Genomic DNA, 57671 nt, shown 5'->3' with positions numbered 1-57671 from the left:
AAGTATCTTCAATAGTACGAGATTGGGCATTCGTCCGATAAAGTACCGCAAAATCATTGTAGCTTCGATCACTGTTTTGAGCTTCCATTTTAATTTTACTCACAACAAATTGTGCTTCATCCCGTTCACTATCTGCCCGATAATATGTTATTTTTTCACCATCTTTGTTGTCTGTCCAAAGATCTTTTTTCCGTCGATTACTATTATTTTGAATCACTTGATTTGCTGCATCCAAGATTTTTTTTGTTGAACGATAATTTTGCTCCAATAGGATGACTGAAGCATCTGGATAGTCTTTTTCAAAGTCCAAAATATTTTGCATATCTGCGCCACGCCAACCATAAATACTTTGATCTGCATCTCCTACCACACACAAATTCCGGAAACGAGCCGCCAGCATATTTACCAATGTGTACTGAGCATGATTGGTATCTTGATATTCATCTACATGCAAATAACGGAATTTATGCTGGTAATACATTAGAACATCGGTTTCATCTTCGAATAAACGAATGGCATTCATAATTAAATCATCGAAATCCATGCTTTGATTGTTTCGTAACGCTTTCTGATATGCTTCATAACAGCGGGCAACAATTTCTTCAAAAAATGATCCTTGCATTCCCGCATATTTTTCAGGAGTCAGCAGTTCATTTTTAGCATTGCTGATAGTACCTAGAATGGAACGAGGATCATATTTCTTAGGATCAATATTCAATTCTTTCAGGATACGTTTCATCAGGGTCAGTTGATCGGAACTATCCAAGATCGTAAAATTACGGTCATATCCAATCTTGTCTACATCTCTACGAAGAATACGTACACACATAGAGTGAAAGGTAGATACCCATACATCTTCCCCACCTTGACCTAAGATCCCATTCACTCGTTCTTTCATTTCTCGAGCAGCTTTATTAGTAAACGTGATCGCCAAAATATTCCAAGGGTTAATTTCTTTTTCTTCTATTAAATAAGCAATGCGTTGTGTCAGCACTCTTGTTTTGCCACTACCAGCACCAGCCATAATCAAAAGAGGACCTTCTGTATGTAAAACTGCTTCTTTTTGCTTAGGATTAAGCCCTGCCAACAACTCTTGTTTCTGCATGCAAAACTTCCTTTCTGTTTTCAATCCTATCAATTATAGCATTTCTCATACATTCGTGAAACTAGCAGCCATTAAAAAAAAGCTAATTTTCTTTGTTATTTTCCTTGCCTTCTTTTTAAAACAGCGCTACATTATTTAAGTATTATTATTGGAGGGTTTCTATGGATAACACACATGAAATTAAACGACTAGACAACACAAAATTAGTGTTTATCGGTAAAGGAGTTTTGATTGGTTTACTAGCAGGTCTCTGTGTTAGTCTTTTTCGATTGCTGATTGAAAAATCTGTATATTTTGTCGAAAAATTTTACATATATGCGCAAACAAGTCCTATTTCCCTTATCCCGTGGGTGATAGTAATGCTTTTTTTAGCCTGGATCATTTCTAAACTGATTCGTTCAGAACAGCATATTAAAGGTAGTGGTATTCCGCAAATTGAGGGAGAGTTGCAAGGCGAATTACAACAGGATTGGTTTTCAGTGCTATGGAAAAAGTTTATTGGCGGAATTCTTTCAGTTGGTGCGGGACTTTTTTTAGGCCGAGAAGGACCCTCAATTCAATTGGGAGCAATGGTTGGCAAAGGGTTCGGAGTAAAGACGGGTGCTAGCACTTCTGAGAAAAAAATTTTTATTTCTAGTGGTGCCGCTGCTGGTTTGGCTGCTGCTTTCAATGCACCAATTGCTGGCTTGCTTTTTGTTATTGAAGAAATCCACCATACCTTTTCGCCATTAATTTGGCTGACTTCCTTAACTTCTGCTTTAACTGCTAATTTTGTTTCTCTTAATTTTTTTGGCCTAAAACCAGTTCTATATCTTGGTAATATTCCACAACTTCCGCTGCGCTATTACGGACATCTGATTCTCCTAGGAATTCTTTTGGGAATTTTTGGCTATATTTACCAATCGACACTGCTTGCCTTGTCCAAGCTTTATCTGCTAACTAATTTACCCGAACATTTCTATGGAATAATTCCATTTCTACTAGTTATTCCGATTGGCTTTTTCTTTCCTCATTATTTAGGGGGTGGGAATCAGTTGATTTTAGATTTTAACCATGAACAGTTTCCTCTTATTTTCTTGATTGGCCTCTTTTTACTGCGCTATTGTTTTTCAATGATTTCCTATGGAGGAAATCTTCCTGGAGGAATCTTTTTACCAATTTTGACGTTAGGAGCAATTCTTGGCGGGCTTTACGGAACTGTCTTAAATAATTATTTAGGTATGGATAGTATGTACATCAGAAGTTTCGTTATTTTTGCAATGGCGGCTTATTTCACCGCAATCGGTAAAGCACCACTTACTGCAATTATCTTAGTAACCGAAATGGTAGGAAATATTACTCATCTAATGCCCCTTGCAGTGTGTTCCTTAACTGCATACCTTATGAACGATCTATTAGGTGGTAATCCTATTTATGAGTCTTTGTTAGAGAAATTGCTTAAACATCACTTTGTCTCAATTAGCGGAATTAAGACCGTTATTGAATATCCAGTCACAGTAGAAAGCAAACTAGATGGAGTTATGATTCGTGATTTCCAATGGCCTGAAGATATGCTTTTAATTTCCATTCGGCGAGGATCTTCAGAAATTTTGACTCATGGAAATACGGTTATGAAGGCGGGGGATCAGTTAATTATTTTAACTGCTGAAGATCATGTACCACTTGTCAAACGAATGATTCACAAAACCTCTCAACTTTTCTAGTAGTAGAAAAAGAAGTTAAAAATAGAGTGTCTCTTCTTATAGGAACTTTTTGAAGACACTCTACTTTTTTATTCGTGTAATTGTTGAACTAATTTTTCATTAACGTAAACTGAAACCTGCCCGTCATTTACTGGGAAAACGCCCTGACCATTATCACCTAAAAGTACTTTGGCTTCATTATTTCCGAGTATATCTACAAAGGTTTCTCCTTGATGAATGGCACTGATAGTCATCTCTTTTTCTCCACCGCCAGCATTGGTCAGAATCACAGCCATACCAGAATGCTCACTCTCAAAGTTACCTGTACAGGTCCATCCGATTATACTAGGATCGTCAAAGTAATCCGCTTGGCTGCCAAAAGTTAATTGTTCTCGTAACTTCATCATAGTTGTAAGGTTGGAACCAACAGCTTCCACATTCTTCGATCCATAAAGATCACCCCAAAAGACTACTGGCGTACCTTCATTCCGTAAAAGTGTTAGCGCATATGCATGACTCTTGAACCAACCCTCTACCCAGGATTCCAAACTTTGCCCTTTTTGGGTATCGTGGTTATCTACAAAAGTTACCGACCAATCCGGACGAGTTTCAATTAACGTTCCTGCAAAAATTCCCCGCATATCAAAATTCCCCATAGAATTAGCAGCCTGATAAAGATTAAAGTGTAATGGAACATCAAATAGTAGAATTAAGTTACCTGATAAGTCTAGATATTCATGTAACTTATCTAACTCATCTGTCCAGTATTCGCCTACCACAAACAATTCCTCATGCTTCTCTTCCCGACGATGCAATAACCAATTAACAAACAAATCAAAACGGATATGCTTTACTGCGTCTAACCGATAACCATCTACATCTGTTAACGCTTGATACCAATTACCCCACTTGTCTAATTGCTCTACAGTTTCAGGATTTTTCATATCCAAATTACAGCCCATCAAATAATCAAAATTCCCATTTTCGTCGTCAACTTGCGACTCCCATCCTTTTTCAGCGAAATTGAATATGGCATGATCCTTATTACGGGCATCATAATCTACACCTGAAAAGTTTTGCCAGTGCCATTGATACTGATTGTATTTCCCCTTTCTCCCTGGGAAAGTAAACTTTGTCCAAGCCTTAATTTCTTTTTCATCTGAAATAGGTTTTGTTCTATCATCAAAACTATAAGCCACAGCTCGAACAGTCTCCTCTTCGTCAGCTCCCATAAAGTGATCAAAAACTATATCAGCATAAACCTTCATATCGTATTTCTTCAGTGCTTGGATGCATTGTAAATACTCATCTTTCGTTCCGTATTTGGTCGGAACCGTATTTTTTTGATCAAATTCTCCTAAATCGTATAGATCATATGTTCCGTAGCCAACATCATCAATCCCCGCAGAACCTTTATACGCAGGAGGAAGCCATACAGCAGATATTCCTAGTTCTTTTAATTCTTCTGACTTTTTAGATAAACGATGCCAATGTTTGCTATCTGCTGGCAAATACCATTCAAAAGCTTGTAAAATCGTCTCATTTTTCATACTTACACCTCATTTTCTATTTTATTTTACTAGATAACGAGTAAAATTCGTATTAAAATGCCCGTATTAACAACTAGTAAAGATATTTGGATGTTTTTGACCGTTTTTGATTGAAATGCATAAATTTTTGTGGTAATATACTTGTTGAAGGAGGGTTGAAAATGCTTACAGACGAACGGCGTAAGAAAATAGTTGGACTATTGGATCAATATTCTATTCTCAAATCTCAGGATCTTATAACTTTGCTAGATGCTTCAGAATCAACTATACGAAGGGATTTACAAGATTTAGAAAATGCTGGTTTGTTAGAAAGAGTTCATGGTGGAGCAAGACGTCCCCAATACTTGGAACAAGAATTAGGTATGATCGAAAAATCATTCAAAAACGTTCAACAAAAACAGGCAATTGCCCAATTAGCAGCTGATTATGTCACAAGTGGAGATGTTATCTATTTAGATGCTGGAACTACAACTCTAGAAATGATTCCTTTACTTAAAAGAAAAGAAGTTACCGCAGTTACTAACTCAGTTGGATTGGCTTCCCGTTTAGTTGAGCAGGAAATTAATACCATCGTTTTAGGTGGACGAATTAAATTGACAACGGATGCAGTAATTGGTACTCAAGCCATGGAACAGCTAGCTAATTATCGTTTCAATAAGGCTTTTATGGGCATGAATGGTGTTCATATTGAACACGGTTTTACTACTCCTGATACAGAGGAAGCCTCTTTGAAACGCTTAGCAATGGACCATGCCCAAGAGGTGTTTGTTTTAGTCGATTACAGTAAGTTCAACCAAGTTAGTTTTTCACGCGTTGCCGATTTGGAAGCTGCAACAATCCTCACTGACAAATGTCCGCTGATTGTTTATGACAAGATTAAAGAGCTGACAACTATTAAGGAGGTCGCTGTATGATTTATACAGTTACACTGAATCCTTCAATTGACTATATTGTTCATGTTGATCAATTAGCAATTGGAGATATTAATCGAATGAAAAGTGATCTAAAACTGCCTGGTGGCAAAGGAATTAATGTTTCGCGTATTCTAAAAAGAATTGATACCTCTTCTACAGCTTTAGGCTTCGTGGGTGGTTTTACTGGACAATTCATTAAAGAATGGCTGAAAAAAGAAGAAATCAGAACCGATTTCACAGCAGTTAAGGATGACACCCGAATCAACATTAAACTAAAAGCTGCTGAAGAAACTGAAATTAATGGCTTAGGTCCCAATATTTCGCAAGAGGAAATGAGTGGCTTAAAACAAAAATTAGCTGATGTTTCAGCTAATGATGTCGTGATATTATCCGGCAGCAAACCTGCTAGTGTTCCTACCGGATTTTATCAAACACTAATAGAAATCATTCGAGATAAGGAAGCAACATTTGTGATTGACACTACTGGTGAAGACTTAATGGATGCGTTATCAAAGAAACCTCTATTGGTCAAACCTAATAATCATGAATTGGCTGAATTGTACAATACAACTTTTAATTCGATTGAAGATATCTTCCCTTACGGACGTAGATTGTTAAAAGAAGGGGCACAGCATGCCTTAGTTTCAATGGCTGGTGATGGTGCACTATTATTCACAGAAAATGGAATTTATCAATCAAACGTTTTGAAACGTCCTGTAAAAAATTCTGTTGGAGCAGGCGATTCAATGATTGCCGGATTTGTTGGCAGTTTTACTAAAACACAAGATCCAATCGAAGCATTTAGATGGGGCGTCGCCTGCGGAAGTGCTACTACTTTCTCTGATGATTTAGCAACAAAAGATTTTATTAATGAACTGTTACCTGAAGTTAAAGTTACAAAGATTGATTAGGAGGAATTATAAATGGATATCAAAGATCTATTGATCAAAGATGCAATGATTATGGACCTGCAAGCAACTGATAAAAAAGGTGCAATTGATGAAATGGTTCAAAAAATGTACGACGCAGGACGTATTACTGATATTGCTACTTACAAAGAAGGCATCTTGGCTCGTGAAGCTCAAACATCAACTGGATTAGGTGATGGAATTGCTATGCCTCATGCTAAAAATAGTGCAGTGAAGGAAGCAACTGTTCTATTCGCTAAAAGTAATAAAGGTGTTGATTATGAATCATTGGATGGACAACCAACTTATTTGTTCTTTATGATTGCAGCTCCAGAGGGCGCAAATGACACGCACTTGCAAGCTTTAGCTGCCTTATCACGTTTGTTAGTAAATCCTGATTTTGTTGCTGAATTAAAGCAAGCAACAACTCCCGATCAGGTACAACAATTATTTGATTCAGCTGAAAAAGCTAAGGAAGAAGAAGAAAAGCAAGAAGCAGCAGAAGAAGAATTAAAAGACTTCAACCGTGAATATATTGTAGCTGTAACTGCTTGTCCTACTGGTATTGCCCACACTTATATGGCGGAAGATGCTTTGAAGAAAAAAGCAAAAGAATTAGGCGTAGACATTAAAGTTGAGACTAATGGATCTGAAGGAATTAAGCACCGACTAACTGCTGAAGATATTGATCGAGCATCCGGCGTTATTGTGGCAGCAGATAAAAAAGTTGAAATGAACCGTTTTGATGGTAAAAAGTTGATTAATCGTCCCGTTAGTGACGGTATTAGAAAGCCCGAAGAATTAATTGAAATGGCTTTAAGTGGAAAAGCACCAATTTATCATGGTGATGGTTCTGGTAGTTCTGAGGACGAAGCTAGTGATAATGGTACAGTTGGCCAACGTATTTATAAAGACTTAATGAATGGTGTTTCTCATATGCTGCCATTTGTAATCGGTGGCGGAATCATGATTGCGCTATCCTTTATGATTGACCAATTTATAGGTGTGCCAAATTCTGAATTAGCTAACTTAGGGAATTACAATCAAGCAGCAAGTATGTTCAATCAAATCGGTGGTGCAGCTTTTGGTTTTATGCTACCCGTACTAGCTGGTTTCATTGCTTCAAGCATCTCAGATCGTCCAGGTTTAATCGCAGGTTTTGCTGCCGGTGCATTGGCTAACACTGGAGGTGCTGGCTTTTTAGGAGCATTAATTGGCGGTTTCTTAGCTGGCTATGTTATTGTCTTGTTGCGTAAAGTATTTAGCGGTTTACCAAAATCATTGGACGGTATCAAATCTATTCTGTTCTATCCATTCTTTGGCTTGTTAATTACAGGTTTTTTGATGTTATTGATTAATATCCCAATGAAAGCAATTAATGATGGATTAAATGGTTTCTTGACTGGTTTGGGCGGATCAAATGCAATTCTTCTAGGTGCACTTCTTGGTGGTATGATGGCAATTGATTTAGGTGGTCCAATAAATAAAGCAGCTTATGTTTTTGGTACTGCAACCCTAGCTACTACTGTGGCAACTGGTGGTTCAATCGTTATGGCTGCAGTTATGGCTGGCGGTATGGTTCCTCCATTAGCAATTTTCGTGGCAACTCGTCTCTTCAAAAATAAATTTGAAAAGAGTCAAGTTGATGCTGGTTTAACCAATATTGTCATGGGACTGTCCTTCGTTACAGAGGGAGCAATTCCATTTGCAGCTGCAGACCCTATCCGCGTAATTCCAAGCTTCGTTGTTGGATCTGCAGTAGCGGGTGGTTTAGTAGGAGCATTCAGCATCAAATTATTAGCTCCTCACGGCGGTATTTTTGTAGCTTTATTAGTTAGTAATCCAGTTATGTATCTAGTGTTTATTCTTATTGGCGCTATTATCTCTGGTGTTATCTACGGGTTAATAAAAAAACCGGTTGAACAACAATAATACAAAAAAGGAATCAGAAATTCTGATTCCTTTTTTTCTGTTTAAATTAGTTTCTACGTTCGTTTCTTCTAACTTTGATAGGCTGCAGCTTTGGCTGAACAAAGTAGGCTGTTATTACTACAACAAATAGCAACGTAATATAGACTGTTTTAGCCATAAAAGAAGGTAACGCAACTATTGATAATACTACTACAAACATTAATCCAACCCTTTTTATCATTTGACTCATCGTCTTCCCCTCCTATCAGGTCTGAAGCATATTGATTTGTCCATTTCTAGAGATTGATCTTTGATCCGCAAACACAACCATCAATCGATTTTTCCCTTTTTCTAAGGATAGCTGAATAGTGTCATTTTCTTGGCTAAGTTGTTGCACAGTTATATCTTTCAATTTTTGCTTTAATCCGTCCACTGGAAAATCCTTAAAAGCGCTATCTGGAATAAAAAATTGTAAAATTGTAGTGTAATCTTGATAGCGTGTATCGGAAAGTTCTAACTCAATCGCATCTCTTATATAATACTCATAAGCCGCTAAACCTTGATCTAAAGTTCTTTCTGGATAAAGGATATGATAATTCATCATCTTCTCTTCCTCATCATCAATCCAAGGAAAATAGGCTAAGGCATTCAAGGCACCTTTCATGCGATGTACTCGGTACTGATCATTAATAAAATCATAGGTCCGAGTAACAAAATAGGAAGCCTTATTTTTTTCAGCAGGTTGAAATTGTTCATTCTGATATTGTACAGTCTGAACAACAGTGTCCTCAAAAGCGAATTCAATGTAAGGTTGTTTCAACAAGCCAACGCCATTTGTAAAGGACAACTGTGGAACCCCTAATTGATTCCTAAATAGTCGTTGAAATCTTAAATTTGCTGGTTCTTCCCACTGAAAAGGATTTTTGTATAACTCGATTTCTACACCAGTGCCTACTTCAACAACTCGTTCAACTTGTTGAATCTCTAACAACAACTGTTTGGGAAATAACTGCTTGTAAGCCTCTCCGAAGAACATTTGCCAACAAGAGGTTAAACAATACCCTGTATGAAAAACGTCGTAGCCAGGAAAACTGTTACAGTCTACAATGATTTCTCCATTAATCCCACGCATTTTAGGAAGCGTTTGCGTTTTTTCTGCACTTTCAAAGCGTCTCCGCTTTTCAATTTCGCTAGTATTGTGGTACAAATATTCATCGTAAGAACGAATACAAGCAAAGAAACCATATGTTTCTAAGCGTTGTTTCAAATAATCGCGATAGACAGGCTGCCAATGATAATAAGTAGATTCATTTAACAAGCTTTTCTCAAATACGGTATTCCCAAGCACATGAATGGTTGATTCTTCATCCCCCTTTTTCACCTGTAACCACTTGTCATCGTTTGAAGAAAGTTTATCAATAATTTGTTCCATTATTGGTAAATCAAATACTTCTTCTGCACCGTTAATTGACATTTCATCAGGTTCAAACAACAGGCGCGCCATTATTAACCAATCTTTAACGGCTTTATTTGCTGCAGCTCCATCTAACTTCTGTAACTGACTCACACTATATAACTGACGTTCCCCCATCGCTCTCACTCCTATCTATATTTCAATTATACCGTACTGATGTAAAAATACATAAATAATTGTTTGCTCCGTTTGTAATCTTCTACAAACGTGCTAAACTATGAAGATGGAGGTGAATTAACATGGGCTTAAAATTTGAACGCTCTGATGATCTAGATAAATTATTTGAAGAATTTGCTGTAGATCCTGACAAAAAAAAGGATATTCAAGAAAATAAAGATATTGAAAAATTCCTTAAACCAAAAGACGACAAAAAGAAAGACGAGCAATCCTAAATCAGCTCGTCTTTCATTTTGTTCTCAATAGCCCGCCAGGCATCTTCTTTTCCCATCTTTGTTTCTGAAGAAAACATAATAAAATCATCGTTTGGATCGAAATCCAAAGCCTTCTTAATCACACTCACATGCTTATTCCATTTTCCACGAGGGATTTTGTCCGCTTTAGTAGCAACAAGAATAACCGGAATCTTGTAATATTTCAAAAACTCATACATTTGAATATCTTCTTTACTAGGCTCATGTCGCATGTCCACTAATGAAACAACTGCTCTTAGTTGCTTACGCGAAGTAATATACGTCTCAATCATTTCGCCCCATTTTGCACGCTCCGTTTTGGATACTTTTGCATATCCATAACCAGGGACATCAACAAAGTGCAAACAATTCTCAATTAAATAGAAATTCAATGTTTGGGTTTTCCCTGGTTTTCCTGAAATTCGAGCCAGATTTTTTCGGTCAATTAAAGTATTAATAAATGAAGATTTCCCAACATTTGATCGTCCTGCCAAAGCAATTTCTGGAAGATTTGTCTCAGGATACTGTTTTGGTGAAACAGCACTAATGACAATTTCCGCCTGATGAACTTTCATTTTTTTCTCCCCTCTAAAAAAGAGCCACAATAAATTGCGGCTCACTTCTTTATTATCCAGCTTTTTTCTCATCTAGATATACAATCACTGGTTTCCCTGTACCTTCAACTGAATCCTCGGTTATAATGACTTTTTGAATAGTATCATCCGAAGGAATATCAAACATTACGTCCATCATAATATCTTCAATAATCGAACGCAATCCACGTGCTCCCGTATTACGGGAAATAGCCTTATTGGCAATTGCTTTCAGTGCACCATCTTCAAATTCTAATTCTGCTTCATCGTAAGAGAGAAGTTTTTGGTATTGTTTAACCAAAGCATTCTTTGGTTCGGTTAAAATACGGACCAAATCATCAGTAGTCAATTTTTCTAGTGCAGTTGTTACTGGCAAACGACCAATAAATTCAGGGATTAGCCCAAATTTTAATAAATCTTCTGGGATAATTTGCTGCATCACACTAGCGTTATCATCAATTTTCTTATTGTTGGTACCAAAACCAATTGTCTTTTCACCTAACCGATTTTTAACGATAGTCTCAATGCCATCGAAAGCTCCACCAACAATAAAAAGAATGTTAGTTGTATCGATTTGAATAAATTCTTGATGTGGATGCTTGCGTCCACCTTGTGGCGGCACACTAGCAACAGTACCCTCCAAAATTTTAAGCAAGGCTTGTTGTACACCTTCACCAGAAACATCTCTAGTGATCGAAACATTTTCGCTTTTACGAGTAATCTTGTCGATTTCATCGATATAGATAATCCCTTTTTCAGCACGCTCAACATTATAATCCGCAGACTGCAGCAATTTCAGCAGAATATTTTCAACGTCTTCCCCAACGTATCCTGCTTCTGTTAAGCTCGTTGCATCAGCAATCGCAAATGGTACATTTAATGTCCGTGCTAAAGTTTGGGCTAGGAATGTTTTACCAGATCCAGTTGGTCCGATTAAACAGATGTTACTCTTTTGCAATTCAATTTCGTCCACCTCTTCGGCTTCCGTATTGACACGCTTGTAATGATTATATACAGCCACAGACAATGCACGTTTAGCACGGTCTTGACCAATTACATATTCATTCAATACATCCAAGATTTCTTTGGGTTTTGGAACGTCGATGAATTCACGTATTGCTTCTTCGTGAAATTCTTCATCAATGATCTCTTTACAAAGATCAATACATTCGTTACAAATGTATACGCCAGGCCCCGCAACTATCTTTTTAACTTCTTCTTGGGTTTTTCCGCAAAAAGAACAGCGAACTGTATCCCCTGCGCCAGTGCTCTCATACATGGCTTTCACCTCTTGATTCATTTCCTACAAGTGTTTCCACGATTGCAGTCTTTATCTATAATACCATATTCATTGAAAAACACAAAGATAGCAAGTGAATTTAGTTGTTTTTTAAAGAAAAAAGAAGCTCTCAAAAGAGAACTTCTCATCAAAGTTATTTACCGTACCATGCAAGTCCTTCATAACGCCAACCCAATCGCACTAAATTATTTTTTTCGTTCACATTCATTGTATAATGATGAGATCCCGCTTTAGCATTTGGATTATACAGCCTTAACAAAGTAATGTTCCCACCCGAATACCATGAAATACCTTCATAACGCCAGCCTAATCTTACCAAATTCTCTTTTTCATGAAAATTCAACGTGTAGTGATGATCTCCGGCATTGGGATTATATAGTCGATAGACTGGTGCTCCCGATGTTGGGGCATTCCAGCCAATACCTTCATAACGCCAGCCTTTTGACACTAATATATCTTTCTCAATACCATTTTGTGTATAGAAGTGCTCAGAACTGTTTGGATTGTACAAACGATGCATCGCGACAGTATCGGAAGCTTGAGGGTTGATGAACGCTCCAGTGTAATCAGCGGAAATATCAAAGTTGCCACCTACATTAGGGAAGCGCAGTTGTGAATTCCATTGCCAAGCTCCGTACTGCGTATACAAATTATTTTGAGACAGATTATATGGATAAGCGGCTACCCAAATATTTTTATTTCCTAAAACACCTGTATTAATTCGACCACCTGTAATCCAATGTAGCCCCACATAGTGACGAACATTTGCAAATCCATGTTGATTTAATCGAGAACCGAATGCTCTGGAATTTGACGTATGATCGCCTTTTCCTGCAATACTGGGATCCTCAATATCATTAACCATAACAGTTTCCTTCGCTAATCCCAGAGAATTAGCTGATGTTGCAAAATAGTTGGCTTCGGCAATCGCCTGAGCATCTGTAGTAAATTCGCTATAATGATAAGCTGAAACCTTAAGACCAGCAGCTCTTGCATTATTAATCTGAGAAGCAGCCAGCGGGTTTTTATACCAAGTGCCTTGAGTCAATTTAACTACCACGCCAGTAACACCATATTTCTTCATGCCTTGATAAGCCTCGACGGAAATAGTCCCATTATGCGAAGAAACATCAATAAAACTTTTAGTCGGTGTATTATTATTTGTTGCTTGAACTACTGGAATGGAAGTAGCAGCTCTCGCGGCTCTAAAAAGCGATGGTGCATCAGAACGCCCACTGGGTAAATAAAATGTTCCCTCTTCAGTAGTGATTTCCGATGGATTTATGTCCTCTTCATCCTGATTAGGTTCTTCTTGAGACTCACTCTCTTCTGAAGGCTTCACTTCTTCCAAACTATTAGCAATCTCAGAAGACGAATCAGAAGATTGTATTACCTCCGTAGTTTCTGATGTCTGAACCTCAACCGAGTTTTCTGCAGTACTAGTAATCGTATTTCCACTAGAATTAGTTTTTGATACATCCTCAGCAAAAGCATTTGATGTTATATTCAGACAAAAAACAGCTAACAGACTCATACCTAAAATTTTTTTCTTCATTCTTTCTCTCCTTTTTTATTAAGATTTTCTCTTCTTCATTTTAACAAATATGACTGAAAATTTGAAGTTATATTATTGGTTTTTTGTTTTTTTATTTTGGAGTACATTTTAATCATCGTTATATAAAAAGAACTTCACCGCTTAAGAGCGGCGAAGTTCTAAGGAAAAATTATTTTTCAATAGCTGTTCCAGTAACTAATTCAACAGCTTGTTTCATTTTAATGTCGTGTTCCAACATATCTTCTGTAAGAACTTTACGGATTTGGTCTTCTGGCATTTGGTACATTTCTGCTAATTGTTTTACTTCATTTTCAACATCTTCGTCTGAAACTTCAATGTTTTCTGCCTCAACAATTGCTTCCATGACAAGATTCGTTTTTACTCGGCCTTCAGCTTCACCTTCGAATTGAGTGTGCAAATCAGCCTCAGTAGATCCTGTTAATTGATAGTACATTTCTGGAGAAATTCCTTGGCGTTGCATATTGTTTAAAAATTCATCCATTGAACGGTGTACTTCATCGTGAATCATTACGTGAGGAAGATCTGTAATTTCAGCATTGTCTACTGCTTGTTTAATTGCAGCCTCATCTTTGGCTTCTTTCGCTGCTTGTTCACGTTGGTCAAGCAATTCTTTGCGGTATTTCTCTTTCAGTTCATCTAACGATTCAACTTCATCGTCAATATCTTTAGCAAACTCATCATCTAGTTCCGGTAATTCCTTCGCTTTTACTTCATGAATTTTTACTTTAAAGACTGCTTCTTTTCCAGCTAAGTCATCTGCTTGATATTCTTCTGGAAAAGTAACTATTACGTCAAACTCGTCCCCAGCTTTATGACCTGCTACTTGATCTTCAAATCCCGGAATAAATGAACCCGAACCTAATTCAAGAGAATAGTTTTCACCTTTCCCGCCTTCGAACGCTTCATCGTTAACGAAACCTTCAAAATCAATTATAGCTGTATCACCAGTTTCAGCAGCTTCATCTTCTTTGATTACTAATTCTGCTTGAGTTTCTTGGTCACGTTTTAAACGATTTTCAACATCTTCATCTGAAACTTCTACTGTTTGCTTTGGAACTTCTAGGTCTTTATATTTACCTAGTTTAACTTCAGGTTTTACAGTAACTTCTGCTTTGATTACCCAGTCTTTACCTTTTTCCATCGTATCAACATCGATTTTTGGTTGAGATACAGGCTCGATGTCTGCTTCCTTAACAGCAGCTTCATAGGCTTCTGGCAAGACAACATTTAAAGCATCTTCATATAAAGCTTCTTCGCCGTACATACGGTTAAATACCTGACGAGAAATTTTACCTTTACGGAAACCAGGTACTGATAAATCCTTTTTCACTTTGTTAAATGCACTCGTCAATCCTTTTTGAATAACTTCTTGATCGATTGAGAATGTTAATACACCTTCATTGGTGCTTGTTTTTTCAAAAGTTGCTGTCAAGTTTGTTCCCTCCGAATACTAAAATACTTGCTATTTGCATACTACTAAATAGTACACTAATGGTTATCAATTGTAAATATAAAGCTATGATTCTGCACACTTTATCCTTCATAAAACCCATTTAATTCTTTCTTGATTTTCTGCCTGATCGATTCGACTTTCTGATCTAACGACAATTCTTTTTGAAGGTATTCTGAAAGATAGCTATTTACCCAAAAATCACTTTTATCATAAAGTTGATGCAATGGGTATAGAAGTGCCATCTCCAACTCTACTTCCTCTTGTAAATTAGCTAATAATACAGGATCTTGGTTTTCTAAAAAATCGGTCAGTTTCTCCAAAATAGTTCGTTTCAGTGTGCTGTCATTTGAAGTTCCTATTTCATATGGATAAAGACTATGTTTGTAACCGTCAACGGCTAAAATAGAAACAATATCCTTGGTGCCCAACTTCACCAACTCTTCAAATAAAAAGTTTCGAACTAAAGGAGAAACCTGAGTATTTACCAATATTTTTTTTGACGTATCCAACAAATCTTTTTGTGGAAGTTCTTTGAATTTTTGAGCAGTTTGCAGTTGGTATACCTTTGGAAGCTTTGGCAGTTCCTCTAGTTCTTTCTTTATTTCTCTTATCAAACTTCGTTGCGTGTGCTGATAGAAGGCTTCTTGCATCTCTAACAAATCCGTAAAACTTTGAACCTTTTCTTTCTTTAATTTACCTTGCTTCTGTATTTCCCAAATTAATTTCCGAGCATCTAAAAAATTTTTTTGCATTAAAAGATTCTGCAGGTATAATTCCGCACGACTTTCTTCCTCTAAATAAAATTTGGGAAGCTCCTCTATATATGAAAGGCTTTTTGAATATTCACCTAACTCAAATGCCGTGCTTGATATCATCCAATTGACAATTGGATCGTGTTCTATTTGGTAAGCTGCTTCTAGTTGAATTAAACCTTCAGCCAAATGGTGCTCCACTAGTGCTTCTTGTCCTTTTCGTAAATAGTTCTCATAGTTTCCAGGAAAATCAATACTGCTCATGATAGTTTAGTGCTCCTTCGTGTTCTGCAGCTTTCAGCATATTTAGAGTAACCACACTAGTTTCAGTAAATAAATCTCCTAAATGCTGTTTATTCGGAGTAAAAATAGCAACCAGGTAGCCTAATGAGAATAGCGTGTTCTTTAGAATAAACCGACAGGCGCCTTCACGAACCAGTACAGTTGACCAACTCAGTTTTTCCTCACTAAAACAAATTACTTGAATACCAAAAATCATCTTGCCAAGTGTTTGTCCATTATTTAATTTAGTTAGTAAAACAAAGTATGCCAGATATACAACTAAAGAAAGTATGCCATAAACCGAAAACAGCTGACTAGTTCTTTCTAATCCTAGTAGGTTAAAAGGCCCACCTATTATAATGGTAGTAAGAGCGGTAATGCACAGGTTATCAACTAAATAAGCAAAGAAGCGAATCCAAAAACCTGCATAAAAGTAATTAGGGTAACGATGCTCATTTGTTTTAGGTGAATTACTTTTCAGCGTGGCATTTTCCTCTTGGTTACCAACCAGTGGTGATACTGCTGGACGTCCTAATTCTTCATTTGCCATTTTTTACTCCCCTCCATAAAGATACATGGCCTTGGGTGATTGCGGTGTACCCACCTGTTCAATAATGTTAGCAATTTGTTGTTCTTGAGTAGGTTTTAAATTCTGGATTTCAGCCATTTGATTGCCTAACCAACTATTAATAAAGTCGGTATTGCCCTCACTATACTCAATTACTTGTGCATCAGATAAGCCTTTATCAGCTTTTAAAGCCTCCATAGCATCTTCAGGATAACCAATTGCGTCAATTAAACCATTATCTAAAGCTTGAGCACCATCATAGATTCGGCCATCGGCTAACTCCTTCACTCGTTCTTCTTTCATATCTCTGCCTTCAGAAACAACTTTCACGAAACGACCGTAGCTGCTGTCGATATAAGATTGTAGCACTTCACGATCTTGTTCAGTTTGTGGCCTTGAACTAGAACCGATATCTTTTAACGCACCACTCTTAACCGTAGCATCAGTAATTCCCAATTTCTCCATCAAACCAGAATAATTGGTGTTAGACATAATAACACCAATTGAACCAGTAACAGTATCCTCGCTTGCAAAGATTTTTTCAGCATTTGCCGATACATAATAACCACCGCTAGCTGCTTGATTTTCCATTGAAACGTATACTGGTATCTCTTCTTCGATTTTCTTAAGTTCTTTAGTAATTTCAGCTGTTTCATAAACGGCACCACCTGGTGTGTTTACAACTAAAAGAACGCCTTGAACAGTCGGGTCGTTTTTGACCAGTTCAAGCTGCTGCATAAAAGCTTCATGATTGTAGCCGGTACTTGAAAATATACTACTAGGTCCAGTGTTCAATATAGTACCTTCAATCGTCAATTTAGCAATTTTCTGGGTACTGTTACCCGGTTCTACCACAATTTCCTGAGGCTCACCATTTCCGTAAAGCAGTTCATTTATTTGCCCCATACTTTCTTTTGTTTCTCTAATTCTAGTTACACTGGATGTAATTGCTGAGAAAATCAGTAAAAAAAAGGCGATTCCCACAGCTGCCCAACGACGTTTATTCATTTCTCTCCCACTTCCTATTTTGCTTGTTAGTACAAATTGCGAATAATTAACACTTTCTCAATTGGACCAGTTGCTTTCATTTTTTCAGCTTTTTCAAGCAATGAATATCCCTGGAAAATCTCATGATTTAACGGATCCTCAATTTGAAAAATTTTCGCTTCTTCAATACTTAACGCATTAGGAGCGATTTCCTGAATACTGTCCCACCCTGTATCTAAAAAGATTTTCGTATCTTCAGTCACTGCTTTTTGTTTTTCTAGTTCAGCTAAAAACCTGCGTAATTGTCCAACAGTTAAATTTTCTACTTGCTGCATACTCTGCCTCCTTTTTTTCTATATTCTACCTTATTAGCCGAAAATATGAAAATTATGCACGATCTAACCACCCATCTGACCTGTACCATTTAACACTAAAGATTAGACCAATTTATTTAATTTAGTCTACAGGTTGACTTAGTCTCTAATTTATATTATATTAATCAGTGTTTCCGTTAGCAATACCAAAAATCATTATTGAGTAGACCAATAATGATAGCGCCAGGTCTCTAAGAGATGACGAGGAAGAAGCTCATCGAAATATTCGGCGGATGGCTTCAGGGTGACCACGCTCTACAGATAGTTTTAAAACATTTCTGAGAAGGAAAAACAGAGAAACTGTCACGTGGTACGGGAGCAGATAATGAAAAGAAAGTAGGAAAAGTCATTATGTGTGGAATTGTAGGAATTGTAGGAAATGAGCAAGCAGCAAATATTTTATTAAATGGATTGGAAAAATTAGAATATCGGGGATATGACTCAGCAGGCATTTTTGTTGCTGATGATCACAATGATTTCTTAGTCAAATCACAAGGACGTATTAAGAAATTGGCGGACAAAATGACTAATGATGTTCATGGTACTATTGGGATTGGCCACACAAGATGGGCCACTCATGGAGAGCCTAGTGAGCAAAACGCTCATCCGCATACTTCTGAAACAGGACGTTTTGTTTTAGTTCATAACGGAGTAATAGAAAACTACGATGAATTAAAAGAAAGTTTTTTATTAGATGATGCCTTCTATGGCGAAACAGACACCGAGATTGCTGTTCATTTAGTCGAATACTTTGTAAATCAAGGCTTAGAAACAAAGGAAGCTTTCAGAAAAGCTTTGCAAGAAATTCATGGTTCTTATGCTTTCGGATTGATTGACAAGGAAAACCGCGATCTTATTTACGTTGCTAAAAATAAGAGTCCATTATTAGTTGGATTAGGTGACGGATTTAACGTAATTTGCAGTGATGCAATGGCTATGTTGGAACAAACCAATCGATTTGTCGAAATTAACGATGGCGAAATGGTAATTGTTGCAAAGGATCTTGTACAAATTGAAAATCAAGATGGCGAACAAATTGAACGCGCTCCGTACGAAGCAAAAATTGATCTATCAGACATGGAAAAAGGAACCTATCCATATTACATGTTAAAAGAAATTGACGAACAACCTGCTACAATGCGCCGAATCATTAGTGAATATACTGATAATGCTGGAAATGTTGTTATTGAAGACGAACTGTTAGAAAAATTACTAGATAGTGACCGAATTTATATTATTGCTTGTGGTACTAGCTATCATGCTGGCCTAGCTAGTAAGCAAGTCCTAGAAAATCTTGCACACATTCCAGTTGAAGCTCATTTATCAAGTGAGTTTGGCTATAATATGCCCTTGCTTTCAGAAAAACCATTTTTTATTTTCTTAACCCAAAGTGGTGAAACTGCGGACAGTCGCCAGGTATTGGTTAAAACAAATGAACTGAATTATCCTTCATTAACCATTACTAATGTTGCTGGATCAACTCTTTCACGTGAAGCAAGCTACACAATGTTGTTGCATGCCGGTCCGGAAATAGCAGTTGCTTCGACTAAAGCCTATACCGCCCAAATCGCAGCATTGACTGTATTAGCTAAAGCTGTTGGGGAAGCAAAGCAAGTAACATCTGCTAAAGAATTTGATTTTGTTAAAGAACTAGGAATTGCTGCGAATGCAATGGATGCAATGATAAGCGAAAAGGATTTAATCAGTCAGCTAGCCATTGATTACCTGAGTGACACTCGTAACGCCTTCTATATTGGTCGAAGTGAGGACTACTATGTAGCAATGGAAGTGGCTTTAAAACTCAAAGAGATTTCTTACATTCAAGCGGAAGGCTTTGCTGCTGGTGAATTGAAACATGGTACAATCGCTCTAGTTGAAGAAGGTACACCAGTAATTGGTATAATTACTGACGAGATTACTGCAGCTCATACTCGTGGAAACTTGCGTGAGGTAGAAAGTCGCGGCGCTCATACTTTTATCATTGTTTCGGAAGAACTAAGCAAGGATGGCGACCAAATTATTTTACCAATTGTACACCACTTCTTACGTCCTTTGGTTTCAGTAATTCCAGGACAATTGATTGCTTACTTTGCTACTTTGGAACGTGGGTATGATGTTGATAAACCACGTAACTTGGCAAAATCAGTTACAGTTGAATAAAAATTCTAGAAAGATCAGCTTGCTGGTCTTTCTTTTTTACAATAAAAAGCTGCATTCATAAAATACAGAATGCAGCATACATTTTTTTAATCTAGTCCAATTTCCTGGCGAACAACAGTAGCAATTTTCTCAACGTAATACTCTACTTTCTCATGTGTGGGTGCCTCAGCCATGATCCGTAATAAAGGTTCTGTGCCAGAAGGTCGAACCAAAATACGACCTTCACCACCCATTTCAGCTTCGGCTTCATCAATTACTGCTTTAATAGCAGGTACATCCATAGCCCCGTACTTATTACTTACTCGAATATTTACCAGTTTTTGCGGGTAAATAGTTACTTCTCCAGCTAATTCAGATAGCTTTTTACCAGTTTGTTTCATAATATTTAATAATTGGATACCTGTCAACATACCGTCTCCAGTAGTATTGTAATCTAGGAATAGAACATGCCCAGACTGTTCACCCCCAAGATTGTAGTCATTTTTACGCATTTCTTCAACTACATAACGATCACCAACTTGAGTGATTACGTCCTTAAGCCCCATATCCTCCACTGCTTTATGAAACCCAAGATTACTCATAACTGTAGTTACAACAGTATCTTTTTTCAAACGTTTGCGCTCTGCTAAGTATTTAGCACAGATAAACATAATTTGGTCGCCATCAATAATATTACCTTGTTCGTCTACAGCGATAACCCGGTCACCGTCACCATCAAATGCTAAGCCAGCATCTGCTTTTTTCTCGACCACAAGCTCAGCTAACTTTTCAGGATGTGTAGAACCTACTCCATCGTTAATATTCAAACCGTTTGGAGATGTTCCCATAGTGTAGAAGTCTGTTTCCAAATCTGCAAATAATCGATTCACGCTAGTTGAAGTAGCACCATTAGCAGCATCAATACATACGGTTATACCTGATAGGTCACCAGGTATAGTTTGAACTAAAAATTGTGAGTATTTTAAAAGTCCTTCATGGAACTCATCTAGCGATCCCAAACCTTCTGCAGAAGGACGTGGTAGTTTATCTTCATCAGATTCTAACAACGCTTCAATTTCTGCTTCTTGATCATCGACTAATTTAAAGCCGTCACACCCAAAGAATTTGATTCCATTGTCTTCAGCGGGATTATGGGAAGCAGAAATCATTACTCCAGCAGAAGCTTTTTGTAATTTTGTAAGGTAAGCTACACCAGGTGTTGAAATTACACCTAGTTGGAATACCTCGATTCCTACAGAAAGTAATCCCGCAATTAGAGCTGCCTCTAACATCTCTCCTGAAATACGCGTGTCACGGCCTACCAAAACTCTTGGCCGTGTTTCCCGTTCTTCGTGCTGACTTAAAACGTACCCACCATATCTCCCTAACTTAAATGCTAACTCTGGCGTTAACTCCTTATTGGCAATCCCGCGGACGCCGTCTGTTCCAAAATATTTACCCATGATTCAAAATTTCCCTTCTTCATCTTCTAATTTGTTGAAGCGGTTGTCGATTCACTGTTCGTAGTTGTTTCTTCAGTCGTAATTGAAGTGGTTGTACCCTTAGTAGTACTCGAAGTGGTTTGACTAGTAGTTGTACTAGACCCTTTTGAACTACTTGAATCAGAGCTACGAAAAACTGGTGTGATTCTAGCAGTCGTAGCCACAGGATTAATTTTTATTCCATTATCGATTGGAATATCTAGTTGTCGGCTAACTGGTTCTGTAATGTTTGAAATATTCACTGGTACTTCAATTGTATCAATCCCATCAATTGTTGCGCTAGTGCCACGAATAGTAGCTAGCGTTTGATCAAGCTCAATATTATATCGCTGAACGTTTGCTGGCACAGTCCCTTCTTGCTTAGGTTCTAGTGCAACTTGTTTGCTTGATCGTTCTACCTTAAAAGAAACCGTTACTGTTTGCGGATTTGCTTGAATAGGCAAAGCCTCTCCATTAGCATTCAGTGCTTGGACCTGAGTTCTTACAGTGTCTTCTTCTCCGACTAATTGAGTTGCATCAACACTTGCGATCACTTGGCTAATCTGCTGCATCGTCTCTTCACCAGTAGTTATTTCTATCATACTAGGATCAGTAGCCAAGCTATCCACTTGTATCCCATTTTCCTCAACTCCATTACTTACAACTGGTGTAACCTCAAAAGATTTTGTTTCCTTTTTCTCGATCGTAACCGAAATTGTCTGCGGCTCCATAGAAGCATAAATAGAACTCTGTAAATTACGCGTTTGCAATTTCACTTCATGTGTACCTGTACTTAACCCATTAAGATCTGCTACAACACTAAATGTCCGAGTATCTTCATCAGCCTCTCGATCTAATTGTATTCGATTCGCACTGCTTAATCTTACGGAGACAGTTGTATCAAAGCCATGAACAAAATATTCATCTGAATCGTACTCTAAGGTTACTGGTACATTTTGTAAAGCTTCTTGATAGGTGGAATTTGATGAAAAAAATTGACTAACATTCTGGCTGTTGACATTAAAAAACAGCATCAAGCTAAACAGCAAAGAAATCAATAGATAGGGCAAATTAGATTTTTTAAATTTTATCATCATCTATTATTTGCCTCCTTTGCTGACACCGTCAATAAAGGCTTGTAATAGATTTTTTTTACCACGGTCTTTTTCGTCAGAAATCAATTCTCTACGCAGGATAGCTAAGTATTCTTCCTGGTTCAAATCATGTAAAAAGTCCGTATTGAAGGTTAAACTAACTCCGCCCGTCTCTTCAGAAACTATGATAGTCAGCGCATCGCTAACTTCACTAATACCAACAGCCGCACGATGGCGTGTACCAAATTCTTTTGGTATCAACATACTGTCTGACAATGGCAAATAAGCTGAAGCTACTGCCAATTTACCTTTTTTTACAATTACTGCACCGTCATGCAGCGGCGTATTTGGGATAAAAATATTGATCAGCAATTCTCCAGTAATGTCAGCATCTAACGGAATCCCGGTTTCAATATATTCATCTAAACCAGTGTTGCGCTGAATAGTGATTAGCGCACCTATTTTCCGTCGAGACATATATTGGATCGCCTTATCAAACGCCAAAATCATCTTCTCATCTTCGTGCTCTTCTTTTTTAGTAGGCTTAAAAATTGAGCTTCTTCCTAAGTGTTCCAATCCTCTGCGAACCTCTGGTTGAAAAATAACTACTCCAGCAATAACCCCATAGGTAATTATTTGATTCATCAACCAAGATAAAGTATGCAGACCTGTATATTCTGCTAAAATACGAATCCCAATAAATACTGCGACACCCTTAATAAGTTGTACCGCTTTGGTTCCTCGAACTAGCTGAAACAGTTTATAAATTAGAAACCAGACAACAACAATATCTAAAAGATTCGCGATAATGTCCCAAGTTGAAAGATTCTCAGAAAAGAAGCTCAGCCAATAATCCGAATTAAATAACTCGCTTAAACGACTAGGCATAGGCAACCTCTCTTTCTATACAGTTTCCCTACAATTATACCATAAGAGTAGAAAAAAATAGATAAGGCTTAACCGTTTCATTAAGAAGAAAAAAGAGTCTCAGAACAACTTGTTCTGAGAGCTCCCCAAAATTACTATTTATCTTGACGCTTTTCCGCACGTGCAGCTCTTCTCGCTGCACGACGAGCTTCTGCCTCCGGATCAGTTTTTCTTTCCCGTCGTTCCCGCTTTAGTTCTTCTGAAGTTTTTTCATTGGTTCCTTCAATTTTTGCTCGTAGCTTTTCTTCTTGACCAGCAATTCTAGCGTAATTAAAGAAACGAGTCTTAGCATCCTCTACCGTCTTCTCATACAAATGTTCAGCGAATTTTGGTTGAACAGATTGAAGTGCAGAGAAGCGAACTTGATTTTTCATAAAATCAATCATTTGCTCGAAGTTTGGTCGTTTGAAATCCAAGGACATTGGATTCCTATTTGCTTCTTTTGCAAGTGGATTGTAACGATACAGTGACCAGTAGCCAGAATTTACAGCATCCTTTGCTTCTTGAAGACTCTTGCTCATACCACCACGCAAGCCATGATTGATACATGGTGTGTAAGCAATAATCAATGAAGGCCCTGGGAATTTTTCTGCTTCTTCAAAAGCTTTAATTGTTTGTTTTTGATTAGCACCAGAAGCTATCTGAGCAACGTAAACATTGCCATAAGTCATCGCAATCATTCCCAGATCTTTTTTCGATGCATATTTCCCGTTGGCTGAAAACTTAGCAATGGCTGAAGCCGGAGTTGCCTTGGAGGTTTGTCCACCCGTGTTAGAATATACCTCATTATCCATAACTAAAATGTTTACATCTGCTCCGCTCGCTAGAACGTGATCGATCCCGCCAAAGCCGATATCATAAGCCCAGCCATCTCCGCCAAAAATCCATTGACTGGTTTTGACAAACAGATCATGATCCGCGTAAATACTTTCTAGACGGTCATTACCTGCTTTTTCTATTTCCAAAGCAGCCTTCAATTTTGCTGCTCGTTGCTGAGTTCCCTCAGAGTCATGTAAATGATTCATCCAGTCTTCCATTAAATCCTTCAGCTCTTCTGAAACTTCATTAAGAACTTGGGACATTCTGAAAGCTAGTTCTTGACGGCGCGTTTGATTGGCCAGCAGCATTCCATAACCAAATTCCGCATTGTCTTCAAATAGAGAGTTGGACCAAGCTGGTCCCTGTCCTTTTAGATTCGTAGTATACGGACTAACTGGTGCCGCTGCTCCCCAAATAGAAGAACACCCCGTAGCATTAGCAATCATCATCCGATCTCCATACATTTGAGTCAGCAGTTTTACGTAAGGCGTTTCTCCGCAACCAGCACAAGCACTTGAGAATTCCATCAGGGGTTGATTGAACTGGCTGCCTAACACAGAATTAGGTTTCACTGGATTTTCCTTTTGTTTCAATGTCATCGCAAATGCCCAGTTAAGAGCTTGTTCCTTTTGTTCTTGATAAGGCTTCATAACCAAGGCTTTTCCTTTAGCTGGGCAAGCTTCTACACATAAACCACAACCTGTACAATCTTCAATTGATACTTGAATTCGATATTTCAACCCATCAGCGCTGCGCATTTCCCGAACAATATATCCTTCCGGTGCTTCTTGCATTTCCTCATCATCGGCTAAGAATGGGCGAATTGCTGCATGAGGACACACAAATGAACACTCATTACACATAGTACAACGGTCGCTAATCCATTCCGGAACTTCTAAAGCCACACCACGTTTTTCATAGGTTGTTGTACCCACTGGAATTGTACCAGTAGTCATTCCATTTCTTACCAAAGTTCCTACTGTAAGACTGTCGCCCTCCAAAGCATTAACTGGCTCTAAAACTTCTTCAACGTAACGTGGAACAGCTGTCGGACGAACCTTTGCAGGAATTTCAGCATAATACCAGTCATCTGGAACTTTATATCGATGAAGCAACTCGATCGTGCGATCCATTGCCGCAATATTCTGTTCAACGATTTCAACAGATTTTCGACGATAATTTCGGTCTGCATCTTCCTTTAAAATATCTAAGACTTCCTCAAAAGGAATGATACCAGTCAATTTAAAGAAGGCTGTTTGCATGATTGTGTTAATTCGCTGGCCTAAACCAACTTCCATTGCCAATCTTGCAGCATTAATAGTGTAAAACTTGATATCATTTTCAGCAATAAAGCGTTTTAAGCGTGCCGGCAACAATTGATTGATTTGTTGATCATTCCAAGTAGTATTTAGCAGAAAAGTTCCTCCTGGCTTTAACCCTTTTAACAAATCATAATTATGAATATACGCAGGTGTATGACATGCAACAAAGTCAGCACTTTCCACTAAGTAGGTTGAACGAATCGGCGTATCTCCAAAGCGCAAATGAGAAACCGTCAGCCCACCAGATTTTTTCGAATCATAGTAAAAATAGCCTTGTACGTATTTATCCGTATTATCGCCAATAATTTTAATTGCGGATTTATTCGCTCCTACTGTTCCATCAGAGCCAAAACCCCAAAATTTTGCTTGGAACGTAGAAGAATTTGTTAAGTCTACCACTTCTTCAGTGTCTAATGATAAGTGAGTAACATCATCCACAATTCCAATAGTAAAACGGTTTTTTGCACTATTTTTTGGTTTCAACAATTCATTGTACACAGCAATAATTTGATCAGGAGTTACATCTTTTGAACCTAGTCCGTAACGGCCACCAATAATCATTGGACGAATATCAGCATCGTACATAACACTTTGTACATCTAATAGTAACGGTTCTCCATCAGCACCAGGCTCCTTAGAACGATCCAACACTGCGATACTTTTAACTGTTTTTGGCAATTTTTCTAACAAGTTTTTAACTGGGAAAGGACGATATAAATGAATATTTAGAAAACCAACTTTTCGACCTTTCGCATTTAGATAATCAACAGTTTGTTCAATGGTCTGTGCCACTGATCCCATGGTAATAATAACTTCTTCCGCATCCAGAGCCCCATAATAATTTACTAGGTCGTAATCCGTTCCACGTAATTCATTAATGGCTTTCATATATTTTTGTACAATTGCTGGCAGCTTTTGATAAAACTGATTCACTGTTTCTCTTTGTTGAAAGTGGATGTCCGAGTTCTGATTGGTACCACTGATTGTTGGGTGATTTGGATTCATGCTACGCTTACGAAATTCAGTAAGCTTTTCTTGATTAATCAACGGTGCAAGCTCTTCATAGTCCAATACTTCAATTTTTTGAATTTCATGACTGGTCCTAAACCCATCGAAAAAGTTCATGAATGGCACACTAGCTTCAATTGTTGCCAAATGAGCAATCGCTGAAAGATCCATAACCTCTTGTACACTGCTTTCCTGCAACATAGCAAAACCGGTTTGACGTGCTGCCATAACATCTCCATGATCACCAAAAATGTTAAGAGCATTCGTTGTAATCGCACGACTAGCTACATGGAAAACTGTTGGCAACAATTCACCAGCAATTTTGTACATATTGGGAATCATTAATAATAAGCCTTGAGAAGCAGTATAAGTTGTTGTCAAAGCCCCCGTTTTTAAAGCCCCATGAACAACACCAGCTGCTCCGGCTTCTGACTGCATTTCAGTTATATTAACAGGCTGACCAAAAATATTTTTCTTCCCCTGAGCCGCCCATTGATCAACAAGTTCAGCCATCGTTGAACTTGGCGTAATTGGATAAATTGCTGCCAATTCAGTAAATGCATAAGATATATATGCGGCAGCGGTGTTTCCATCCATTGTTTTTGTTTTTCGCATGCGTTTCCTCCTCGTAATAAGTATTCGCAACGGTTTTATTATAAACCAAGCACAGCTTTTTTTAAATGCTCGTTTTCCCTAATTTCAGTAAAAAAGAATTTATTTGTTTTGTATTCTTAGATTTTTCTTGTACACTAGTAGAAAAGGAGGAATTAATCCATGGATATCTCTGTAATTAAACCCGAGTTTGTAAATGATTGGAATGGTATCAAAATCGGTTCTGATCACGCTCCTAAAAGAATTATTGAATTTATGAACCTTCGCTGTCCGTTTTGTAAGCAATGGTTTGAAGAATCTCAAGAAATGTTGGCACAGGCGGTCACAGATGAAAAAGTGCAGCGTATTATAAAACTATTAGACAAGGACAAAGAAAGCCTTCAACGTGGAAATATCATGCATGAATATATCAGTAATGATCCGGCAGTAACTCTTCAACAAATTCAGCAGGTTTACTTGTCTCAAGATGATTGGAAAGAACTTAGCTTAGAACAAGTTGCTGACTACGCTGAAAAAATATTGCATCTTAAGCAACAACCTAATCAAAGCTTGCAACAAGAAATCCGCAATGAAGCAGAACAAGCAAATATTAAATTTGTACCAACCGTTTTAGTCGATGAGCATATTTTTGATGAGTCTGTTACAAGGGAGCAATTAAGAGAGTACCTATCGTTATAGTTGGATAGGTGTGCCACATGCTTCCTTTCATTGTCAAAAAAACGTTAGTGGAAAAGAGATAGCCTCTGAACCACTAGCGTTTTTACATACTTCTCTTTTTCAATTCTTCTGCAAAGTCATTGATCTTACGAATCCGGTGATTAATCCCAGATTTTGAAATTCCACCAGATGGAATCATCTCACCTAACTCTTTTAAACTAACCTCTGGATGTTGAATTCGCAGCTCTGCTATCTCTTGTAATTTCTCCGGCAACGATTGAAGTCCAACTGTCGTTTCAATGAAATGAATGTTTTCAATTTGCTTTGAAGCGGCATCAATCGTCTTATTCATATTTGCGGTCTCACAATTCACCAATCGATTCACGGAATTTCGCATATCCCTGACAATACGAACATCTTCAAATTTTAACATCGAATTAGTTGCACCGATCAAAACTAAGAAATCTGCAATTTTTTCGGCACCTTTCAAATAGGTAATATAGCCATTACGGCGAGCCAAAGTTCGGGCATTTAAATCAAACTGATTTAGAAGATCACAAATATCCTGATTATGTTCTTCATATATCGAGGATATTTCCAAATGATAACGACTTGTTTCAGGGTTGTTAACCGACCCTGATGCCAAGAACGCCCCTCTTAAGTAAGCTCGAACTTTTTCGTCCTCAGATTTTAGTTCTTCTGAAATATGTGATTGAAACATCATGCCATCCATAATATTCAGATCTGTTAAAATGCTTTGCGTTTCTTGTTTCAAACGAACAATGTAAACATTGTTCTTCTTTAACTTCATTTTCCGGCGAACTAGTAACTCGCTACGTACACCGTAATTTTCCTTTAATAATGTAAAAAGTCGGCGTGCAATGGCAGCATTTTCCGTTTGCACATTTAACACAAACTGGTGGTTACTTAAACTAAGCGAGCCATTCATACGAATTAAGGCGGCTAACTCAGCTTTAGCTAATTCTTTTTGTACGGCCAATCCAGTGAGCTCTTTTTTTACTTCTGCCGCAAATGACATTATCTAAGCCCCCTATTAAATTTTAGCACCGAAAACAATTCGAAATAACTCATCCACTACTTTATCTCCATCATGAAAAACACCGCCGTCTCGTAGTTTCAAAAAATCTGTAGAAACAACTCGACATCCTTCTTCTCTTAGTCCGTTGAAATCATGGGTTACTTGAACTAAGTATTCATCATAGATTTCAGGATTCATGTAATCTTCTGGTACTTTTTCAGTATTGACTAAAACCGTATCAACAAAATTATCTGCTAAATGCTGATGAAGCACTTTTACGTGATCTGCATCGCTAAAGTGTTCGGTTTCACCTTTTTGAGTCATGATATTACAAATATAAACCACTTCCGCATTTGTTGTTCGGACGGCTTCGCCGATCTCACTAATCACTAAATTAGGTAAAATGCTTGTAAACAAGGACCCAGGTCCTAAAACCACCATATCAGCATCCTTGATTGTTTGAACAACTTTTCGGGCAGCATGTATATCATGGTCATTGTCATGTCCGGTAACATAAACCCTTTTAATAATTTTACGGTCTAACGCAATTTTCGATTCGCCTGCAACGGTAGTACCATCTTCAAATTCTGCGTGTAAAATTAGAGGCTTCTCAGAGGATGGAAAAACATGACCATCCACATGCATCATATGAGATAAGAGTTGGATTGCTTCATAAGTACTCCCTCGCATCTCAGAAAGGGCAGCAATTATCAGATTGCCTATCGTATGGTTTGCGAGAAACTTATCTTCTTCCCTAAATCGATATTGAAACAGATCTTCATACAATCTAGGCATATCTGATAATGCTGCTAGCACATTTCTTAAATCTCCTGGCGGTGCCATGTCGATTGAATTCCTTAATTCACCGCTGCTTCCACCATCATCTGCTACCGTAACAACTGCTGTAATATCCGCACTCTGGTTACGTAAACTTTTTAGTATGACCGGTAAACCAGTTCCGCCTCCAATCACAACAATTTTAGGTTTACGGATTCGATAGGTTTTCATTCTCATGAACGATTCACCGTCTCTTTCCGTTTGTCTTTATCGCGATGAGTGATATTGACTCGATAATCTAATTCTTTTAAAGCTTTACCAACCCGCTCGCTCAAAGCCACAGAGCGATGTTGACCACCGGTGCAACCAATAGCAATTGTTAACGAACTTTTACCTTCCTTAACATATCCAGGTAAGATATTTTTGAGTAAATGTACAAAGTCATTATAAAACTCTCCTGTCTCTGGAAAAGACATTACATAGTCATAAACTTCTTTGTCTAAACCAGTTTTAGGACGCAGTTCAGCAATATAATGAGGATTTGGTAAAAACCGTACATCCATCACAATATCTGCATCAATTGGCAACCCATATTTAAATCCAAATGAAAGCATTTCAATATGGAAACCAAGATCATCGGTTTGTTTGAACTCATGATTTATTTTTTCTCTCAATTGACGCGGTGCCAAATTTGTTGTGTCAATAACCAATGTTGCTCGTGTTTTTAAATCTTCTAAAATCGCACGTTCTTTTCGAATCCCCTCAGTCACTAATCCATCCATTGCCATTGGATGTGTCCTTCTAGTTTCTTTGTACCTGGAGACTAATTCTTCATCAGAAGCATCTAAAAACAGTAAACTAGTATCGATGAAACCTGTATTATCAATCTCGACTAGCATATTTTGAATCTCTTCAAAAAAAGCTCGTGAGCGTAAATCAACTACTAGTGCAATTTTTGTTACTTTTCCTGATTCGCGGATCAGTTCCCAAAACTTTGGAATTAATCCGGGAGGCATATTGTCTACGCAAAAATACCCCATATCTTCAAAACTTTGAATAGCTACAGTTTTACCTGCTCCACTCATTCCAGTAATGACCACTAAATGTAAACTATCTGTCATTTGGTGTCACTCCTCTCCATCCTGTACATTGTATCATTCCGGGCGTGTCTTTACTACATATTTAATTATTAAATTCCTTTAAAAAAAGGAAATCATAAAAAAAGACCCTCTTTATTTAGAAGATCTGTTTTCCAAAGCTAATTCAATTGTCCGATCAGCTAAGACTGATTGGGCATCAATCACAGGATAAGGATTCTCTCCTATATTCTCTTGCACTAATGATAACTCTGTACAACCTAGAATCACATTCTGACATCCTAATCCATCAAAAACATCAGATAAGATTTCCAGATAAAGATTCGTGTTAATATAATCGTTCTCTTTTACATCTCGGTAAATTAAGTTGTTTACTTTCGTTTGTAATTCCTTGTCAGGAATGAGTACATCAAATCCTTGATTTTCCATTTCACTCTGATAGATACCCGCTTTGACACTTCCTTCAGTTCCTAAAAATGCGACTTTTCCTCCACCTGGATTTGTCTGTTTCAATTTCTTAGCAGCTTCTCTTGGCATGTGCAAAACTGTTATATCGGTAGCACCTTGAATAGCATCAAAAAAATAATGCGCAGTATTGCAAGTCAACACAATAAAATTAGGCTTTAGCAAATTTTGCTTTTCGATATCATCCAGCAGAAATGGTAGTGGGCTATCCACAGTATGATCCAAAATATAGTCCGTTCTATCCGGAACCGTCGCATGATTAAATAGAACATAATTCAAGTAATCCTGATCTTTGTGTGCTATGATCCGATGATTAATTAAGCGAACAAAGCTTTCAGTTGCCATGGTGCCCATTCCACCTAAAATGCTAAAGAAGTTCTCCAATCCTTACCCTTCTTTCTCTTTAAAGAACATTTCAAATCGTCCTTTGTATTTACTAAACATATACTTCATCAACATCCAACGCATTGGAGACATGTCTTTCTTATAAAAAACTGTTGTTCCCCACTTGTCCTTTTGGATAAGGTCAAGCGCTCGCCTTTTATCCTCATTATCTCGTGCGAACTTTGCAAAAACTTCTTTCGGTACCCCCATCCAGAGCATCTCAGTATCCTCTTGGGCTTTTCCGTAAATTGTTTCAGCATAAGGTATTTCAAAAACACGATCCTCCGTAACAAATTGAGCCAGGTTCAGTCCATTCAAAGTAACAAAGAAACTGCTGCGGCCCTGACGAAGGTTAATTTCAAACAACTTGTACTCCCCATCCCGAGGATCATATTTCATATCAAAATTAGCAAATCCAGTGTAAGATATTTTTTCTAAAAAAGACTTAATTGTTTGATAAATTTTTTCATTGTATTCAGGCATGATCGCTACATAATTCCCAATTGCTTCGGGTGAAGGATCTTCCAGAAGAGGATGGCCCAGGCACATCATTCGAACTTGATTTTGCTGATCCACATAAGCATTCAACACACGCATATTGCTGTCATCACCAGGGATGAAATCTTGAGCAATCATTTCGCTTTTGTAGCCTGCTTGATAAATGCGTGCTAAAATTGTATCGAATTCTTCTCGTGTATCAAAAATAAACGCCTTTTTACGTCCTTCAAAATCAACCGAGAGCCACTCTACACTATTCGCTGGTTTCAATGCCACTGGGAATGAGAAAGGTAATTCTTGATTTAAAAAACCATTTTCTAGCATATCTTCCCGAATAATCAATGTGTTAGGGTATGGAAGCTGATATTCTTCACAAATGTCATAAAAACTAACTTTGCTGATTAAACGTTCCAACAAAGAAAAATCAATATAAGGACAAATAAACCACTCTGATAATTCATTTTTGTGTAAAGAAACTAATTCAGCATAACCATCTCCACAAGCTATCAATAAATATTTAGTATCTGGATCGTTAAATTTTTCTTTTCCCAATTTTCGCATTTCTTCGATGAAAACAGGATCTTTATCGAAATCTCGTAGAGTATGGACATTTACTATTTTTGAGTGTTTTGTTGGAGCCAATTGCAACCCAGCATAAGCCTCGCTAACTATTCCATAAGCTTCATGAAAAGAGCGGGCCATTCCATAGACATTGATATCACTTCCTAGTAAAATTGGTACAAATTTTTGCTGTTTATTCATTTTCACTACACCTTCTCGTCTTAATCCTTGATTATCATACCATAAAGAAAAATGCAAGCAAAGCTAAGTCTTTGAATTGCATTTTTCTTTACAACTATTTGGCGTTTTCTAACGCTTTTTTCAAGTAATGACCTGTGTAGCTTTCAGATACTTCTGCAATTTCTTCGGGCGTTCCAGTGGCCAAAATCGTTCCTCCACCGTCACCGCCTTCAGGACCTAAGTCAATAACGTAATCGGCAGACTTAATGACATCCAAATTATGTTCGATAACCAATACCGTATTACCAGCATCAACAAACCGCTCCAACACCTTCAGCAAACGAGCGATATCGTCTGTGTGCAAACCAGTAGTTGGCTCATCTAAAATATAGAAATTTTTACCATTAGAGTTCTTATGCAACTCACTGGCTAACTTCATACGCTGAGCTTCGCCTCCTGATAAGGTCGTTGCTGGTTGCCCCATCGTGACATATCCTAAACCGACATCCACAATTGTTTGTAATTTACGATGAATTTTCGGAATGTGTTTAAAGAATTCTACTGCATCTTCGACTGTCATTTCTAAAATATCAGCAATGTTTTTCCCTTTATAATGTACTTCCAAAGTTTCAGAGTTGTATCGTTTACCATGACAAACTTCACAAGGGACATACACATCTGGTAAGAAATGCATTTCGATTTTGATAATTCCATCGCCGCGACAAGCTTCACAGCGACCGCCCTTAACATTAAAGCTGAAGCGTCCTTTTTTGTACCCACGAATCTTGGCTTCGTTGGTTTTAGCAAACAAATCACGAATATCGTCAAATACGCTGGTATACGTCGCAGGATTGCTTCGTGGTGTTCGTCCGATTGGGCTTTGATCAATATCAACTAGTTTTTCAATACTCTTATAGCCGGTAATCTTTTTGTATTTACCTGGCTTATTAGAATTTCGATTTAACTTTTGAGCCAGCGCTTTTTTCAATATCTGATTGACTAGTGTCGATTTCCCAGAACCAGAAACGCCAGTTATCGCAACAAATTTTCCTAATGGAAACTCTACATCCAAATTCTTCAAATTGTTTTCTGCTGCTCCAGTAACCTTAATGTTCTTACCGTTACCCTTGCGACGCTCTTTTGGAACTGGAATTTGTCGTTTACCAGATAAATATTGTCCTGTTAAAGAATTCTCATTTTTAGCAACTTCAGCAGGTGTTCCAGCCGCAACAATCTCACCGCCTTGGTCTCCCGCTCCTGGTCCCACATCGATTAAATAGTCTGCTGCTCGCATTGTATCTTCGTCATGTTCAACCACAATTAATGTATTTCCTAAATCTCGCATTTTTTGCAAGGAACGAATTAAGCGATCATTATCCCGTTGATGCAAACCAATTGAAGGCTCATCAAGAATATACAGTACACCAGATAAATTAGATCCAATTTGCGTGGCCAAACGAATTCGCTGCGCTTCTCCGCCTGATAATGTCCCAGCAGCACGGCTTAAAGTTAAATATTCTAATCCAACATTCTGCAAGAAAGTTAAACGATCCCCAATTTCCTTCAGGATTGGACGAGCAATCATTGTTTCTTGTTCACTTAGACTCAATTCATCAAAGAAGTCCAAGGCTTGATTAATTGAATCCTCACTAACTTGACCAATGTTGGTTCCATTAACCTGCACTGATAATGCTTGAGGATTTAACCGCAAACCGTGACAAGCCTGACATGTCAATTCAGTCATGTATAGGCGCATTTGTTCACGAGTAAAATCACTATTGGTTTCTCGATAACGCCGATCAATATTGGGTAAAATGCCTTCAAAGGGAACTTCTACATCTCGGACTCCACCAAAATCATTTTCATAGTGGAAATGGAAATGTTCACCATTTGAACCGTGTAATACGATTTCTTGATGTTCGTTTGGTAGATCCTCAAAAGCGGTATCCATATCAATACCAAAGCTAGTACAAGCTTGCTCTAGCATTTGAGGATAGTATTGAGAACTAATTGGATTCCAAGGTATGAGCGCTCCTTCTCTAAGTGTTTTAGTCGGATCAGGAATCACTAGCTCTGGGTCAACTTCCAGCTTCACACCTAGCCCATCGCACTCTGGACAGGCACCAAATGGCGCATTGAAAGAAAAGAGTCGAGGTTCCAATTCGCCAACAGTAAATCCACAATAAGGACAAGCATAATGTTCACTGAATAGCATCTCTTCTTGATCAATCACATCGACTAGAGCATAACCATCCGCTAAACGTAAAGCTGCTTCAAAAGAATCGAACAATCGGGAACGAATCCCCTCTTTTACAACAATCCGGTCAATAATAATCGCAATATCATGCTTTTTGTTTTTTTCTAGTTCAGGTGCTTCGGATACATCATAAACTTCGTCATCAACACGCATTCTTACGTAGCCCTCACGTTGGATCATTTCAAAAACTTTTTTATGCTGGCCCTTTTTCTTGACTACAACAGGAGCTAAAATTTGGATTTTTGTTCGCTCAGAAAGCTCTAAAACTTTATCAACCATTTGTTCAACTGATTGTGAAGTAATTTCAATGTGATCATTAGGACAGATAGGGTGCCCTACTCGCGCATACAGTAGACGAAGATAATCATTGATTTCAGTTACAGTCCCTACGGTTGAACGTGGATTTTTACTGGTTGTTTTTTGGTCAATTGAAATCGCTGGGCTTAAACCGTCGATGCTATCTACATCCGGCTTATCCATCTGTCCTAGGAATTGACGAGCATATGCTGATAGACTCTCTACATAACGACGTTGTCCTTCAGCATATAACGTATCGAAGGCCAATGAACTTTTTCCTGAGCCAGATAATCCCGTGACAACAACCATTTTGTCACGGGGAATAGTTACATCAATATCTTTCAAATTATGGGCTCTAGCGCCATGAATTACTATTTTATCGTTTGCCATAATTCTCTCCTTTACAAATGAAATGACTATTTTTATTCTGCTGCTTTTAATTCTAGGATAGTATCCCGCAAAGTAGCAGCTGTTTCGAAATCAAGTGTTTTCGCAGCTTCTCGCATTTCGTCCTCTAGTTTTTCAATCATCAAGTTACGTTCTTCCTTAGACATCTCATCATAAGAACTAAGGTCATAAGCACCGACTTCCTCAGCAACCTTACTGATAGCAATCAAATCGCGGATTTCCTTAATAATTGTTTTCGGCTCAATTCCATGATCTTCGTTGTATTGATTCTGAATTTCACGACGACGTGATGTTTCATCCATTGCTCGTTGCATTGAATCGGTTATTTTGTCAGCGTACATGATCACCTTACCAGCTGAATTACGGGCAGCTCGACCAATCGTTTGAACTAATGATCGTTCGCTTCGCAAGAATCCTTCTTTATCAGCATCTAAAATGGCTACGAGTGACACTTCTGGCACGTCAATCCCCTCTCGGAGCAAATTAATACCAACTAAGACGTCAAACTTGCCTAAACGCAAATCACGGATGATTTCGGTCCGCTCCAAAGTTTTGATATCACTGTGAAGGTACTTAACCTTTATACCCAGTTCTTTAAAATAATCAGTCAAATCTTCAGACATTTTCTTAGTTAGAGTCGTCACAAATACTCGTTCGTTTCTTTCAGCGCGTTCATTAATTTCACCAACTAAATCGTCAATTTGACCCATAATTGGACGAACTTCAACGACCGGGTCTAATAAACCCGTTGGTCGAATGATTTGTTCTACTACAGTATCTGTTTGGGTATCTTCATACGGACCGGGAGTAGCTGACACATAAACGATCTGGTTAACGCGTTCCTCAAATTCCTCTAAGCGCAAAGGTCGATTGTCCAAGGCAGAAGGTAAACGGAATCCATAATCAACCAACATTTGCTTTCTCGCACGGTCACCATTGTACATTCCGCGAACTTGCGGCATCGTAACATGGGACTCATCAATAACCATTAGAAAGTCATCTGGGAAGAAATCAATCAAAGTATATGGAGGCTCACCTTCTTTACGCCCATCCATATGTCGCGAATAGTTCTCAATTCCTGAGGTATAGCCCATTTCTCGCAACATTTCAATATCATAGTTCGTACGCTGTTCCAGGCGTTGAGCTTCTAAAAGCTTATTTTCACCACGTAAAACAGCTAAACGGTCCTCCAACTCTTTTTGAATACCGCTAATAGCAATTTCTAAATTATGTTCATTGGTCAGAAAGTGTGTAGCTGGAAAAATTGCAACATGCTCCGTCTCACCCACCACTTCTCCTGTCAAAGCATCAACCTCACGAATACGATCAATTTCATCGCCAAAAAATTCTACCCGCAAAGCTCGTTCATCCCGAGATGCTGGGAATATTTCAACCACGTCTCCACGAACACGAAAACGTCCGCGTTGAAAATCAATATCGTTCCGTTCAAACTGAATATCAATCAGGCTCCGCAGTAACTGATTGCGGTCCATTTCCATACCAACTCGCAAAGAAACCACCTGCTCTTGATATTCCTTAGGGGATCCTAAGCCAAAAATACAAGATACAGATGCTACCACAATAACATCATTCCGCTCAAGTAAAGCACTTGTTGCCGAATGACGAAGTTTGTCTATTTCATCGTTAATACTAGAATCTTTTTCTATATAAGTGTCACTAGATGGTACATAGGCTTCAGGTTGATAATAATCATAATAACTTACAAAATATTCAACAGCATTGTTAGGGAAAAATTCCTTAAACTCACCATATAGCTGTCCTGCTAAGGTTTTATTGTGCGCAATGATCAACGTAGGCTTATTAACTTCCTTGATTACGTTAGAAATGGTATAGGTTTTACCTGTACCGGTCGCTCCCAAGAGAATTTGGGCTTTCTTTCCGCTCACAACACCTTCTGATAATTGGCAAATCGCCGTTGGCTGATCACCTGCAGGTTCGTAATTGGAATGAAGGTCAAAAGTGTTCTCTGTTTCTCTTTCTATCACACAACCGTCCTCCTTTTTCTTCATTCGAGAGAAGAATTTCTCAGTCACAAATTATAGCATACCGAACATATTTTCGCCATTTTTTCTTCTTATTTCCTCATTCATCTTACAGTTTCCTTAAAATTAGATATGTGAGATTTCGTGACATTACGTGTTAGGATTATTTTATTTTTTTCATTTCAAATGCTGGAAGCACTTGTTTTCTTTAGGCGGTCTAACATATAATAGATCAATGATAATACTATAGGAGGTTTGTTATGAAAAAACGAAGACTTTTATCATTCTTAATACTGTTGGTGGCAAGTATTATAACGCTCGGCTTCAGTGAGAAAAGTCATGCTGAGACGACCTATAAGATAGGAACTGACCTAACTTTTGCTCCCTTTGAATTCCAGGATTCAGATGGTAATTATATCGGGATTGATGTAGATTTACTTAATAAAATAGCGGAAGATCAAGGTTTTAAAGTAGATCTACGCCCTTTAGGTTTCGACAGTTCGATCCAAGGTGTTCAGTCCGATCAACTAGACGGAATGATCGCTGGAATGAGCATTACAGATGAGCGTAAAAAAACATTCGATTTCTCTGACCCTTACTTTGACAGCGGAATTCAAATGGCCGTTCACAAAGATAACAGCGACATCACAAGCTACGAAGATTTGAAAGGAAAAACAGTTGCTGCTAAAATTGGGACTGAAAGTGCTGCTTTTTTAGAAGAAAATAAAGACAAGTATGGCTACAGCATTAAACAGTATGAAGCAGCCGATGCTTTGTACAATGCATTAGGCAACGATAATGTTCAAGCCATTTTTGATGACTATCCGGTTTTAGGTTATGCAGTAAACAATGGCCAACCTTTCAAAATGGTGGGCGACTATGAAGTCGGAAGTTCTTATGGTTTTGGTGTAAAAAAAGGTCAAAATAAGGAACTGCTGGAAAAATTCAATCAAGGATTAAAAGACTTAAAAGCTGACGGAACATATGATGAAATTGTCAGCAACTATATTTCAACTGGCTCAGGTACGGCTGCTCCTTCTGGCAAAATGAAGAAGGTAGAGCCGAAAAAAGACACTTACATTATCTCAAGTGATTCCGCTTTTGCTCCATTTGAGTACCAAGATAGCGATGGCAAGTATAAGGGAATCGACGTGGATTTGTTAACTCGTGCAGCTGAAATGCAAGGATTTAATCTTCAATTCAAATTTATCGGTTTCTCTTCTGCTATGCAGGCATTAGAATCAGGTCAAGCTGATGGAATGATTGCCGGAATGACGATTACTGATGAACGAAAAGAAAATTATGATTTTTCTGAGCCTTATTTCCAAAGCGGTATTCAATTAGCTGTTTCAAAAGATAACAACGACATTAAATCCTATAAAGACCTTGATGGAAAAACGGTTGGTGCTAAAGTAGGGACTGAAAGTGCTGATTTTCTAAAATCTCATCAAGATGAGTACGTTTATAAGATTAAGAATTTTGACGCTGCTGACCAATTGTACGATGCATTAAAGGTTGGTTCTATTGATGCTATGATGGATGATTATCCAGTTATTGGCTACGCTGTTCAGCAAGGTCAAGACCTTAAAACCCCAATCGAACGGGAGTCAGGCGGCTCTTATGGATTTGCTGTTAAAAAAGGAGAAAATCCAGAACTATTGGAAATGTTTAATGAAGCATTAGACGAAATGCATCGTACTGGTGAATATGATCAAATTCTTAGTGAACATATTGGTGATGGTAGTACTTCGAACAGTAAAGAAATTGTTGACGAATCAACAATTGGCGGCTTGTTAAAAAATAACTACCCTGCTCTGCTAGAAGGCTTATGGAAGACGATCGTTCTTGCATTAGTTTCTTTTGTTCTTGCTTTAGTTTTAGGTGTCATTTTTGGTCTGTTCCGTGTTTCACCAGTTAAGGCACTTCGCCTATTTGCTGGTATTTATATCGATGTAATTCGTGGTATTCCTATGATGGTATTGGCCTTCTTCATTTTCTTTGGTCTTCCAGGCATTACCGGAATAACTATCCCTGACTTTATAGCGGGTATAATTACTTTAACCCTAAACGCTAGTGCCTATATTGCTGAAATCGTTCGAGGTGGGATTAATGCTGTACCAATTGGGCAAATGGAAGCCTCGCGTAGTTTAGGTTTATCCTACAATAAAACGATGCAAAAAATTGTTTTACCGCAAGCAATTAAGATCATGATCCCTTCTTTTATCAATCAATTCGTTATCAGTTTGAAGGATACGACCATCATTTCAGCAATTGGTGTAGTAGAATTGCTTCAAACAGGGAAAATTATTGTGGCCCGTACTACACAAAGTTCGTACGTTTACTTGATCATTGCAATCATGTATTTAATATTGATTACTCTGTTGACTAAATTGGCGAATCGCCTAGATAAGAAGGTGAACTAAGATGAGTGAAAAAATTGTTGTTAATCATTTAGTAAAAAAATTCGGTGACAACACTGTATTGAATGATATTAACGTAACCATAAAAGAAGGTGAAGTTGTCTGTATCATCGGCCCTTCAGGTTCAGGTAAATCAACCTTTTTGCGTTGTATGAATCGTCTGGAAGATCCGACAGAAGGACAAATTATCATTGACGGTCAGGATTTAACTGACAAAAATACCGATATTAACTTAGTGCGTCAGCATATAGGTATGGTATTTCAACACTTTAACTTGTTTCCTCATTTGACTGTATTGCAAAATATTACTTTGGCTCCGCTAGATTTGAAGGGTGAAGCAAAAGAAAAAGCGATTGAACGGGCGATTGAATTATTAGAACGTGTTGGACTTGCTGAGAAAAAAGATGTTTATCCGGACAGTCTTTCTGGCGGACAAAAGCAGAGGGTTGCAATTGCGCGAGCTTTAGCAATGAATCCGGATGTTATGCTATTTGATGAACCTACCTCTGCTCTCGACCCTGAAATGGTTGGAGATGTGTTGAAGGTTATGAAAGATTTAGCTCATCAGGGAATGACGATGGTCATCGTTACTCATGAAATGGGCTTTGCTAAGGAAGTAGCAGATCGAGTAATGTTTACTGATGGTGGAAAAATCTTAGAAGACGGCACACCAGAACAAATCTTTAATAACCCGCATAATCCGCGGACAAAAGACTTCTTAAATAAAGTATTGAATATCTGACAAAAAAGCGAAGTTGCCTGCAAATAAAGGCAACTTCGCTTTTTATTTAAATGCTTGGATTGCTTCAATTAGTTCAGATTTGGTTATTGTACTGCCACTCCGTACAATCCCATCATTGGCAGTAAAGGCCAACTCTGCGATTTGTCCAATTGCAGCATCATCTAATTGAATTCCTAACTCTTTAATCGTAATTGGCAAAGAAAGTTTTTGAAATAGTTGCTGATACGCATTCAATTCTTTTCTGGTTTCAACCTTTAAATGAATCAGTGTAGTTACCGCAATTATTTGTCCGTGACTGGCTTTTATCTTCTTTCCAAACTTGCTCATCAAGGCATTGTGCAAAGAATGAGCAATGCTTAGTCCCCCTGATTCAAAACCAATACCGCTTAATAATGTATTAGCTTCCACCACTGCCTCAAATTCCGGAGTCACTTTTTGCTCTTTATTTGTCTCAACAGCGTCCACTGCATTAGCTAATAAAACGTCTTTGCACTTTTCTGCTAGAACTTGTGCCGCTATAGTTGGTCGAACTCCTAATGTATTAAGTCCATGATTTTCCCAAACAGTTCGAGCCTCAACAAAAGTTGATAGCCCATCTGCGATTCCAGCAGTTAAAAGGTGAATTGAACTATTGACTAGAATTGCTGTATCAACGAAAACAAGATCCGGTCCTTTAGAAAAATAGTGATATTCTTGAAAATAACCTTTTTCATCATATGCTACTGAAATACGCGAAACTGGCGCATCGGTTGATGCAGATGTTGGTAGAACGATATACGCTTTCTTTTCTCGCAAAGCTATTGATTTTCCAAGGTCAATAGCTCGTCCTCCACCTATTGAAAGCACAAAGTCAGTTTTTTCAGGTAAATTAATTTGGTCTCCCGTGTCCACTAGCCAAACAGTCAGCTCGCAACCAGATTTTGTCATACGATAGATAATATCTTCTCCAATTAGTTGATAAACAAAAGTATCCGTTACAATTAAGCCTCGTTTGCCATATTGCAATAATTCTTCAAAACGAGACGTTAAGATATTCTCCCCTTGCAAATACATTCCGGGACTAACAAAAACTTTTTCCATTACTTATCCTCACTTTTTATTTTAATCATAGCTTAGTTTTTGAGGGAAGAAAAGAAAAAAAGTGCCGCCTAAGGGACACTTTTTATATTAACCTTCTATTTCTGTTACGATACCTGAACCAACAGTCCGTCCGCCTTCACGAATGGAGAAAGTTGTTCCTTTTTCTACCGCAATTGGATGAATCAAGTCAACATCGATAGTTACGTTGTCTCCAGGCATTACCATTTCAGTGTCAGCCGGCAAGACAATGTTTCCTGTTACATCTGTTGTACGGAAGTAGAATTGTGGACGATAGTTATTAAAGAATGGTGTGTGACGACCACCTTCTTCTTTCGACAACACATACACTTCAGCTTTGAACTTGGTATGTGGTGTAATTGAGCTTGGTTTAGCAATAACTTGACCACGCTCAATTTGGTCACGAGTAATCCCACGCAACAAAATCCCCACATTGTCTCCAGCTTCACCATAATCCAATGTTTTACGGAACATTTCTAATCCAGTAACTACTGCTTTTTGAGTTTCAGGTTTAATCCCAACGATTTCAATTTCATCACCCACATTTACTTTACCACGATCGATACGACCAGAAGCAACAGTACCACGACCAGTAATTGAGAACACATCCTCAACCGGCAACAACAAAGGTTTGTCATTATCACGTTCAGGTGTTGGAATATATTCATCAACTGTGTCCATCAAATCCATGATTACTTGTTCTTGTTCAGTATCGCCTTCTAAGGCTTTCAATGCAGAACCCTTCAAGACAGGAATATCATCACCTGGGAAACCGTATTCTGATAACAATTCACGAACTTCCATTTCAACTAAGTCAATTAGTTCTTCATCGTCAACTAAATCAACTTTATTTAAGAAGACAATCAGATATTTAACACCAACTTGACGTGATAACAAAATGTGTTCACGTGTTTGAGGCATAGGACCATCTGTTGCCGATACAACTAAGATTGCTCCGTCCATTTGTGCAGCACCGGTAATCATATTTTTTACATAGTCCGCGTGTCCTGGTGCGTCAATGTGAGCATAATGACGTTTTTCAGTTTCATATTCAACGTGCGCAGTATTGATAGTAATTCCACGTTCACGCTCTTCAGGTGCAGCATCGATACTTGCATAGTCCTGAGGGTTTGCAAGACCTTTTTTGCCTAGTACCGTTGTAATTGCTGCCGTTAATGTTGTTTTCCCATGATCGACGTGACCAATGGTACCAATATTAACGTGTGGTTTACTTCTATCATAATGTTCTTTTCCCATAATAATACAAACCTCCTAGATGAATTGAGCTCTTATGAACTCACGGCTCAATTATAAAGCTTTTCGTGAAAAAATGAAAAGATTTATACTTTTTTACTAACTGTAAGTAACCGTGAACATATAATACATCAAAATTGGTCAAACTCAAAATATTTTGTCTTAAAGTTTAAATAGACGAATATTCAAGAGTGAGAGATAATAGAATATAAAAAGAGGTGTGTTATGACAATTGATAGAATTCTACAATACTTACAAGATGAAGCTTCCGACAAATACAAACAAAATATAATAAAATTAGGAATCCCTGCTAGAGATGCTATTGGTGTTCCTACCTCAGAACTAAGAAAATTTGCTAGAAAACTACCGAAGGAAAAAGGCTTCCTTTTTGAACTGTGGAGAACTGGTTATCACGAATGTAAGATTCTAACCGTCTTATCGTTAAAACCACGGGAGTGTACAAAAAAAGATATTACTGCTTTAATAGACGATGTGTATTCTTGGGATCTTTGTGATCTTATCTGCAAAACAATCCTTATTAGGATAAACTTTGAAGAATACATTCGTGACTGGATTAATTCAGAGGAACTTTATAAGAAACGAGCAGCTTTTACTTTAATTGCCAGTACTTCCACCCATGCTAAGTTGTCCCTAGACGAAATTGACGACTATCTGAATCTAATTAAAGTTTATACAGACGATGAGCGCCTTTTAGTTAAAAAGGCTGCTTCCTGGGCCTTAAGGGAGTTAGGCAAAATCAGTTTGGAAAGTAGAGAACTCTGTATTCAATCGGCAATGGAATTGCAACAAGAAACTTCCAAATCAAAGCAGTGGATTGCTACTGATGCTTTGAAAGAGCTAACCACTTTAGTTCAGGTCGAAGGTCGGGCCCGCTTAATATCCAATAAATCAAAAATGGGAAAGCAAACTCTTTGATAATCGAAAATGCACTTAACAGGAGGAAACTAAATGAAATCTTTTGAAGAACAACTGGCGATGGTTCCATCAGAGATTAAAAATGCTTGGAGTTCAAACTTTGTATTTATCCTAGATATAGAGAAAGAAAAATTCTGGCATTTTCCTGCAAGACAATGGTCAGAAGAACAAATCAAAAAATATTTTTTTGATCGCTATCAGGCAGATAGTCATTTTATCACTTATCCTGCCTATCAAGTTAAGCATCTGATAATTGAGAAGCACCCTGAATTATTTGTCATTATTCCAGTATAAGTAGAAAGGATTTTTTTGATGCCTTTGTTAGAAATAAAAAATATTAGTTATCAACCCGATCAACAACTAATTATTAATCACATCAGTATGCTGGTTGAAGCCAACGACTTCTTAACTATATCAGGTCCTTCTGGTGGTGGAAAAAGTACACTTCTCCGCTTAATTGCCTCATTGGCTACACCAACCTCTGGTGAAATCATTTTTTCTGGAAGAAATCAATCTGATTATCCTTACACTGAATATCGAAGACACGTTTCTTATTGTTTTCAACAACCTACCCTTTTCGGTGACAGTGTCCGCGATAATCTAATTTTTCCATACCAAATACGAGGGAAAATAGTGAATGAAGAGTCTATGCTCGAACACCTCCAAATGGTAGATTTACCTAAATCTTATCTTGATAAACCGATTACCCAACTTTCTGGTGGTGAGCGGCAACGTGTTGCTTTAATTCGCAATATTTTGTTCTTACCACGAATTTTATTATTAGATGAGGTTACAGCAGGTCTGGATGAAAGAAATAAAACAATTATTCAGCAGCTGATTGCACAGATTCATCAAAATAAGGTAACTATTTTGCAAGTTACTCATGATGAGGCTGAAATACAGGCGGCTGATACAATTATGTGGATCAAAGGAGGACAATTAACAGATGAACCTGTCCGTCAATAATTTATCACTAGTTCTTTCTTTCGGGTTAGTGCTTATCGCTATAGCAATAAGCCAAAAAGAAAAATTAGATTTGTCAAAGGATATTTTCTATAGTATCTTTCGAGCGGTTATCCAATTAGTCATTGTGGGTTATGTATTGAAGTACATTTTCCAGGCAGATAATAATTTTTTAACGACTGCTATGAGTTTATTTATTGTATTTAACGCTGCTTGGAATGCCCACAAACGTAATCCTAGTCGGCATAAGAAATATATACATTCTTTGTTAGCCATTCTAATTAGCACTTATGTGACTTTGGGCGTATTGATTCTGTCGGGAGCTATACAATTTATCCCTTCACAAATTGTTCCTATTACTGGGATGATTGCCAGCAACTCGATGGTTGCGATCGGCTTGTGCTATCGCAACCTGAATACACAGTTTCATGATCAGCGGCAGCAAGTTTTGGAAAAACTAGCTTTAGGGGCCTCCGTAAAACTAGCCGCTCAGCCAATTCTACAACACAGCATCAAAACGGCAATGCAGCCTACCATCGATTCTGCTAAAACAGTAGGCTTAGTAAGTTTGCCGGGTATGATGTCCGGGTTGATTTTTGCAGGTTTAGATCCTGTCCATGCCATCAAATATCAGATCATGGTTACTTTCATGCTTCTGTCTGCTACTAGTTTAGGTTCAATTATTGGGGGCTATAGTGCTTATAAAAATTATTTTAACGAAATGCATCAATTAGTTGATTAGGTTTAGAAAAAAAGGTTTACGATCCTTTTACCGATCGTAAACCTTTTTTTAGACTAATAATCCATATAATGTTTGATTCTCACTTAAATCAATGTAGTTAGGATCAAATTGTTTAATATTTTTTAGCAGAGCAGGCAAATCCTCTTTACGTTTAAGTAAAATCCCTAAGATAACTGGTCCAGCACCTCGATTAATTTTCTTCGTATATTCAAATCTAGTAATATCGTCATCTGGTCCCAGAACCTCGGTAACAAATTCCTTCAATGCCCCTGGACGTTGTGGGAAGCTTACTACAAAATAATGTTTTAAGCCTTCATACATTAATGAACGTTCTTCAATTTCTGCCATACGATTAATATCATTATTCCCGCCGCTGATGATGCATATGACCGTTTTCCCTTTGATCTCATCCTTCAACGGCTCCAAAGCTGCTACACTCAAAGCACCTGCCGGTTCAGCAACAATCGCTTGTTTGCCATACATTTCTAGAATTGTTGAACATACTAAACCTTCATCTACTGTTACTAAATTGTCAACGTATTTGTTAGCATGGACATAGGTAATCTCTCCGACCCTTTTAACTGCAGCGCCATCAACAAATTTATCGATTTCGTCTAGTTCAATCGGTCCTTCATTATCAAAAGCCGCTTGCATTGAAGGAGCCCCTGCCGGTTCAACACCAATTACTTTAGTTGTCGGCGAAGTGTTTTTTACATAGGAAGAAACTCCACTAATCAATCCCCCGCCTCCAATAGCTGCTAAGATATAATCTGGCTTGAATCCCTCTCGTTCAGCATCAGTCATCATTTCCAAAGCCAAGGTTCCCTGACCAGCAATGATATTAGGATCATTAAAAGGATCAATAAATGTCATTCCATTTTCTTCGCAATACTTCTTTGCTGCTGTTGCAGATGCATCAAACGTATCCCCTACTAAAAAAATTTTGGCGTTATCTCCACCAAAAAATTGAACTTGAGACACTTTTTGCTGAGGAGTTGTGCTAGGCATAAAAATCGCTGCTTGAGTATTTAACTCATGACAGGTATATGCAACACCCTGCGCATGATTTCCCGCACTGGCACAAACAACCCCTTTTTGCAATTGAGCTGTTGATAACTTTTTAATTGCATAGTAAGCACCCCTTAGTTTAAACGAGCGCACCTTTTGCAGGTCTTCTCGTTTAAACAGAACATTGGCCTGATACTTTTCTGATAGATAACGATCATATTGGAGCGGGGTATGTGTGACTGCGTTTTTCAACAGCTGATAGGCAGTTCGCACATCACTATCTTTGACGATTTCCATCTTCCACACTCCTTGTCTAATTAGTCTTTACGAGAAACAAATGGCATCATTTTACGTAATTCAGCACCAACTTTTTCAATTTGGTGTCCAGCATTTTCTTCACGCATTTTCTTGAATTCAGGGAAGCCTTTTTTGTTGTCTTCAATAAATCCGTTCGCAAAGTTACCATTTTGGATATCTGTCAGAACTTCTTTCATATTTGCTTTTGCTTGTTCAGTGATTACACGAGGTCCTGATACATAGTCACCATACTCAGCAGTGTTAGAGATAGAATCACGCATTTTCGCGAATCCACCTTCATAAATCAAGTCAATGATTAATTTCATTTCATGACAAACCTCAAAGTAAGCCAATTCTGGTTGGTACCCTGCTTCAACTAACGTTTCAAAGCCCGCTTCGATCATGCTTGTTAAGCCGCCACATAATACTGCTTGTTCACCAAACAAATCAGTTTCAGTTTCTTCTTTAAAGGTCGTTTCCAAAACACCCACTCTTGTCGCACCAATACCTTTTGCGTAAGATAATGCAACTTCTTGAGCAGCTCCTGTTGCGTCTTGATAAACAGCGAATAAAGCTGGCACAGCAAATCCTTCAGTGAAGGTACGACGAACCAAGTGACCGGGTCCTTTTGGAGCTACCAAGAATACGTCAACATCCTTTGGTGGTTTGATAACATCAAAATGAATGTTAAATCCATGAGCAAACGCTAAAGCATTACCAGCTTCTAAGTTAGGTTTTATTTCATTTTCATATAAAGAACCTTGAATTTCATCCGGTGCCAAAATCATTACTACTTCAGCTTTTTTGGTTGCTTCACTCACTGGTAATACTTCAAAACCATCTTCCCGGGCTGCATCGGCTGATTTCCCTTCGCGAGCTCCAATAATTACTTCATGACCTGTATCACGTAAATTTTGAGCATGGGCATGGCCTTGAGAACCATAACCAATAATTGTAATTGTTTTTCCTTCTAATACGTCTTTTGCTACTGCATCATCATGATAAACTTTAACCATAAATTTATTCTCCTCCGTTTTTCAACTATCTATTAAAAGCAAAATTTGCGATTAACCTCTGGTAAATCCGGTAACTCCGGTACGAGCCATTTGTTTAATTCCATATGGCTTTAAAACATCAATACATGCATTCACTTTATCGGTCGATCCAGCAACCTGGACTACTATAGATTTTAGCGAAACATCGACAATATCAGCACGAAACGGATCAATCATTGCTTGAATTTCAGAACGAATCGGGGCTGGCGCATTAACTTTAACCAAAGCCAACTCTCGTTCTAAATGCGGTTCATCAGTAATATCTGAAACTTTGATTACCGCAATTTGTTTGTTAAGCTGTTTCGTTACTTGCTCTACTTCAGCAAGTGTATCCGCCTGAATAATCATAGTTAGACGCGAAATTCCCTCTACTTCGGTTGTACCAACTGAAATATTTTCAATATTTACTTGTCGACGATTTAAAATACTCGTAATTCGACTTAGTGTTCCTGATTGGTTGTGAACTTTTGCTGTAATCATTCTTCGCATTCTATTCCACCCCCAACATTTTATCGTTTGGTTGTCCGGCAGGAATCATAGGAAGGACATGCTCGCGATTATCAACCACTACTTCAATCAGCAGTGAACCTTTTGTAGCAAATGCATCTCGCAACTGCTTATCCAAAGTTAACGGATCAGTGATCTTAACCCCGTTAATTCCATATGCTTCCGCCATTTTCATGAAGTCAGGCTGTACATCCAGAACCGATTGAGATCGTCGTTCATTGAAGAATTTTTCTTGCCACTGGCGAACCATTCCTAACGAGTGATTGTTCATCAAAACAAATTTGATATCTAAGTCGTAAATATTTAAAATCGCTAATTCTTGATTCGTCATTTGGAATCCGCCATCTCCAACAAATACAACTACTGAACGATCCCTTTCACCAAACTTCGCACCAATTCCAGCCGGTATACCGTAACCCATAGTTCCTAATCCGCCACTAGTAATTAACTGGTTAGGAAAACTGAATGGATAAAATTGCGCAACCCACATTTGATGCTGTCCTACATCTGTAACTACATAAGCATCCCCTTCAGTAATATCAGCTACAATTTCAATTACTTTTTGTGGTTTGATGACCTCAGAGCTATCCTTATAGTGCAACGGATATTGTTCTTTCCGCTCATGGCAAAGTTCCAACCACTCACTGCAGTCAGGTTTATCTACCTTCTTTTCCAGCATTTGCTGCAACGCAATTTTTGCATCCGCTACAATTGGAATATCGGTAGGCATGATTTTTCCAATTTCTACTGGATCAATATCAATGTGTGCAATCACTGCCTCTTTTGCAAAAGCTTCGGGGTTACATGCCAACCGATCATCAAAACGACAACCAATGCTCAGTAGAAAGTCTGATTCCATCATGGCCATATTTGCAGCGTACGTACCATGCATACCACCCATTCCCAAAAATAGTTCATGGCTATTAGGAAACACACCCAGCCCTAACAAACTGGAAACTACTGGTACTTGGTAATAATCAATTAGCTTACGGAGTTCTTCACTGCCTTCCGCCGCGGCGACTCCTCCACCTATTAATACAATCGGCTTTTTAGCCTTTGAAAGCTGCTTCATCAATCGATCAATTTGAATTTTTGAAGGAACCGTATTGGGCTGGTAACTTTCTAAATGGACAACATTGTCACATTCTGCATAGGCCTCTAGAACCGTCATATCCTTCGGCAAATCAATAACAACTGGACCTTTTCTGCCAGTGGTAGCTATATGGAATGCCTCATGAACAATTTTGGGCAATTCTTCAATATCACGAACCTGGTAGTTGTTCTTAGTAATTGGTAAAGTAATTCCTAAAACATCCGCTTCCTGAAAAGCATCTTTTCCAATCCCAGGGGTTGTTACCTGTCCAGTAATAACTACGAGAGGAACTGAATCTCCCATGGCATCAGCAATTCCAGTTACTGCATTCGTAGCTCCTGGACCACTAGTTACAATTACGACACCTGGCTTTCCTGTCGCTTTGGCATATCCTTCAGCCGCATGGACCGCGCCTTGTTCATGACGAGTCAAGATATTGGGAATCGTTGTTTCATCATAAAGAGCATCGTATAGAGGCAATACGGATCCTCCAGGGTAGCCAAAAATAATTTCTACGCCTTGCTTATGCAAACAATCTAAGAGCAAGTGAGCCCCTGACATCTTTTGCCGTTGCTGTGTTTGAGTCTCTACTTTTTCCATAACGATTCCTCCTATTCTTCTGGTAATTTCATAACTCCACCGGTATGAGCCGAAGTAACAAGTGCTGAATAACGTGCCAACCATCCTTTTTTCACTTTTGATTTGAACTTAGGCAATTGATCCTTGCGTTTCATCATTTCCTCTTCAGAAATATCTGCATTTAATGTACGATTAGTGAGATCAATAGTAATCGTATCCCCATCTTGTACGAAGGCTAAAGGTCCACCTGCTGCTGCTTCTGGTGATACATGTCCTACCGCAATTCCTCGAGTAGCTCCTGAGAAACGCCCATCCGTGATTAAAGCAACATCTTTTCCTAAACCTCGTCCAACAATACTTGAGGTTGGTGCCAGCATTTCCGGCATTCCTGGGCCACCTTTTGGTCCTTCATAACGAATTACTACTACATGGCCTTTACCAACAGTGTGGTTATCAATTGCTTCAACTGCTTCATCATGAGAACTGAAACAAATTGCTTTTCCTTCAAAGACCTTGATGCTTGGATCAACACCACCGACTTTAATAACACTTCCTTCAGGAGCAATATTACCGTACAGAATGGACAAACCGCCTACTGGACTATAAGGATTTTCCTTAGGATGAATAACTTCTTCATTTTTGATCGTCCAATCTTTAACACTTTCTCTTAATGTTTCTCCTGTGACTGTTATACGATCTGGATGGATTGCTCCGTCAATTGAAACTAACTCGTTGATAATTGCTGGAACACCTCCTGCTTCATGTACATCATGCATAGAATATGCTGAAGATGGTGCAATTTTAGATAAATAAGGAACTCTTTTAGCTATCTCGTTAATATCTTCTTGGTTATAGTCAATCTCAGCTTCGTTAGCAATTGCCAATGTATGCAATACTGTATTGGTTGAACCTCCCATTGCCATGTCTAATGCAAAAGCATCATCAATTGCTTCTTTCGTCACAATATCTCGTGGTTTAATTTGCTTTTTAACCAATTCCATCAATTGAACTGCTGATTTTTTCACTAATTCCCGTCTTTCATCAGATACTGCTAAGATAGTTCCGTTACCAGGAAGGGCCAAGCCTAACATCTCAAGCAGGCAATTCATCGAGTTAGCAGTAAACATTCCGGCACATGAACCGCAAGTAGGACAAGCATTTTGTTCCATGAAAGTAAAATCTGCTTCTGACATTTGACCTTCCTTAAAGGCACCTACGGCTTCAAACATGGAAGACAATGTCGTTTGGTGACCAGTTGGATCGATTCCTGCTTTCATAGGACCTCCGGAACAGAAAATTGCAGGAACGTTGGTACGCATAGCAGCCATTATCATTCCTGGTGTAATCTTGTCACAGTTAGGAATGTAGAAGACACCGTCAAACCAATGAGCATTGATTACTGTTTCAGCAGAATCGGCAATCAGCTCCCGACTTGGTAAAGAATAGCGCATACCAATGTGTCCCATCGCTATACCATCATCTACACCAATTGTATTAAACTCAAACGGAATGCCACCCGCTTCACGAATCGCTTCTTTAGCGACATCAGCCAGTTCTCTCAGGTGCACATGACCGGGCACAATATCAATATAGGAATTACATATTGCTATAAATGGTTTATTCATATCTTCAATATTCTTGACTTGTCCAGTAGCATAAAGTAAACTACGGGCCGGTGCTGCATCAATTCCTTTTTTTATTTGATCACTTCTCATATGTTTCATCTCCCATTCAATTTAAAAAAGCATCCCAACAATAAAGTGGGATGCTTTTGCAAGAATCCCATTCCTTAACGCAAATAGGACTCAAACATTCGGATAAACATTCCTCCGGCGTTCTAAGTCCTGTACTCAATAATTAATAAGACGATTTGATTCATTTGAGTGTATTTGCGCATAAAAAACGGCTCCTTATCATTAAGTTTATCTAATGATTTTCTCATTAATTTCATTAACTATACCGCTAACAAAATTAAAAGTCAATGAGTTTTCAGAATATTTTTTACACTTGCGTAAAACGGGATGATTTTTTTCATTTCGTAAACGAAAAGAAGCTTTTTGACAAATCTTTCTTTGAGATTTTGGCATAAGAAAAAGCCCAACAACTGTCGAGCTTTTGTCTTACGATTGAGCGAATTGGCTATTGTAAAGATTCGCATAAAAATCATCTTTTTCCATCAAGCTATCATGACTACCTTGCTCAATAATTGATCCATTCTTCATGACTAGAATCAAATCAGCATTTTTAATCGTTGATAAACGATGAGCAATTACAAAGCTTGTCCGCTCACTAGTCAACCGACCCATTGCTTGTTGAATCATTTCTTCTGTTCTGGTGTCCACACTTGAAGTTGCTTCATCGAGAATTAAGATTTGCGGATCAGCTAAGATAGCACGAGCAATCGTCAGCAACTGTTGTTGTCCTTGAGAGATTTGCCCATCCTCAGAAGAAATAATTGTGTCGTAACCATTTGGCAATGTACGAATAAAATGGTGACATTGTGCGGCTCTCGCTGCCTGAATTACCTCTTGACGAGTAGCTTCTGGATTACCATAAGCAATATTTTCTGCTACTGTTCCTTCAAACATCCAAGTATCCTGCAGCACCATACCAAACTTGCGACGAATAGCTGCACGTGAAAAGTGATTAACATTCTTGCCATCAATTTCAATCTTCCCACGATTTAAATCGTAAAAACGCATTAATAAATTGATCATCGTAGTTTTTCCAGCCCCGGTTGGTCCAACGATTGCTACCATTTGCTTAGGTTTAACTCTAAAATTAACATCTTCCATCAACAAATGCTCTGGCTGATAGCCAAAAGCTACGTGCTTAAATGTAACCTCCCCAATAACTTTTTCTGGTACAGATAAAGACAATGGTTCTTCGCTTTCTTCTTTCTGATCCAAAATCTCGAAAATTCGTTCTAGCGCTGCAAAAGCACTTTGCAAACTATTGATCACATATGAGACTTGCGTAATAGGCTCAGAGACTTGATTAACATATTGTAAATACGCTTGAACTAAACCAATTGACATCTGACCATTAATCACCATAATCCCACCGACAACAGCGCTCGTAACAAAGCCTAGTTGATTGACTAATCGGATCAACGGATTAATAGCGAAGCTGACAAACTGAGCCTTTTTAAAGGCTTGGAATTGCGCTTCGTTTAATTCGTCTAATTCTTTCATCGTTTTTTTTTGACGATTATAGGCCTTAATTACTAAATTACCTGAATAATCTTCTTCAGCCTTAGTTCCTACAGCTCCTAAAGCAACTTGGTTTTGCGAAAAGTATTCTTGATTCTTATTAGCCAAATAATTAGTCAGAAATAAACTAATTAGGAGAATCACGACAATATCAATAGTCAGCAACGGACTCAAATAAATCATCAAACATAAACCAATTAAGATCGAAAGAACTGCCGAAATCAGTTGCATTAAACCAACTTGTAAGACTTCAGAAACTTTGTCTAAATCTAAAGTAGCTCTAGTTAAGATATCACCAGTCTTGTATTGGTCAAAAAAGTTCATTGGTAATCGGTTCAATTTTTCAGTTAGTGTTCTTCTTAACCTTAGAGTCAATGTCTCAGCAACACTAGCCATTGTATATTCCTGCAATAATGAAAACAGTGCTACACCTATCCAAGTCAGGAAAAGGAAAAGAACCGGTTGTCTTAAAGCCGCCACTAAACTATTTAATGAAAATTGATTATTTTGGAATAGCGCAATAATTGCGTCTAAACCCCAGCCCAAGATTAAAGGAGTGACTCCCATTAAAGCAGCAAAACAAATTGCAGAAGTAATGATAATCAAGAAACGTCCTTTTTGAATCGCTAGTAGTTTAAACAAACGAAGGCCAGTTTTTTTCATATCTTTTGGCACTTCTGTATCTACAGTTTCATCAACTTGCTTCATGCTCATACTTTTCCTCCCCCATTCCTTGAGATTTGGCAAACTCTTGGTAAACGCGGCAGGTTGTCAGCAACTCTTCGTGAGTGCCCTTGCCTACAATTTTTCCTTCTTCTAAAACAATAATTTGATCGGCGTCTTTAATAGTAGAAAGACGTTGTGCAACAATTACTACAGCAGCATCTTTTAAAAAAGTCTTCAATGCATGTCGTAATTTTGCATCTGTTTGATAATCCAATGCTGAAAAACTGTCATCAAAGAAATACAGATCCGCAGGCTTAATCAATGCTCTGGCAATACTTAGGCGCTGCTTTTGCCCACCTGAGAAATTATTACCTTTTTGCGCAACAGTTGCCTGATACTGTCCATCTAGTCCCTCAATAAACTCTTCGGCCTGAGCAATTCTGGCAACCTGTTGGATCTCTTCGGTAGTTGCTTCTGGATTCCCGAACAAAAAATTATCTTCAACAGTTCCACTAAATAAGAAAGCCTTTTGTGGAACATAACTAATGCGATCTCTTAAAGCATTCTGCGAAACATTTTTAATCGAATCCCCTAAAAAATGAATTTCACCTTTCGAAGTGTCTTTAAAACGCAATAACGCCTTGGCGATTGTACTTTTCCCTGAGCCAGTTCCTCCGACGATTGCAGTAGTTCCTACCGGTATATCAAAGGTAATATCAGATAAAACAGCTTCCTCTGCTCCGCTATAAGCAAAATCCACCTGATTAAATACAGCAACAGGCCCTTTTTCTCGGGATTGAAAGTCATCTTTATATCCATCACTGATTTCTTCTTCTTTTTCCACTACCTCTCCGATACGTTCTAAGGATGCTAAAGCTTTAGGAATCATCACGATGACCATTGCTGCCATGGTTAAGAACCATAAACTCAAAATCGTATACTCGCTAATTGCTGTTAAACTCCCGATTGGAACGTTGCCCTGTAGAACTAAAACTCCACCGAAAGCCAAAACAGACGTCATTCCAAGCCCCATCACCAAATTGACAGTTGGATTTAATATAGCAAACAACTTATTTACACGAATCATTACGTCAGCATAAGTACCAAATGTTTGATCTGTGCGTTCCTTCTCAAATTTGGTTTTATCAAAGGCCCTAATAACACGGACACCTGTATAAAATTCTCGTAGTACTTGCATCATCTTATCCATTCTTTGCTGCATAACATCAGCTAAAGGGATCGCTTTTTTAATAACAGCTAAAGAAATAATTGAAAATAGAATGATTGATAGTGTAGGTATCCAAACAAAGCGCCAAGAAATTGCTCCTGTCAGCATAATGGATGCAATACATATCAATGGAGCAGGGATAATCATTTGGAACACCATCATCAAAATCTGTTGGATATTAGTGATATCACTAGTCGTCCTAGCTAATAATGTTGGAGTACCAAATTCTTCCATTTCTGCCAGTGACAAATACTGCGTCTTCTCAACTAAGCGTTTACGCAAAAAATAGCCGAAGCGTCCGGCTAAAATGGCTGAATAATAACTAGCAATAATAGAAACAATTCCAGTAAGTACAGCTACTCCCAACATTAAGCCTCCATTACGCCAAATAGCTCCTTGATCCTTAGTTAGTATACCTTTATCAATAATTTCAGCAACATAGTAGGGAATCATTAATGTTCCCACAGCTTGTAAGATCATTAAGATGAAGGTTACCAAAAACATCTTTCGATAATCCTTGAAAAAAATTTTAAATAATTTCATCTTCTATTCCTCCTTCTCAAATGATAGAATAAACTGTAACGTAACGTTACAGTCAAGAAAAAAGAGGAGTTTCTCATGAAAAAATATCTCTCGGTCAGTGAAATGGCAAAATATGCAGGCATTAGTCGACGAACGCTAATTTATTACGATCAGATCGATCTATTTAAACCCATAAAAGTTGGAGTTAACGGGTATCGTTATTACGGTATTGATCAATATTTCGAATTAGATGTCATCTTACTTCTTAAAAATATAGGAATGCCTTTAGAAGAAATTCATACTTTCTTGAATAATCGTAATGTTGATTACGCTGTTCAAGAATTCTATCGTCAACGATCGAAGGTGGATAAACAGATTGTCATTCTCAAAGATATCCGTACTTCTTTAGACAGCTATATTAAACGTTATGAAACTTTAAAAAATTTTGATCTAGAATCTATTACCTACAGTTATCGTGAGGCCGAGTCTTTTGTTATTTCGGATGTCATAGACAGTATTGATGGTATAGACTCTGTTGAAATTTATGGCCGTTTTTATTCTTCTGTTGACAGTAAAGACTTATTCAGTGGATATCCAATTGGCTTTTTGGTGGATGGTGCAGCCTTTTATGAAGAAAATTTCCATGTAGCTCCATACCGCGCTTTAGTAAAAATCTCTGATGAACGTTTACCGCTTTATAAGTCTCAGAAGATCGTAACACGTCCGGCTGGTTATTATGTATCTGGATTTATGAAAGATGAAATTCATCATATTAATATTTTCAACAACCATTTTAGAAATTACTTAAAGAAAAATAACTTAGTGCTTGATGGTGATATTTGGGAACTGCTTTGGCAAGATGAAGCTACCTCGGAACACCCCGAAGATCAAATTTTTGAAGTACTAATTCCCGTTAAGGAAATGGCATGAGCTCCCGAAAAAACATACTGTGACATGCGACTTTAGAAGAAACAGTTACTTTGGCAGAAATTTGTACATTTAAATATTTTTTGAAAAAAAATAGAGGATAGTTAGCTGTGCTTATAAATCCAAATTAACTGAACCATAGCATAGTTTAATACTTCTAATTATGAGAAAACATTTAGATGATGATAGTTCAAAGATTTTAGCTTTGTTTGTAAAAGAGTACCATCTACTACGATCAAATGAAGCATAAACTGATCTTGGTTTTGATGGCATAACTAGAGGATTTTTCACATAGAAACTTGGAACATATCTAAATATCTAACATTAATTTTCCATAAAGTATCACAAAAAAATAGGCTGAAAAATAAAAAGACCTATCAGCAATCAAACTGCTGATAAGTCTTAATACCGGCGGCCGGGGTCGAACCGGCACGCCCGTGAGGGCACTGGATTTTGAGTCCAGCGCGTCTGCCAATTCCGCCACGCCGGCATGTTAATAAATGAGTGCTAAGTACTAGTTATTATACTATTTTATGCTCTTAATCTCAAGAAAATAGT

General features: G+C 38.0%; 46 protein-coding genes and 1 tRNA gene (1 of these 47 only partly in view). 14 read left to right on the top strand and 33 right to left on the bottom strand.

All coding sequences use genetic code 11. The features are described from left to right. A protein-coding gene (gene pcrA, locus IGI46_RS12080) for a DNA helicase PcrA (protein ID WP_429963360.1) crosses the window boundary here: on the bottom strand, positions 1-1105 show its 5' end (the start). Its footprint begins 1142 nt before the window's first position; 1105 of the gene's 2247 nt are visible here — the first part of the coding sequence; its start codon is at positions 1103-1105; its stop codon lies beyond the left edge, outside the window. A gap of 161 nt (positions 1106-1266) precedes the next feature. Between pcrA and IGI46_RS12075 the strand changes: the two genes are divergently transcribed. After that, positions 1267-2808, top strand: a complete 1542-nt coding sequence (locus tag IGI46_RS12075) for a ClC family H(+)/Cl(-) exchange transporter (RefSeq protein ID WP_429963359.1) — start codon at positions 1267-1269, stop codon at positions 2806-2808. A 68-nt stretch (positions 2809-2876) separates the two neighbouring features. On the opposite strand, the gene IGI46_RS12070 is transcribed toward IGI46_RS12075, so the two are convergent. Beyond that, a complete protein-coding gene (locus tag IGI46_RS12070; protein ID WP_429963358.1) occupies positions 2877-4337 on the bottom strand; it encodes an alpha-amylase in 1461 nt (486 codons plus the stop codon). A gap of 161 nt (positions 4338-4498) precedes the next feature. On the opposite strand from IGI46_RS12070, the gene IGI46_RS12065 reads away from it, so the two are divergent. From IGI46_RS12065 to IGI46_RS12055, 3 genes are read left to right on the top strand one after another with little or no spacing between them, the layout of a single operon-like run. Next, complete coding sequence (locus IGI46_RS12065) at positions 4499-5251, top strand: DeoR/GlpR family DNA-binding transcription regulator (RefSeq protein ID WP_429963357.1); 753 nt, start codon at positions 4499-4501, stop codon at positions 5249-5251. Further along, a complete protein-coding gene (gene pfkB, locus IGI46_RS12060; protein WP_429973509.1) occupies positions 5248-6162 on the top strand; it encodes a 1-phosphofructokinase in 915 nt (304 codons plus the stop codon). The genes IGI46_RS12065 and pfkB overlap by 4 nt, the downstream gene beginning before the upstream one ends. Before the next feature lie 12 nt (positions 6163-6174). Continuing rightward, positions 6175-8091 carry a PTS fructose transporter subunit IIABC gene (locus IGI46_RS12055; RefSeq protein WP_429963355.1) on the top strand — a complete coding sequence of 639 codons (1917 nt, stop codon included), beginning with the start codon at positions 6175-6177 and terminating at the stop codon, positions 8089-8091. Positions 8092-8137: 46 nt separating this feature from the next. Here the strand turns inward: IGI46_RS12055 and IGI46_RS12050 are convergent, their stop codons facing one another. Both IGI46_RS12050 and IGI46_RS12045 read right to left on the bottom strand, forming a co-directional pair. Next, positions 8138-8320, bottom strand: coding sequence for a hypothetical protein (locus IGI46_RS12050; RefSeq protein ID WP_429963354.1), 183 nt, complete (start codon positions 8318-8320; stop codon positions 8138-8140). A 15-nt stretch (positions 8321-8335) separates the two neighbouring features. Further along, positions 8336-9661 carry a hypothetical protein gene (locus IGI46_RS12045; RefSeq protein WP_429963353.1) on the bottom strand — a complete coding sequence of 442 codons (1326 nt, stop codon included), beginning with the start codon at positions 9659-9661 and terminating at the stop codon, positions 8336-8338. A 122-nt stretch (positions 9662-9783) separates the two neighbouring features. On the opposite strand from IGI46_RS12045, the gene IGI46_RS12040 reads away from it, so the two are divergent. After that, entirely contained in the window at positions 9784-9936 is a 153-nt protein-coding gene (locus tag IGI46_RS12040) for an SPJ_0845 family protein (RefSeq protein WP_429963352.1), read from the top strand. On the opposite strand, the gene yihA is transcribed toward IGI46_RS12040, so the two are convergent. The 8 genes from yihA to IGI46_RS12000 form a co-directional block, all read right to left on the bottom strand. Next, a complete protein-coding gene (yihA, locus tag IGI46_RS12035; protein WP_429963351.1) occupies positions 9933-10529 on the bottom strand; it encodes a ribosome biogenesis GTP-binding protein YihA/YsxC in 597 nt (198 codons plus the stop codon). The two genes, IGI46_RS12040 and yihA, sit on opposite strands and share 4 nt — an antisense overlap. A gap of 52 nt (positions 10530-10581) precedes the next feature. Beyond that, positions 10582-11826 (bottom strand): ATP-dependent Clp protease ATP-binding subunit ClpX, encoded by a 1245-nt coding sequence (clpX, locus tag IGI46_RS12030; RefSeq protein ID WP_207701616.1) that lies wholly within the window; start codon positions 11824-11826, stop codon positions 10582-10584. Between the two features lie 154 nt (positions 11827-11980). Continuing rightward, complete coding sequence (locus tag IGI46_RS12025) at positions 11981-13402, bottom strand: GH25 family lysozyme (RefSeq protein WP_429963350.1); 1422 nt, start codon at positions 13400-13402, stop codon at positions 11981-11983. Between the two features lie 169 nt (positions 13403-13571). Then, a complete protein-coding gene (gene tig / locus IGI46_RS12020; RefSeq protein ID WP_429963349.1) occupies positions 13572-14855 on the bottom strand; it encodes a trigger factor in 1284 nt (427 codons plus the stop codon). Positions 14856-14956: 101 nt separating this feature from the next. Continuing rightward, positions 14957-15892, bottom strand: a complete 936-nt coding sequence (locus IGI46_RS12015) for a hypothetical protein (RefSeq protein WP_429963348.1) — start codon at positions 15890-15892, stop codon at positions 14957-14959. Beyond that, positions 15879-16460 (bottom strand): RDD family protein, encoded by a 582-nt coding sequence (locus IGI46_RS12010; protein ID WP_429973508.1) that lies wholly within the window; start codon positions 16458-16460, stop codon positions 15879-15881. The genes IGI46_RS12015 and IGI46_RS12010 overlap by 14 nt, the downstream gene beginning before the upstream one ends. A 3-nt stretch (positions 16461-16463) precedes the next feature. Beyond that, entirely contained in the window at positions 16464-17486 is a 1023-nt protein-coding gene (gene sppA, locus IGI46_RS12005; protein WP_429963346.1) for a signal peptide peptidase SppA, read from the bottom strand. A gap of 26 nt (positions 17487-17512) precedes the next feature. Beyond that, a complete protein-coding gene (locus IGI46_RS12000) occupies positions 17513-17800 on the bottom strand; it encodes a hypothetical protein (RefSeq protein WP_429963345.1) in 288 nt (95 codons plus the stop codon). 390 nt (positions 17801-18190) lie between these two features. On the opposite strand from IGI46_RS12000, the gene glmS reads away from it, so the two are divergent. Continuing rightward, entirely contained in the window at positions 18191-19999 is a 1809-nt protein-coding gene (gene glmS, locus IGI46_RS11995; RefSeq protein WP_429963344.1) for a glutamine--fructose-6-phosphate transaminase (isomerizing), read from the top strand. 86 nt (positions 20000-20085) lie between these two features. Here the strand turns inward: glmS and glmM are convergent, their stop codons facing one another. The 4 genes from glmM to nifJ form a co-directional block, all read right to left on the bottom strand. Next, positions 20086-21441, bottom strand: coding sequence for a phosphoglucosamine mutase (gene glmM / locus IGI46_RS11990; protein ID WP_429963343.1), 1356 nt, complete (start codon positions 21439-21441; stop codon positions 20086-20088). 26 nt (positions 21442-21467) lie between these two features. Next, complete coding sequence (locus IGI46_RS11985) at positions 21468-22556, bottom strand: CdaR family protein (RefSeq protein WP_429963342.1); 1089 nt, start codon at positions 22554-22556, stop codon at positions 21468-21470. 3 nt (positions 22557-22559) lie between these two features. After that, positions 22560-23441 carry a diadenylate cyclase CdaA gene (cdaA, locus tag IGI46_RS11980; RefSeq protein ID WP_207701626.1) on the bottom strand — a complete coding sequence of 294 codons (882 nt, stop codon included), beginning with the start codon at positions 23439-23441 and terminating at the stop codon, positions 22560-22562. A 134-nt stretch (positions 23442-23575) separates the two neighbouring features. Then, complete coding sequence (nifJ, locus tag IGI46_RS11975; protein WP_429963341.1) at positions 23576-27244, bottom strand: pyruvate:ferredoxin (flavodoxin) oxidoreductase; 3669 nt, start codon at positions 27242-27244, stop codon at positions 23576-23578. A gap of 159 nt (positions 27245-27403) precedes the next feature. On the opposite strand from nifJ, the gene IGI46_RS11970 reads away from it, so the two are divergent. Then, complete coding sequence (locus tag IGI46_RS11970; RefSeq protein ID WP_429963340.1) at positions 27404-27919, top strand: thioredoxin domain-containing protein; 516 nt, start codon at positions 27404-27406, stop codon at positions 27917-27919. A gap of 82 nt (positions 27920-28001) precedes the next feature. On the opposite strand, the gene whiA is transcribed toward IGI46_RS11970, so the two are convergent. The 7 genes from whiA to uvrB all read right to left on the bottom strand — a co-directional run bounded on the left by whiA (position 28002) and on the right by uvrB (position 37867). Next, a complete protein-coding gene (gene whiA / locus IGI46_RS11965; protein WP_207701629.1) occupies positions 28002-28937 on the bottom strand; it encodes a DNA-binding protein WhiA in 936 nt (311 codons plus the stop codon). 15 nt (positions 28938-28952) lie between these two features. Further along, entirely contained in the window at positions 28953-29951 is a 999-nt protein-coding gene (locus tag IGI46_RS11960) for a gluconeogenesis factor YvcK family protein (protein ID WP_429963339.1), read from the bottom strand. After that, positions 29948-30835: an RNase adapter RapZ gene (gene rapZ / locus IGI46_RS11955; protein WP_429963338.1), complete on the bottom strand. Its 888-nt coding sequence runs from the start codon at positions 30833-30835 to the stop codon at positions 29948-29950. The genes IGI46_RS11960 and rapZ overlap by 4 nt, the downstream gene beginning before the upstream one ends. 111 nt (positions 30836-30946) lie before the next feature. Then, a complete protein-coding gene (locus IGI46_RS11950; protein WP_429963337.1) occupies positions 30947-31660 on the bottom strand; it encodes an amino acid racemase in 714 nt (237 codons plus the stop codon). 3 nt (positions 31661-31663) lie between these two features. Beyond that, entirely contained in the window at positions 31664-32920 is a 1257-nt protein-coding gene (locus tag IGI46_RS11945; RefSeq protein WP_429963336.1) for a carboxylate--amine ligase, read from the bottom strand. Positions 32921-33014: 94 nt separating this feature from the next. Then, the gene (uvrA, locus tag IGI46_RS11940; RefSeq protein WP_429963335.1) at positions 33015-35843 is read right to left on the bottom strand and encodes an excinuclease ABC subunit UvrA; all 2829 of its coding nucleotides are present in this window, start codon (positions 35841-35843) and stop codon (positions 33015-33017) included. A 32-nt stretch (positions 35844-35875) separates the two neighbouring features. Then, positions 35876-37867: an excinuclease ABC subunit UvrB gene (gene uvrB, locus IGI46_RS11935; protein ID WP_429963334.1), complete on the bottom strand. Its 1992-nt coding sequence runs from the start codon at positions 37865-37867 to the stop codon at positions 35876-35878. A gap of 257 nt (positions 37868-38124) precedes the next feature. On the opposite strand from uvrB, the gene IGI46_RS11930 reads away from it, so the two are divergent. Continuing rightward, positions 38125-40287 (top strand): amino acid ABC transporter substrate-binding protein/permease, encoded by a 2163-nt coding sequence (locus IGI46_RS11930; RefSeq protein ID WP_429973507.1) that lies wholly within the window; start codon positions 38125-38127, stop codon positions 40285-40287. Between the two features lies 1 nt (position 40288). Continuing rightward, positions 40289-41026, top strand: a complete 738-nt coding sequence (locus IGI46_RS11925) for an amino acid ABC transporter ATP-binding protein (RefSeq protein ID WP_429963332.1) — start codon at positions 40289-40291, stop codon at positions 41024-41026. Between the two features lie 42 nt (positions 41027-41068). On the opposite strand, the gene IGI46_RS11920 is transcribed toward IGI46_RS11925, so the two are convergent. Further along, positions 41069-42106: an iron-containing alcohol dehydrogenase gene (locus tag IGI46_RS11920; RefSeq protein ID WP_429973506.1), complete on the bottom strand. Its 1038-nt coding sequence runs from the start codon at positions 42104-42106 to the stop codon at positions 41069-41071. An 87-nt stretch (positions 42107-42193) separates the two neighbouring features. Beyond that, on the bottom strand, positions 42194-43381 hold the full coding sequence (gene tuf / locus IGI46_RS11915; protein WP_207701639.1) for an elongation factor Tu: 1188 nt from the start codon (positions 43379-43381) through the stop codon (positions 42194-42196). Positions 43382-43603: 222 nt separating this feature from the next. Between tuf and IGI46_RS11910 the strand changes: the two genes are divergently transcribed. The 4 genes from IGI46_RS11910 to IGI46_RS11895 are packed head-to-tail and all read left to right on the top strand — an operon-like array spanning position 43604 to position 46019. Continuing rightward, the gene (locus IGI46_RS11910; protein WP_429963330.1) at positions 43604-44314 is read left to right on the top strand and encodes a DNA alkylation repair protein; all 711 of its coding nucleotides are present in this window, start codon (positions 43604-43606) and stop codon (positions 44312-44314) included. Between the two features lie 33 nt (positions 44315-44347). Next, complete coding sequence (locus tag IGI46_RS11905; protein ID WP_207701641.1) at positions 44348-44608, top strand: hypothetical protein; 261 nt, start codon at positions 44348-44350, stop codon at positions 44606-44608. An 18-nt stretch (positions 44609-44626) separates the two neighbouring features. Continuing rightward, positions 44627-45280 carry an ABC transporter ATP-binding protein gene (locus IGI46_RS11900; protein WP_429973971.1) on the top strand — a complete coding sequence of 218 codons (654 nt, stop codon included), beginning with the start codon at positions 44627-44629 and terminating at the stop codon, positions 45278-45280. Then, positions 45261-46019 (top strand): ABC transporter permease, encoded by a 759-nt coding sequence (locus tag IGI46_RS11895; protein ID WP_429963328.1) that lies wholly within the window; start codon positions 45261-45263, stop codon positions 46017-46019. Before IGI46_RS11900 ends, IGI46_RS11895 begins: the two co-directional genes overlap by 20 nt. 48 nt (positions 46020-46067) lie before the next feature. Here the strand turns inward: IGI46_RS11895 and ilvA are convergent, their stop codons facing one another. The 7 genes from ilvA to IGI46_RS11860 form a co-directional block, all read right to left on the bottom strand. Beyond that, positions 46068-47324: a threonine ammonia-lyase IlvA gene (gene ilvA, locus IGI46_RS11890; protein WP_207701644.1), complete on the bottom strand. Its 1257-nt coding sequence runs from the start codon at positions 47322-47324 to the stop codon at positions 46068-46070. Between the two features lie 20 nt (positions 47325-47344). Further along, positions 47345-48340: a ketol-acid reductoisomerase gene (gene ilvC / locus IGI46_RS11885; RefSeq protein WP_429973505.1), complete on the bottom strand. Its 996-nt coding sequence runs from the start codon at positions 48338-48340 to the stop codon at positions 47345-47347. Positions 48341-48391: 51 nt separating this feature from the next. Next, positions 48392-48868 carry an acetolactate synthase small subunit gene (gene ilvN, locus IGI46_RS11880; RefSeq protein ID WP_034694235.1) on the bottom strand — a complete coding sequence of 159 codons (477 nt, stop codon included), beginning with the start codon at positions 48866-48868 and terminating at the stop codon, positions 48392-48394. Position 48869: 1 nt separating this feature from the next. Further along, positions 48870-50579: a biosynthetic-type acetolactate synthase large subunit gene (ilvB, locus tag IGI46_RS11875; protein ID WP_429963327.1), complete on the bottom strand. Its 1710-nt coding sequence runs from the start codon at positions 50577-50579 to the stop codon at positions 48870-48872. An 11-nt stretch (positions 50580-50590) separates the two neighbouring features. Then, the gene (ilvD, locus tag IGI46_RS11870) at positions 50591-52273 is read right to left on the bottom strand and encodes a dihydroxy-acid dehydratase (RefSeq protein WP_207701647.1); all 1683 of its coding nucleotides are present in this window, start codon (positions 52271-52273) and stop codon (positions 50591-50593) included. 405 nt (positions 52274-52678) lie between these two features. Then, positions 52679-54484 (bottom strand): ABC transporter ATP-binding protein, encoded by a 1806-nt coding sequence (locus IGI46_RS11865; protein ID WP_429973504.1) that lies wholly within the window; start codon positions 54482-54484, stop codon positions 52679-52681. Further along, positions 54465-56207 (bottom strand): ABC transporter ATP-binding protein, encoded by a 1743-nt coding sequence (locus tag IGI46_RS11860; protein ID WP_429973503.1) that lies wholly within the window; start codon positions 56205-56207, stop codon positions 54465-54467. Before IGI46_RS11860 ends, IGI46_RS11865 begins: the two co-directional genes overlap by 20 nt. Before the next feature lie 75 nt (positions 56208-56282). Here IGI46_RS11860 and IGI46_RS11855 point away from each other — a divergent pair, with 75 nt between their 5' ends. Then, a complete protein-coding gene (locus IGI46_RS11855; RefSeq protein ID WP_429963324.1) occupies positions 56283-57116 on the top strand; it encodes a MerR family transcriptional regulator in 834 nt (277 codons plus the stop codon). Positions 57117-57519: 403 nt separating this feature from the next. On the opposite strand, the gene IGI46_RS11850 is transcribed toward IGI46_RS11855, so the two are convergent. Then, positions 57520-57603: transfer RNA gene (locus IGI46_RS11850), tRNA-Leu, on the bottom strand. Between the last annotated feature and the right edge of the window lie 68 nt (positions 57604-57671).

Origin of the sequence: Enterococcus sp. AZ163 (genome assembly GCF_050498925.1) — a bacterium.
Lineage (GTDB): Bacteria > Bacillota > Bacilli > Lactobacillales > Enterococcaceae > Enterococcus_A > Enterococcus_A ferrettii.
This window is presented reverse-complemented; position numbering and strand designations above follow the sequence as displayed.

Excerpts from the sequence above, each read along its gene's own strand:
- IGI46_RS12075 (WP_429963359.1), top strand. The coding sequence starts at position 1,267 with ATGGATAACACACATGAAATTAAACGACTAGACAACACAAAATTAGTG.
- IGI46_RS12070 (WP_429963358.1), bottom strand. The coding sequence starts at position 4,337 with ATGAAAAATGAGACGATTTTACAAGCTTTTGAATGGTATTTGCCAGCA.
- IGI46_RS12065 (WP_429963357.1), top strand. The coding sequence starts at position 4,499 with ATGCTTACAGACGAACGGCGTAAGAAAATAGTTGGACTATTGGATCAA.
- pfkB (WP_429973509.1), top strand. The coding sequence starts at position 5,248 with ATGATTTATACAGTTACACTGAATCCTTCAATTGACTATATTGTTCAT.
- IGI46_RS12055 (WP_429963355.1), top strand. The coding sequence starts at position 6,175 with ATGGATATCAAAGATCTATTGATCAAAGATGCAATGATTATGGACCTG.
- IGI46_RS12050 (WP_429963354.1), bottom strand. The coding sequence starts at position 8,320 with ATGAGTCAAATGATAAAAAGGGTTGGATTAATGTTTGTAGTAGTATTA.
- IGI46_RS12045 (WP_429963353.1), bottom strand. The coding sequence starts at position 9,661 with ATGGGGGAACGTCAGTTATATAGTGTGAGTCAGTTACAGAAGTTAGAT.
- IGI46_RS12040 (WP_429963352.1), top strand. The coding sequence starts at position 9,784 with ATGGGCTTAAAATTTGAACGCTCTGATGATCTAGATAAATTATTTGAA.
- yihA (WP_429963351.1), bottom strand. The coding sequence starts at position 10,529 with ATGAAAGTTCATCAGGCGGAAATTGTCATTAGTGCTGTTTCACCAAAA.
- clpX (WP_207701616.1), bottom strand. The coding sequence starts at position 11,826 with ATGTATGAGAGCACTGGCGCAGGGGATACAGTTCGCTGTTCTTTTTGC.
- IGI46_RS12025 (WP_429963350.1), bottom strand. The coding sequence starts at position 13,402 with ATGAAGAAAAAAATTTTAGGTATGAGTCTGTTAGCTGTTTTTTGTCTG.
- IGI46_RS12015 (WP_429963348.1), bottom strand. The coding sequence starts at position 15,892 with ATGAGCAGTATTGATTTTCCTGGAAACTATGAGAACTATTTACGAAAA.
- IGI46_RS12010 (WP_429973508.1), bottom strand. The coding sequence starts at position 16,460 with ATGGCAAATGAAGAATTAGGACGTCCAGCAGTATCACCACTGGTTGGT.
- sppA (WP_429963346.1), bottom strand. The coding sequence starts at position 17,486 with ATGAATAAACGTCGTTGGGCAGCTGTGGGAATCGCCTTTTTTTTACTG.
- IGI46_RS12000 (WP_429963345.1), bottom strand. The coding sequence starts at position 17,800 with ATGCAGCAAGTAGAAAATTTAACTGTTGGACAATTACGCAGGTTTTTA.
- glmS (WP_429963344.1), top strand. The coding sequence starts at position 18,191 with ATGTGTGGAATTGTAGGAATTGTAGGAAATGAGCAAGCAGCAAATATT.
- glmM (WP_429963343.1), bottom strand. The coding sequence starts at position 21,441 with ATGGGTAAATATTTTGGAACAGACGGCGTCCGCGGGATTGCCAATAAG.
- IGI46_RS11985 (WP_429963342.1), bottom strand. The coding sequence starts at position 22,556 with ATGATGATAAAATTTAAAAAATCTAATTTGCCCTATCTATTGATTTCT.
- cdaA (WP_207701626.1), bottom strand. The coding sequence starts at position 23,441 with ATGCCTAGTCGTTTAAGCGAGTTATTTAATTCGGATTATTGGCTGAGC.
- nifJ (WP_429963341.1), bottom strand. The coding sequence starts at position 27,244 with ATGCGAAAAACAAAAACAATGGATGGAAACACCGCTGCCGCATATATA.
- IGI46_RS11970 (WP_429963340.1), top strand. The coding sequence starts at position 27,404 with ATGGATATCTCTGTAATTAAACCCGAGTTTGTAAATGATTGGAATGGT.
- whiA (WP_207701629.1), bottom strand. The coding sequence starts at position 28,937 with ATGTCATTTGCGGCAGAAGTAAAAAAAGAGCTCACTGGATTGGCCGTA.
- IGI46_RS11960 (WP_429963339.1), bottom strand. The coding sequence starts at position 29,951 with ATGAGAATGAAAACCTATCGAATCCGTAAACCTAAAATTGTTGTGATT.
- rapZ (WP_429963338.1), bottom strand. The coding sequence starts at position 30,835 with ATGACAGATAGTTTACATTTAGTGGTCATTACTGGAATGAGTGGAGCA.
- IGI46_RS11945 (WP_429963336.1), bottom strand. The coding sequence starts at position 32,920 with ATGAATAAACAGCAAAAATTTGTACCAATTTTACTAGGAAGTGATATC.
- uvrA (WP_429963335.1), bottom strand. The coding sequence starts at position 35,843 with ATGGCAAACGATAAAATAGTAATTCATGGCGCTAGAGCCCATAATTTG.
- IGI46_RS11930 (WP_429973507.1), top strand. The coding sequence starts at position 38,125 with ATGAAAAAACGAAGACTTTTATCATTCTTAATACTGTTGGTGGCAAGT.
- IGI46_RS11925 (WP_429963332.1), top strand. The coding sequence starts at position 40,289 with ATGAGTGAAAAAATTGTTGTTAATCATTTAGTAAAAAAATTCGGTGAC.
- IGI46_RS11920 (WP_429973506.1), bottom strand. The coding sequence starts at position 42,106 with ATGGAAAAAGTTTTTGTTAGTCCCGGAATGTATTTGCAAGGGGAGAAT.
- tuf (WP_207701639.1), bottom strand. The coding sequence starts at position 43,381 with ATGGGAAAAGAACATTATGATAGAAGTAAACCACACGTTAATATTGGT.
- IGI46_RS11910 (WP_429963330.1), top strand. The coding sequence starts at position 43,604 with ATGACAATTGATAGAATTCTACAATACTTACAAGATGAAGCTTCCGAC.
- IGI46_RS11905 (WP_207701641.1), top strand. The coding sequence starts at position 44,348 with ATGAAATCTTTTGAAGAACAACTGGCGATGGTTCCATCAGAGATTAAA.
- IGI46_RS11900 (WP_429973971.1), top strand. The coding sequence starts at position 44,627 with ATGCCTTTGTTAGAAATAAAAAATATTAGTTATCAACCCGATCAACAA.
- IGI46_RS11895 (WP_429963328.1), top strand. The coding sequence starts at position 45,261 with ATGAACCTGTCCGTCAATAATTTATCACTAGTTCTTTCTTTCGGGTTA.
- ilvA (WP_207701644.1), bottom strand. The coding sequence starts at position 47,324 with ATGGAAATCGTCAAAGATAGTGATGTGCGAACTGCCTATCAGCTGTTG.
- ilvC (WP_429973505.1), bottom strand. The coding sequence starts at position 48,340 with ATGGTTAAAGTTTATCATGATGATGCAGTAGCAAAAGACGTATTAGAA.
- ilvN (WP_034694235.1), bottom strand. The coding sequence starts at position 48,868 with ATGCGAAGAATGATTACAGCAAAAGTTCACAACCAATCAGGAACACTA.
- ilvB (WP_429963327.1), bottom strand. The coding sequence starts at position 50,579 with ATGGAAAAAGTAGAGACTCAAACACAGCAACGGCAAAAGATGTCAGGG.
- ilvD (WP_207701647.1), bottom strand. The coding sequence starts at position 52,273 with ATGAGAAGTGATCAAATAAAAAAAGGAATTGATGCAGCACCGGCCCGT.
- IGI46_RS11865 (WP_429973504.1), bottom strand. The coding sequence starts at position 54,484 with ATGAGCATGAAGCAAGTTGATGAAACTGTAGATACAGAAGTGCCAAAA.
- IGI46_RS11860 (WP_429973503.1), bottom strand. The coding sequence starts at position 56,207 with ATGAAATTATTTAAAATTTTTTTCAAGGATTATCGAAAGATGTTTTTG.
- IGI46_RS11855 (WP_429963324.1), top strand. The coding sequence starts at position 56,283 with ATGAAAAAATATCTCTCGGTCAGTGAAATGGCAAAATATGCAGGCATT.